This window comes from Streptomyces sp. NPDC057445, assembly GCF_042802855.1.
Lineage (GTDB): Bacteria > Actinomycetota > Actinomycetes > Streptomycetales > Streptomycetaceae > Streptomyces.
Map to the genome: position 1 here is coordinate 115,344 of NZ_JBHVDH010000019.1, position 41,298 is coordinate 156,641.

Consider the following 41,298-nt stretch of genomic DNA (forward strand, 5'->3'; position numbering starts at 1 on the left):
TCTGTAGCTCCATCGCGTCCGGGCCCCCCTACGAGACGCTCAGGGGCGACGCCCGGTTCGTGACAGCAATCGAACGCCGTCATCGCCGTTGTACGTCCCGCCATGTCTGCACGCTGTCCAAGGCGTACGCGCATCGAAGTGGCCGTGCACCGGGTGGACCGCGCCGCGACCGGACGCGTCTCGGGACCCGCCATGGCCTGCACATTCGCCAGGGAGCGGTGGTTACGCGAGCAGCCGGGACCGGCCAAGGCCGTCTATGAGATCGGCCGGTCGATGAACCGAACCGTGCCGCCGAGTCGCTGCTGCAGACCAGGCAGGACACTCGGCTCGCCGTAGGCGATCCACAGGTCGCCGTCGAGATAGGAACCCTCGAGGATGGTGTCGCCCACCCAGTCGCGTTGCCCGCGTTCGGTCGCAAAGGTGGCAAGGACGATCCGGCGGGAGCCGCTTTCACAGGAGGCGACGCGGTACTGCTTCTCCTCCGCCACCATGGTCGGCCGGCACTCCGCCCGGCCGGCGAGCTCTGCGAGCCGACCGTCGGGACGGTCCGGCTCACCCAAGAGGTCGACGCCGCCCACGGCCCAGGCGAAGACCGCGGCAGCCGCCGCCAGCAACAGGGAGGCGGTGACGGCGTCGGTGGTCCGTGAGTGTGCGCGCACCGCCCCATCCTGCCGTTCGACGCTCGCGCATGCGAATCCGGCCATGCAAGCACCGTTATCAGCCAGGTGGAGGTGGTATCACCCAGGACCTCTCGTTCGGATCCCGCCGGGCTCGCGTGCCCTGGTGGCGCAGCTCGCTGCGTTGTCGTCGGTCGTCGGTCGTCGGTCGTCGACGTCCCCCGGCCACCGCTGGGAGGCGGCCTTGCGAGGCACGCCGCCGGACCCCGCTGAGCGATCCGGCCTCATCCGAACGAAAGACCCTGGCCTTCCAGGAGCTCTGAGGCGAGCGGTCCGTCGTCTCAGCGCCCGCACCGTCGCCGGAAGCTTCGAGTCCGGAGGATTTGGTGATCATTTTGGGGTGGGAGAACTGCCGAGGGGGCGTGCACCTGGCCTACGGTCTCCGTGATCGCATTCACGCATGTCCCAGGGGGAAAGCATGTCGGCCCAGACCGGCCGGGCTCCGGACGCAAGACCGGCGCCGCCCGCCCGCAGCAGCTCCGGGGCCGCCATCGGCTGGATCCTCACCATCGGTCTCAACGTCGTCGCGCCGATCATCACCTACAACTCGCTGACCGGCCATGGCTGGAGCGAGTTCAGCGCCCTGCTGGTGAGCGGTGTGTGGCCGGTGGTCGACACTGCGATCCACGTCGCCTGGCGACGCAAGCTCGATGAATTCGCCGTCGTCACGCTGGTGTTCATGGTGCTCACGGCCGTCGTCTCGCTCGTGGGTGCGCACTCGGCCCGCGCCCTGCTGGTGAAGGACTCTGCCGTCACCGGCTTGTTCGGGTTGCTGTGCCTGGCCACGCTGCCGGCGCGGCGCCCCCTGATGTTCTACTTCGGCCGCAAGTTCGCCACCGACGGCACGGCGGAGAGCACCGCCTGGTGGAACGGCATGTGGCAGTACGAGGGCTTCCGCAAGACCCTGCGCACCATGACGGTCGTGTGGGGCGCGGCGTACCTCACGGAGGCGCTGGTGCGGATCGTGCTGGCGTATGAACTGGACACCGGTGTGATGGCCACTCTCAGTCCTGTAATGATCTACACGGTCCTGGGTGGCCTGGTCCTGTGGACCATGCTGTACGGCAAACGGTCTCAGCGAAGGGGTGAGGCCCGCGCGGCAGCGGCGGCCCAGGCCGAGGCAGCCGGACAGGTCGGCCGACGCAACGCCGTCCCGAACCCCACCAGCACCGGCTGACCAGGCCGGCCGCCGGCGCCCTTGCCGGGGGCGGACCCGTGTGCCGCAAGCCGGCGTGGTGTGCCGCTGCCGCTGTGGATGGTCGCTGATCGCGGGCATCAGGTCCTGGAAGGTTCGGCCGTCGGAGCGCGAGCGGAGCAGCGACCCGGGCCACTTTGGGCTCCGGTTCCGTTGAGGGCGAGTAAAAAGGCCTCGCCGCGGCCCATGGGGCTGCGGCGAGGCGCGGGATGTCAGAGAGCTACTTCTTCCACTGGACGTCGGTGGCCATCAGCGCGTACACGCCGCACTCGCCCGTGAACTTCCAGTACCCGCGACCGACCCACTTGCCGTAGTGGGTCTTGCCGTTGGCGCACTCGGTCACGGTGCGGGCCTTGCCGCGCGTCACGTGGCAGTCGGCGCTCCAGCTGTGGCTGGTGTTCTTCCAGTTCTTGCAGGTGTAGCCGTAGTCGTTGGCGCTCGCCGCGCCTGGCAGGGCGACGAGCAGGCCGCCGGCGAGGACGGCGGTGGCGGCAGCGGCTCCGAGGCCGCGTATGACGCGCTTCATGTTCCCTCTGTTACCACCCGCTCATATGCACACGGCGCGGGACGGAGCGGGTGAGGCGTCCCGCGTCACTTGGAAGATGATCTTACTCGGCTGCCGCGAAGTGGAGGCGGGCGCCTGTCCCGCACCACGCAGAGCGGCTGTCCGGCGGGAGTACAGGCAGCTGACCTCCTTGGACGTACTCGGCGACACCGCTGCGCGACCTGCACCGTCGCCAGGTCCGATCCTGAAGGACCTCGTCGCCCAGGACCCCGGCATCCACCCCACGGCCTGCTTCTCCTGCCGGCCTCCACGCCACGGATCCGTGCCTTCCACCGCGGCCTGAAAGCCGCCCGGCAGCCGCACCAGGGCGAAGGACGGCTCCAAGTCCCCCGGCGCACCAGGAGGATCTCCGTGGCGACGGCGCTGTCCTCGGCCGCTGGATCGGAGAATGCCGCACCGGCGCCGCACAGCTGACAGGGCCCCAGATCACCGATGGCTCTGGGGTCGGCAGCTCCCGCGCCCGAGGGGGAGTGGGCGCAGGGGAGCTACCCGGAGGTCACGTGCGCTTGGGTCAGGGAGTCGTGCAGACGACGAAGGCTCTGATGGACTCGTCCACGGTGTTGGTGTTCGTGCCGCGCACAACCCAGGCGTTGCCGATTGCGTAGGAGTCGGTGAAGTAGGTCCGGATAGCAGTGGTCGAACCGCCGCCTCCGGTCGCTACCTGACCGAACGGGCAGGCCACGCTGGCAAACCGGTTCTGGCCTGGTGGCACGGTGACGTACGCCCCGAAGAACTGCGGGTGCGCGGCCAGCGGTGCGGTGTCGGCCGCGGCCGGCTTTGCGGGCGCGACGATGCCCGGCTTCTGGTCGGGGTCACCTTCCGCAAGGGCAGCAGCACTGCCGCCGACGAGGAGCCCTACGGCGGCAAGGGCACTCAGTGCAAGGGCGGTTGTACGAGCCATCTCGGCCTCCTGATGTGGGGCCGCCCCCGGGGTGGAGGCGGAAGCTCCGATTCCGATGCTACGCACCGGAGTTGATCGACTTCAGGCAGTACAGGAGGCGCGGTGGGGGCGTGGAGGAGTGCTATCGCGCGGACGACCGATCACGCGCGGGTCGCACAAGCCGTACGGGCCAGAGCATCCGACGTCAGCTCCAGCGCTGGGGGCGAACGCGCGATGGCCGGGGCGTTATGACGTGCTCCGGGGAGACTTCCGGCCCGCATGTGGCAAGGGTGCTCGTCACGGTGGCTGAACGCGGCGTGCCAGCTTCCGGCCCCATGTCTGGCCCGGCGCTTCGATGTATCGGTAGGTCAGTGCGCACAGGGGCAGCAGCACGGCGAAGAAGGCCACTTCGAGCACGGGACTGTCCCGCCGCCACCGGCCGATCGTGCCGTCGGTCACCGCCAGCAGCACCGATGCACCAGGTAGACCGAGTAGCTGATGGTTCCCAGTCCGACCAGCCGGCGCGGGATCCGCCGGCGGCGCAACGCCAGGCCGACACCGAAGGTGAGCACCGCCGGCAGGAATGCCGCGATCCAGCCGCGCCGTGTGCAATGGGACCCGTCGCCGTACCGGTACGCACTCCCCACGGCGCAGGCGACCACCACGACGGCTGTGCAGGCGGCGTACCGCCAGGTGCTCCGACCGTTCTCGGCCCGGTGGACGGCGGTGCCGAGGAACATCACGGCGAGGATCACCAGGCCCTCCCACATGGGGACCGTGCCGTTGAAAGCGACCAGAACGAGCGCCGGCACCCCGCCCAGCACACCCCCGAACACGCGAAGCGCGGGTGACCCGGCGCTCGCACAGCAGATGGCGACCCCCATCGCGACCGAGGCGAGCGCGATCAGCAGACCGGTGCCGACTCCAGGGCCTCATCGACCGCGGCGCCCTCCGGACCCAGTAGCCCCGTGCCGCACAGCGACGGGCCTGGCCCCCACCCAGGCCGGGCTCGTCGTCTTCTGGTCCCCGGTCAGCCGGAGCGGCGAGGCAGCGGGCCGTCCGACCCGGGTGTCGGTGGCGGCTGGGAGGCTGGGGCGCATGGACAGGGATGAGGAACTGCTGCGGGGCCGTGTCTACGGTACGGATCACGATGACCCGCACCCCGGCCCACGGCCGGGTCACGTCTACGCCGAACTGGTCGGGGGACCGCTCGACGGCCTGCTGCTCGACATCACCGGACGGACGGCGGACGAGATCGCCACCGGCGCCGCCCTCCAGACCGAGCTCGGGCAGTTCGGCGCCGGCGGGCGCGCGATGTACGGTCCCCGCCCGGGTGGTTCGGGCCGGTGGGACTGGTCCGGCGACGTCGCCTGAAACCCCGGGCCTCTTGCCCCGTGCCCGGCTCGCCGGGCAGGCCGCTCGCCCCTGCGGTGCGCCATCCGCCGGGGCTGCAGGTACCTCAAGGAGCGTGTCGATGCCGCAGATCCCGCGACGCGTCCTGCCCGTCGTCCAGGCCGAACGGGACACCGTTGTGAACAGCGCGCTGGCGCCGACCGCCCGCCTCGCCGATGTGATCCTGCCGGCGCCGCCGCAGTTCGCTCCGGCAGCGGCTCCCGGAGCGCCACGCTGGAGGAGCTGCGCAAGCGCCGGACCAGGAGGCGCAACTGCGCGCTGAGCGGTGCAGACCCCCTCTGACCACGGCACCGTCAACGGTCCCGGCCCGGCCTTCAGTACGTACAGGAGGCCGGGCCGGATCTTCGCGTACGGCTACGCGCGGCGTGGCCGCTCCAGGCCGAGCGCTTCGGCGACGTCCTCGGAACGGGTGCGCCTGTCCGTACGCTGTGCTCGGCCTCCAGCAGTCGGCACAGCGACAGGAGCTGGGAGGCGCTTCGGCCGGCGGACACAGCGTGCGGGCGGCAGGTTCTGCTCACGCCTTCGATCGCGCTGTCCTGCGGCGTTTCAGGATGAAGGCGCCGACGCCGGTAGCTGCCAGGAGGGCGCCCCCGCCTACGCACCAGGTGGCTGGGCCGGTGATGCTTCCGAGGTCAGTGGTCCAGGTGGAGCCGTTGGGCGGGAAGGTCAGTGTGGCCGACGTCTGTTGTTTGACCCTGCCGCTCTCGAGTTTCAGGGTGGCCTTCCACGGGCCGTCGGGCAGCCGTGGGTTCAGGTCGGCGGAGACGGTGCCTGCCGCCCCGGGCAGGAGTGTGGTTCCCGGCCGGATGTAGAACGGTCCGGCGCGGTTCACCGAAAGCGCCAGAAGGCCGCCAACTTCACGGAGCTCCGTGTGCAGCGCGACATCCCGCTGCCGTTCTCGTCCGGCCACTGAGGTTTTCTCAACGAAATGATCTCGTGAGGTGGCTCGGCCCAGGGGATCCCGCGAGTCGCGATGAGTCCTGCGGCGTCCGGCGGTCGTACTGTCGAACCCGCTACCGAGGAGGACTTCTGATGCGCAGCGTGACCTATTCGATGGGCGTCTCCCTTGACGGCTACATCGTCGGGCCGGACGGCGGCTTCGACTGGACGGCGCCCGACGAGGAGGTCTTTCGCTCCTGGATCGACGAGATTCGAGAGGTCGGCGTCCACCTGTTGGGACGACGGTTGTACGAGACGATGCTGTACTGGGAGACCGCCGACCAGGATCCGTCGCTCGACGACTCAATGCTCGAGTGGGCCGCGATCTGGAAGCCGCTCCCCAAGGTGGTGTTCTCCACCACGCTGTCGGCGGTGCAGGGCAATGCCCGCCTGGCCTCCGGCGGCCTGGCGGAGACGATCGAGCGGTTGCGAGCCGAGCCGGGGGCAGGCGACATCGCGATCGGCGGCGCGACTCTCGCCGCCGAGGCGGCCACGTTGGGTCTGATCGACGAGTACCGGGCCAGGGTCTACCCGGTGCTGGTCGGCGGTGGCATTCCGTTCTTTCCCCAGCGCGAGCGCCGGGTGGATCTCGAACTCGTCGAGACCCGCACCTTCAACTCGAGAGTCGTCTACCTCCGCTACCGCGTCGCGCGCTAGGTCGTGTCCGGCGGATCATGCTTCGGGGTCGAGGAGCCGGAGGTCGTAGAGGTAGGAGCGGTCGTTTTTGAAGCTGCGCCAGACGGTGGCCGGGGGTTCGGGTTCATCAGTGTGGCTTTTGACGGGATGGGCGGTCACGAGGCCGTCAGCGATCTCGCAGTGCCAGCCGTCGGTCGGCGACCAGACACACCACACGTTCCCGTCCGTTCGGCGATAGGCGGGGCGGCCGTGGTGCTCGCCGTCGCGTTCGAAGCGGTAGCGGAGGCCATCGATGTGGCGCACGAAGGTGAAGGCTGCAAGTGCCGTCATACCTTCGGCACTGTATGGGAGCGGCGTGAACCACCGCCTGGCGAAGGCGAGTCGGGCGGACCGCACGCGACCACAGACGCACGTAAAGCCCCTGGTAGGACAGGTCTCGCCACAAGATCATGTCCGCAACCACCAGAGGCTTCACGGTGGTCACCCATGTCGCCACGCTCGACGTCCCGCGCCACGTCGTGGACCACTTCGCACGCCTGCCGGCCGCACACCGGCGGCGGATCGGCACCCCGCGCGGCAGCCGGGCACTCGGTCCGTTCCGCCAGGCCGTCCTGGACCTGCGCTGGTTCCGCGAACGCGGCTGCGTGCACTGAGAATGCCTCGGCGCACGGCGTGGCCGGCATGGGCATCATCCTCGCCAAGCTGTCGCCCCGGCAGCGCAAGCGATCGGCACTCCTCGGGCAGCCGCTCCCGGTGGCGAACTCCAGCATGAGCCTCTCGGAAGGCTGGAGTGGACCAGGTCCCCCGCGGCTACGGTTCCGGCAGGGGCTCGATGTTGGGTTCCTGGCATCGAGCCTGCTTCGGGCGCCGACGACCCGTCGCCGCGGGCGCGGGGAGCAAGGAGTTCGGCGATGACGAAGGTGCCTGGCGGCCTGCCATCCGGCCCCTGATACCAGCAACCGGCACAGGGCGTCAGCTCTGGCAGACTTGCTGCCTACCCGTCAACTATAGTCACGTGCAACGGTGTCAACTATAGTCACGCTCGAGGGGAAGGAGGCAGTGCCAATGACGGAACCAGAAGACGGCCCCGATGCACCGCAGGCAGCTCGACCGTTTCCGGTCCCAGGCCCCGGTGCTCCCTTCAGCGACCGCCTCAACTTCCTGTTCGACCGGGTGCGCCCTTCAGGGGCGGAGGAGTACACCAACGCCCATGTGGCTCGCACGATCTCGTCGTACGGGGAAGACAGCTACACGCGGTCCCACATCAGCCTCCTCCGTGCGGGCAAACGAACCCCGACCATCACCATGGTTCCGCTCCTCGCCCGGTTCTTCGGCGTGGAGGCCGCCTACTTCGTCGAGGACGAGGTCACGCGGAAGATCACGACGCAGTTCGAGATCCTGCGAAAGCTCAAGGAGAACGGGGTCGAGCAGATCGCCCTCCGGGCGCTGGGCGTGTCCGCCGCCGGCCAGCGCAAGGTTCTGGCGGCCCTCGAAGCCGTACGCAAAGAGGAAGGCCTGCCCGACGACCCCGCAAGGGACCTGCCGTGACCAGCGACCGGTGTCTCCAGGAGAAGAGGAAGCTCCATGTGGCTCAGCCGTCGTAACCGCGGAACCGACCGCGAGGCCGACGAGATCGAGTGCCGGAACAGAGAGTTCGTCGAGAGCCTCGACCTACCTGCGGTCGACAGCGTCCTGGACCTGGTGCCGTTCATGGAGGAGCGCTTCGGCAGGTCGATCCGGCTCATGCCGTTCGCCTCTGACCCGGCCGACCCCGACTCCCTCGACTCCTCTGCCCCGTGCGGACTGTGGCTCGCCACCGCCGACACGGACTACGTGTTCTACGACACCGCCATCAGCCGTGCACACGCCGAGATCATCGTGGGCCACGAGTTCGGCCACATGCTCAAGCGGCACCGGGGCAACGCCCAGGCCCCTATGGACTCCGGCAGCCTCGGCGGCCTGATCACCGACATCGATCCCGCCACCGTGCAGCTCGTCCTGGGACGGACCGGCTACAACGAGCCTGAGGAGTTCGAGGCCGAGATGCTCGGGTCCCTCCTCCAGGAGCACGTGAACGCATCCCGCCCGTCGGACTTCCGGGAAGCCGACCCGATAGCCCGCACGCTGCTGCGCTGACCGGATAGGGCCTCGTGAAAGACATCCTCCATCCCCTGTGCCTGGCCATCGCCGGCACCGGATTCCTCGTCCTGGTGCGTGATCTGGGCAGGAGCCGCCGCGACCCGGCGCTCGTGGCCCTGGCCTTCACGTACGGCTTCTCCGCGCTCAGTTACGCCGTCTCCCTCACCTGGGTGTGGGTACGCGTCGACGGCCTCTTCGGCGTCCCGAACATCGTCGTGCCGATCGCCCAGGGCTTCGTGATGCTCGTCCTGGCCCTCCAGGCAGCCGTCCTTGCGCACTGGTCGAAGCCGCTCGAGGAAGCCCGCCGGCGCAGTCGCCTCCTGCTCGTCGCGGCCCTCGCGGTCATCGCCACCATGGCGGTGCTGTTCGCGTCGCTCACCCCGGCCACCACCAGGCCCACGGACTTCTCGCTGTACTACGCGCACGACCCCGTCTTCCAGGCCTACGTGCTGCTGTACTTCGGGATGTACAGCGTCGCCGAGATCTACCTGGCGCTGTCCTGCTGGAAATACGCGCACGCCACCACGAACCGGTCGATCGCCGCCAGCCTGCGTCTCGTGACCGTCGGCGCCGTCATCACCCTCGGGTACAGCGGCATCCGGATCGCCGCCATCATCGGGGCAGAGGCCGGGTTCAGCGTCAGCCACCTCAACGACTTCGCCTGGGCCTGCGGGGACATCGGCGCCACCCTCACCCAGATCGGCTATCTCATCCCCACCGTCGCCCGGCGTGCCACCGGCGTCCGCGACTGGGCCACCGCGCACATCCGCTTCCGGCGCCTGGGCCCGCTGTGGTCCGCACTCGACCAGGCCGACCCCGGCATCACACTGCGCCGCCCGGCCCACCAGGGCCGGGACGTTCTGCGCGGCCGCAGCGCCCACTTCCCCCTGCTGCGCCGTCGCGTCGAGATCCGCCAGGGCCAGAAGCTGATGCGCCGCTACCTCGACCCGGCCGCCAGGGCGCGGGCGGAGACCCGCCGCACGTCCGAAGGACTCTCCGGCACCGAGCTCGCCGCGGCCGTCACCGCCGACCAGATCCACGCCGCCCTCATCCGGCACGCGGCAGGTGAACCCGTCGACACCCCCGCCGAGTACGCCGACGCCGAACTCTCCCTCGCCACCACGGAGGACGAGCTGCTGCACCTGGAGCGCGTCGCCGCGTACTTCACACCTCCTACGAGCGAGAGCAGCAACGCCTCCGACGTCCGCAGCGCCACCTCAGGAGCCCGTTCGTGATCCTCCGTCGCACCCTGCTCATCGCCTCCACGGCCGTCGCCGCGGCGGCGTCCATGGCCACCATGTCTGCAGCCGCGCGCTCCCGTGCGGGTGCCGCGACGCCCCCGCGCGCCGACCTGCACCTGGCGCCCGCCCGCGAACAGCTCGCCGCGCTGCGCCGACGCACGATCACCAGCCGCACCCTGCTGGAGCAGTATCTCCAGCACATCGCCAGGACCAACCCCGGCCTCAACGCCGTCATCACCCTGGACGGCGACGGCGCACGCGCGGCGGCCGACGAGGCCGACCGCCACATGGCCAGGACGGGCAAGCCGCTCGGCGCACTCCACGGCCTGCCCATCACCGTCAAGGACGCTCTGGAGACGAAGGGCCTGCGCAGCACCTGCGGTTCTCCCGACCTCACCGCCCACGTCCCCGACCAGGACGCGGATGCCGTCGCGCGCCTGCGCGCCGCCGGCGCCGTCATCGTCGGCAAGACCAACGTCCCGGTCATGTGCCAGGACCTCCAGACCACGAACCCGATCTTCGGCAGGACGAAGAACCCGTACGACGACACGAAGACCCCGGGCGGATCCTCCGGAGGCCCGGCCGCTGCCGTCGCCACGGGCATCACCAGCCTCGAGGTCGGTTCCGACCTCGCGGGGTCCCTCCGCCTCCCGGCCGCCTACTGCGGCGTGTACGCGCTGCGCCCCAGCGGCGGCATCGTCCCCACCCGCGGACACATCCCCCGGCCGCCGGGCTGGCTTTCCAGCTCCGACATGCTCACCCTCGGCCCGATCGCCCGGAACGCCGCCGACCTCGACGTCCTCCTCGACGTCCTGGCCGCCCCGGCCCCGGCCGAAGCCGCCGCCTGGAGTATCGACCTCCCCGCGCCGAAGCGCAGCCGACTGGCGGACTACCACGTAGGCATGTGGCAGGACGACCCGTACTGCCATGTCGACGACAGCATCCGGGGGCTCCTGGAGCAGGTGACCGAGCTCCTGCGGTCCGCCGGCGCCACCGTCGACGACACCACCCGCCCCGTGCACCTGGCCGACAGCGACAAGCTGTTCCAACGCCTCATGTACGCCACGGCGAGCGCCACCGCCACCGACGCCGGCTTCGCCGACGACATCGCGGCCGCCGACAGGATCCCGGCCGACGAGCCGAGCGGACTCTTCCTGCACTCGCGCACCATGCGACACCGGGACTGGCTCCGCGCGAACGAGGAACGCGAGAAGCTGCGCGGCGACTGGGCCGACTACTTCGCCACCCACGACGTCCTCATCACGCCGGCCGTCCCCACCGCGGCCGTCGACGACCAGACGTCCACGCCGGTCCCGAACAGGTTCATCACCGTCGATGGACAGAAGCGGCCGTATTTCGACCAGACGGCGTGGCTGAACATGGCCGGCCACGTCAAACTCCCGGCCGTCGTCATGCCCGCCGGCAGGACCGCCGACGGCCTGCCGCTGGCCATCCAGATCATCGGCCCCTACCTGGCCGACCGCACGGTCATCGACGTTGCCAAGCACCTGGCGCGGCGACTTCCCAAGCCCGTGCAGCCGCCCGCGTTCACTGCGTGACCGGGCGCCCATGACCGGGCTCGCTCTGCCCCCACGGGGGTGGGGCGGGGCGAGCCCGCACAGCAGAGGGGCTTCGGGTGAAACCGGGGCCCTCTGCACTGTCCGTCGGCCGAGGCCGCGGACCGGCCCCGACCGGGAGCGGTCGGCAGCCCGTGACTCGTCGAGGGACCGGCCACCGCCGGACCGGTCCGGCGACGGCAAGGACAGCGGTCGGCCGCCGTTCTCCGCGCACGCTCGGCATCACGCCCTCCGCGGGCACCGCCGCAGGTGCGGCGTCTTTCCGAGTGCGTGGGGTTCCACTGTGGAGCGTGGTCCGGGGACGGGGCGGGCTCCAGCGGATCGGTGACGTCCAGGTCGGGACCCGGCTCGGACCGCGATCGATGACGTCCAGGGCGGGACCCGGCTCGGACCGCGATCCGCGACTGCACGCAGGGGACCTGAACACCGTCGGTCTGCGCCGAGAGATGAAGAGCCCGGGTACCGACGGGGGATGCGGTACCCGGGCCCTTTGATCATCCTAATGCCACAGGGCCACGGCGGCAGGCAGCAGTACCGTGCCGGGCTTGCGCGACAGCATGCCCGGCCGGCGGGCTCTGCAACGGTCGTACGGACGCGGCCCTGCACTTCCGCCGTCGCTGACCTGATTCCGTGTCATGACCTTGCCGGACCAGGTCATGTACGCGTCGGCGGCGAACTCGGCCGGGCGCAGCTTGTGCAATTCGACGGAGCCGAAGTCGGCATCCTCCGCCTTGCCTTCGGTGTCTCGCCGCATGTCGGCGTAGAACTCGTCGGGCAGCGTCCCGGACAGCTCCTCCTCCTGCGCGGTGAGGCAGCGGTCGCTGCCCACGGCCAAGTCCCCCGCGGCGCACCGCATCGGGTGCGTCACTCGGCCGGTCCCTATGTACAACCCGGGGCACACCGGCTCGTTCAGGTGAGGCAAAATCTCGGAAGATGGAAGGCCTGACGTCAGGTGACAGTCCCGGCAAGGCCATGGAGCGCAACAGGCGTGGGGACCGAAAATGGCCGAACCGGTAGTTCGGGGGTTGGCTGCGGGCCGCTATCAGCTGAACGAGCTGATCGGGCGCGGAGCCATGGGCGCGGTGTGGGCGGCCATGGACGTGAAGCTGGGGCGTGCGGTCGCGGTCAAGGAGATCCGGGCACGCGTCGATCTCGATCCCGAGGAGTGGCGCCGACGGGCGGAGCGGGCACTGCGCGAGGCCAGGGCCGCGGCGGTGGTGCAGCACCGGAACGTGGTCGAGGTTCACGATGTCGTCATGGACGAGGACCGGCCCTGGATCATCATGGAACTCGTGGCGGGGCGTTCCCTCGCGGAGGAACTGGCCGGCGGCCGTGTGGCGGTCGGCGATGCGGCTCGCATCGCCCGCGAGGCGCTGGACGGGCTGGTCGCGGCCCACGCGACCGGTGTGGTGCACCGCGATGTGAAGCCGTCCAATCTTCTGCTGGCCCGGCCGGACGGCCGTACCGTTCTGACCGACTTCGGCATCGCCTCGGTGGCCGGCGCCGACACCCTGACCGTCCCCGGCGGGATGATCGGCACACTCGACTACCTGTCGCCGGAACGCGTTCAGGGTCTGAGAGCCGTACCGGCATGTGATCTGTGGTCCCTGGGAGCGACCCTCTACGAAATGGTCGAGGGACGCTCTGCGTTCCGCCGCAACAACGAGTTCGCGACCCTCCAGGCCGTGCTCGACGGCACGTACGACCCGCCCCGGAACGCCGGTCCCCTCGGCGAGGTCATCGACGGCCTGCTCACCAAGGACCCGTCGCAGCGTATGACGGCATCAACGGCCCGGTCCTTGCTGATTGCCGTCGAGCGCCCCGACGCACCACCCTCACATGGACCCGCACCCCACCCAAAGGCGCAGACCAACAGCGCCGGATCCGCTTGTGCTCCCCGCGACCGGCGGCGATCCCGGTCCGCCACCAGCACTGCCTCCGCGAAACGCGGGCCCGCCGCCCTTCCGGCCGGTCGGCACAGTCCCGTCCGGCCCGAGGACCCAGGTCCGGCACAGGCTCCCGCCCGCGCCTCCCGCCGCTGGCTCACCCGTGCCCTCATCGGCTCGACGGTCGTCGCTCTGGCCGCCGTGGGTCTCTATGCCGTACCTCCCCTGCTGGCCCAACGGAACCCCAGCACCCCGTCCGTATCGGGTCCGGTGTCACCGACAGCCGCCCGCCCCGGGTTCCGCGCGGTCAGCGATCCTGCCGGATTCACCGTGGAAATCGGCAAGGACTGGACCGGACCGTATGCGGACAAGCGCCGCGTCTTCTACCACTCGGCAGACCGGACGTGCCGGCTCGGCGTCCACCTGGCTCCGCCTGACGGAAAGGGTGACCCGTACGCCGAACTCCTGGCGCAGGACAACAACGGCACCGGCACCTCCGCGGTCGCCGGCTATCCGAAGTACCGGCGGGTCCGCCTGGAGCGCACGGAGCACAACGGCGCACCTGCCGCCATCTGGGAGTTCACCTGGTACGACGCCGCCTCCGGCATCCGCCATCGCTCGATCGACCTGCGATACACCAAGAACGGGCGGACGTACGACTTCTGGGTCGCCGGACCCGACAGCGCAGTCCCCACCGTCCGAGAACACTTCGACGCGGCAAGGGACAGTTTCTCCCCCACCCGGATAAAGCACGGATAGACGAGTGACCGGTTCAGCTGGAGCTGGTGCCGTTCGGGGCATCGGAGTCAACCGAGCCGTACCGGTCCGTGGAGCGTTGAGGAAGGTCCCCGACGGTGTGTCACGGCGAGCACCCGACGTGGCACTGCACCGAGGGCGTGGCATGGAACGGCTCCCGGTCGTCTGCCGTTCCCACAGCGGCATAGGCTCATGTTTCCCGTGGCCAAGCCTCAAGGGGGAGGGAAAGACATTGACCTTGATGAGCCGATGGAGCGAGGACGCGGCGTGCGGGAGCAGCGACCCGGAGGAACTGTTCGCCGACGCGGAGGGGCAAAAGCGTGCCAAGGCAGTGTGCCTGGGGTGCGCGGTACAGACCGAGTGCCTGGCCGAAGCTCTCGACAACCGCATCGAGTTCGGCGTGTGGGGCGGCATGACCGAGCGAGAACGGCGGGCACTGCTGCGCCGCATGCCCGACGTCCCCTCGTGGCGAACCGTCCTGGAAACCGCTCGCCGCGACGACGAGCACCAGCGCGCCGGCTGACCGGCACGCATGCCCTGAGCACGCATGCCCTGAGCACGCATGCCCTGAGAAGGATGCGTCGGCCCATGCAAGTCGCGGCTCAAACACCGTGGTACGGGCTCAGTGGCGGCCCGGAACCTTCACAGCGTCGGGCAGGGGCATCTCCTCGCCCGCGTCGGCCGGCAGATGGGCGATCAGGCGCGGCCTGCAGGACGTACAACGCCCTACGTCTGGTCGGCAGCGTCCGTGTGAAGTCCGAGGCAGGTTACGCCGCGCCCAGGTCGAGCTACCGCCGAGCCACCCGGCCGCTGGCGCTGCGGTGGCCCGGTACAGGCCGGGTGTACGGACGTTGACGGCGCGTGCGGGCACGCCGGGTCCTGCCTGGCGCGCGCCTTCACAGGACCAACTGGTCAGCGGTCCTGTGACAGCTCCAGGAGCTCGGCGACGGTGCCGCCGGCGTGGACGAGGTCGTCGTAGCGGCCCTGTTCGGTGATGCGGCCGTGTTCCATCACTACGATGTGGTCAGCGATCCTGGTGTTCTCGAGCCGGTGGGTGACGACGACGGTGATGCGCTCGCCTGAGATGGCCTTGATCTTTTCGAAGATCTGGTGCTCGCCGCGTGGGTCCATCTTTATCTATAGCTGTCAAATTCCCGCCTCAGTCAGTCAGACCGTGATGTGGCCTGCAGGCACATTAGGCACGGTCCTGATTCGTAGGCGACCGACAGCGCCTGTATCCGCGGATTCGTGTCGAGAGCGGCGGCCGTAGCGCCGTCAGCCTGGCCGGCGGCGTGCTGCTGGTGGAGACAGCTCGCAAGACCGGCCTGGACCAGGCGATATGGCGCGGGCGTCGTGACGTAAATCGCGGGCGGTTCACGATCCGGGCAAGGTCGCCCGCGTGGAGCACCTCCGTACTGCGGTGCCCGGCTGGGCGGCCCTGCGCACACCATCACCTCGTCGCCTGGCCGCCGGAGCATGCCGAAACGCGCCAGGTTGCCAACACAGCCCCCGTGTAGCCGACTTGACGGATAATGTGATCACGTGTGTGACGCGAAGCGCTCTCGGTGACGCCAGTGGCGAGACCAACCCGAGACTCTTTCGTCCAGACCGTCCAATGAGATTGCGGGGGAATATCTTCATGAACAAGTTCATCACCCTTGCCCGGGGCGCAGCCGTAGGAGCGGCTGCACTTGCGGCGACCTTCGGGCTCTTCACCTCCGGTGCCTCGGCTGCCACCGTGGACAGCTCCGCTCAGCACCTCTCCATCGCCGAGTACGGCCCGGCCGTCAGCAAGCAATGGCACGCCCACGTCAAGTGCGACATCGTCCGCAACGGCCACACCTACACCAAGCGCGACGCATGGGGCAACGGCCCTACCGAGCAAGCGGCCGTCAACACCGCCAAGCGCAACATCCCCGTCGAGAAGGGCAGCTACAAGCGGCACTGCCGCACCCTGGAAACCTACCGTCGCTGACTCGCACGGGCCCCGCGCCCGGAGATCCCAAAGGCGGGATCTCCAGCGGCGCGTCCTTTGTCCCACCCCGTATGCTGGGGGGAAGGAGGCTCCTATGACCAGCCAAAGCAGGCGCGTCTACGAGATCCACGTTCCCGTAGGCAAGGACGCGCAGGAGTTGCAGGAAGTCATCTCGTCGATCCTGTGCCCGGACCCTGACCACGAGCCGCCCTGCCCCGTCCCCTGGGCCACCGCCGCAGTCGGGACGCGGATCAACGTCGGACTCTACGCCACCGAGGAAGAAGCCGACCGGCTACTGGTCGAGATCACCACTGTCGCCAAGGGGGCGAACGTCACCTTGCACCATGACGTGGACCCTGCCGGCTATCAGGAGCTAATCCAGCAGTACGAGATCGAAGCCGGTCTCCGCTAGCTTGACGCGCTGGGTCTCGCTGGCCCTGGTGGCGGCTGTCGCTGGTGGCATTGATCCGTAGGAGGCGCCCGGTGGGCTCACCGGGCGCCTCCTGCTATGAGTTTTCGATTCGGATCATGCGTCGGAGGCTGGCCCGGGCGGCTACGAGGTCGTCGTTGGTTTCGGCGAGTCTCCGTTCGAGTTCCCGCTGCTCGTGGTGGAGCCGGGTGATCTGGATGTTCAATTCCTGATTCTGCGCGGTCAGTTCACCGATCCGGTCCGTGAGGTCGGTCGCCTGAAGCTGGTCGAGTTGTCGGCCGAGCTGGCGCTGCAGGGCCTCTTTGAGGTCGCTGACCTGGCCGCGGAGCCGTTGGTTGTCGGCGCGAAGAATCTCCAGGTCGGTACGTGCGCTCATGGCGCCGCCCGCCGACCGGGGATCGCTGCCTGTGGTTGCGGTGCGGGCCTGTTGGGTGCGGGCGGCTTCGACGTGTTCGCGGACGCCGGGGGCGTAGACGAGCCAGGTGGAGACGCCCGCCGCCTTGGCGACCGCGGTGAAGGTGACGGGCTCGCCGCGGGTGAGCAGGTCATCGACGGTGCGCAGGACCCGGGCGCGTTTGTCGCGGCTGTCCTTGCGTGGGGCCTCTTGCAGTACCTGGCCGGGAGTTCGCGCGCTGGTCACGAGGCCCCCTGGGCACGGTTGACGACGGTGGGCGGGAGCAGGGTGTGGCCGTCGGCGGCGCGGGCATTGCGCAGGATCCGTGCGGCTTCTTCGATCTCGGCCTGCTGGTCGGAGGGGAGCTCGGCGAGTTGCTTGTGCATCTTCTCGGCGACTTCGGTGTAGGCGTCGATCTGGTCGGTGAGGTTGCGGTGACGAAGTCGGCGGCGTCCAGCGCGCCGGCCATCTCACGGTCGGTGCGCAGCTGGTGGAGGTGTTCCTCGATAGCGGGCAGGTAGGAAGGGTCGGGCCGGTAGAAGCCGCAGCCGGCGCATTGGAAGCGCAGCGGGCAGCTTTTTCCGCCTGCTTTGATGTTGGTCGGTTCGGTACAGTTGCCGTACGGAACCGCGACCGAACGTGCTTCGTAGGCTGTCGCCGAAGCCATGGGTGTGGATTTCCCGGAGCGGTCGACGACCTGCAGGCGCAAGGTTTCCACCGCGGCGCGCTTACGCTCCAGGGACACCTTGTAGTACCCCAGGCCAGCACGGCCCAGGTGGCGATCAGGAAGATGCCCCCAGTCCCGTCAGTCCCGTCAGTCCCGTCAGTCCCGTCAGTCCCGTCAGTCCCGTCAGTCCCGTCAGTCCCGTCAGTCCCGTCGGTCCTTCAGTCGGTCAGTGGTGACCAGCCACGGTTCGGCGAGGGGAGCCTGTCGTCATCGCGGCGTCGCTCTTCCGGCTCGGGTGAAGCCGGTGCTCAAGCCCCTCATCAGCGGTCCGTCGATGCCTCCGGGCCCGGTGACACCACCCCCCGGATCATCAACAACAAGGGGGGAAGTCATGCCGGACCCGAAGGCCGGAGGCCCATTGCGGAGCCACGAAAAAGGTAACTGTGACAGTCGTCCTGCGGCCCGGGTTGGGCTGCTGCCAGGCTTACGAACCGCCACCGGATCAACCGCAGCGGTGACCGGCAGCTGAACCGCGCTCTGCACACCATCACGCTCATCCGTATGCGGCTCGACCCAGCCACGAAGACATACGTCGCCCGCAGGATCAGCGACTGCTTGAAACGAGCCGTCTGCCGCCAGCTGTTCAAGATCCTCGAACGCTCAGAGCGAACCCCGGAGATCTCCTCCGAACCCCTTGACGCGATATAGCAGCCTCGGGGGAGGGGTCAAGACCGTCGTTCTCCGCCGCGATGTCCATACAGGTCAAGGCCGAAATCCTCGGGACCCGTCACCGGTTTCGTGCGAAGATCTACAGGACCTCTCGGGCTCAATCCTCCCGCAGTAACGATTTCTCGGAGAGCCCATGCGCCGCGCCCACCTCCTCCCCGCCGCTGTCCTCCTGCTCTGCACCGCCTGTTCCGGCGGTCCGGACCGTGACTCGGGCGAGAGCGCGATGAAGGCCGTGGATCACGGGGCGGCCGTGCGCGCCGCGATCGAGAGGACGAGCGCGGACAGCGCCCGCGTGGACGAGAAGATCGAACTGCGGTCCGCCGACAGTCCCACGACGTACGTATTCGCGATCGCCGGCGCCTTCGACCTGGCGGGTGACAGGGGGCGGCTCACGGTGGAGCTGGAGGACAGCGGATGGGACCCCGTCGAGGAGGTCTTCGTCGGCGACACCGTCTATGTGCGGGGCTCGCAGGCGGTGGACGAGGGCAAGTGGGCCTCGGCCGTCCGAAGCGAGGCCCTGACCCGCTATTTCCTGCGGGCGCCGCTGAACGACCCCCAGCACCTGCTCCGCCAGATGAAGGCGATGCGGCAGGTGTCGAACGAGGGCAAGGAGCAGGTGAACGACGCCTCTGCGGTGCACTACCGGGGCACGATCGACCCCGCCACCGCGACGCTCGGGATGACGGCGGAGACGAAACAGGGGCTGAACGACCTGCGCGAGAAGCTGGGCGACGACATGCCTGTCTACGCGGACGTGTGGGTCGACGGGAAGGGGCGCGCCGTCCAGGCCCGGCTGTCCTACTTCGGCGGTATGAAGGTCATGACGACGATGACGCTGTCGGACTTCGGGACGCCGGTGAAGGCCGAGGCTCCGTCAGCCAGGCAGGTCGTCCCCGTGACGGCGGGCGAGGACGTCCTGCTGGCCTGAGCGGGTCGAGCCCGGGGCTCCGTGGTCGTCGGCGCCACTGCCCTACGCGACACGTTCAGCGCCGAGCGGCCGTGCGGGATGCCCGAACGGGGTGCCCTTTTGTACGAGTCGAAGTTAGGACAACTGCGCTTATGTGGTGGCGAGTGCTGTAGCGGACCTGGTCGAGCAGGGGGAGGAGCATCTCCGCGACGGTCTCGATCTCGGCGCGGGCGAAGGCCGCGCCGACGCACTGGTGGAGTCCGGTGCCGAAGGCCAGGTGCTGGGCGGCGGCGGTGAAGGAGCGGGCGGTGCCCAGGTCCGGGCGGTGGATGTCGAAGGTGTCCGGGGCGGCGAAGGCGTCGGGGTCGCGGTTGGCCGCGCCGATCATGCAGAAAACGGTGGCACCTGCCGGGACGGTGGCGCCGGCGAACACGGCGTCCTTCTCCGACTGGCGGGGAATGAGCTGGACCGGCGGGGTGTAGCGCAGGGTCTCGGCGATCGCGGCGGACAGCAGGGTCGGGTCCTGGCGGACCTGGGCCATCTGCTCGGGGTGGTCGATCAGATGCTTGACGAGCAGGGCGAGGGTCTTGTCGGCCGGCTCTGTGGCGGCAGCCAGGACGTTGATGATCAGTGCGGTGACATCGCGATTGCTCATGGCGATGCCGTCGAACTCGGCGGTGCACAGCTTCGATATCAGGTCGTCGCCGGGGTGGCGGCGCCGCTGTCCGATGAGGGGGACGAGGTAGGCCTCCAGCTGCTCGGCGCAGTCCAGGCAGTGCCGGCGGCGCTGCGGGGTGAGGACGATGCTGGTGATGAACTCGGCGACCCCGCTGTGCCAGGCGGCGACCTGCTGCCAGTCCTTCTTGTCCAGGCCGAGGACGTCGAGCGTCACGTGGACGGCGAGGGGCTTGCCGAAGTCGTTGACGAGGTCCACCCGGCCCCGGGGAAGGAAGGGTGCGATGAGCTCGGTGGCGTTGGCGTGGACGGCGCGTATCTGGTCCTGCAGGGCCTGCCCGGTGAAGCCCCGGACGACGATCTTTCTTTTGGCGGTGTGCTCTGCCCCGGTCATCTGGGCGAGGACCGGTCCGCGCATCACCGGCTCGGCGCGTACCTGCAGTGTCTCGGTGCTGAACGCTTGATGGTCGGTCAGCACCCGCTTCACGTCCTGGTAGCGGGAGAGGAAGTAGCTGTCGATCGCCGGCTCGTAGTGCACCGGTGCCCGCTCCCTGAGGCCGGCGAAGTACCGGTAGGGGGCGGCGGCGAAGTCGTCGGACAGGACACTGAAGCCGGACTCGGCTCTGAGCATGGCAGGAAATCTCTCAAGGGAAGAGGCAAGGGGGGATGGCAACTGCTCGCCGAGTTCTAGGCCGGGGGCGGGCGTCGGCGTCCTGGACCGCGAGGGTCCGGCGGACGGAACGGCTGGTCCGGGTGAACGCCGAGGCCCATGTCGGGAGCCGGGTCGGCCGCTGGGTGAGACGCTCCTCGATGACGTGGGCGAGCGGCGGCGGACCTCGCCGACGGCTTCGGCGCCCCGCGGGGAGCACGCGAGTTCATCGTCCCGGCAGGTGAGGGCCGCACTCGCGCGCTGCTCGGTCCTTCTCCCCCCGGACGCCATGACGGCTCCCACCCCGTGCTCAGCACCGGGCGCCGTTGCCCGGAAGTCCCCGCCGTCCTACGGCGGGCTGGTGGACAGGGCCCCTCGTCAGGAGGTGCCTCGACAGCGATCCTACGGAGCGAGCGGTGCGGCTATCGCCGGGGCGAGCTGTCGCGTTGCCTGCGCACCAGGGAGAGGGCAAGGAGCGCCAGGTTCACGGCGAGGGCGCCGGCGGCGAGCGCGGTTTGCCAGAACGGTCCGCCGGAGGCGAGATTGACCACCAGATAGCCGGTGAGGATCACGGCAAGTATCGCGTTCTGGATGTCGCTGCGCAGCCACCACCGTGTGCGGGGGAGATTCCACTTCGGACAGTCGCAGCGCGTACAGCTCCACGGGCCCGAACTCCTCCTCGGGAGCGCGTTCGGTGGCGGCGAGGTGGTCGGCCGCCTCCCTGGTGAGCTCTGCGGCGCGTGCGTGGGGTACTGCGTGGCGCTCTTCGAGCAGCCGGGTCAGTTGGCCGAGCCAGTGCTCACGCTCGACCGTGTTCAGAGCGTCCGTCCCACGTTGCATGGTGACTCCTTCAGGATCTGCGGTCGGTTTGTTCCGTGTGGCCCACCAGAGCAGCGCGAGGCCCGGTACGCACAGGACAGGGGCGGGCAGGTGGCCGAGGGGCTTTGCGGAGAGGACGGTGAAGGCCGCCGCGCCCAGCACCGTTGCGGCGGTCATGAGCACCCACCCCTCAGCGCGCCGTCGGGGGCGCGAGGCGGTGGCCGCGAGGTGTCCGCCCATCAGGGCCACGGCGATGAACGACGAGCCGGCCAGCCCGCCAGGGGTCAGAGCGAGCACGAATCCGTTGGCGACCCACAGACAGACACCGGCCACCACAGCGGCCACACCGATCGGGGGAACCACATGCCGGTGCCACGTCAACAGCCGCCCCATGGAACAAGGTTGCGCCGCGGCGCCCACTGCTGTGTTCGTCGGCCGTGTACGGCATTCGGCGGGGTGGCCGAGGCGCACAAGGGCGGGCGCGTCGCTGAGAGCGGCGCATGCGGCCGGCGACGGCAAGCGCGGGGCGGTGCCCGACTCGGCCGTCGCGGGCGTCATCGGTTCGAGGATCACTTGTAACGTTCGGCGCCGCGGCCGCACTGAGGGGTATGAGCCATGACGACCTGCGTGCGCTGTTCCTCAACTGCACGCTGAAGAAGGGCCCGGAGCGGAGCCACACGCAGGGCCTGATCGACCTCAGCTCGCGGATCATGGAGAAGCAGGGCGTCCAGGTCGAACACCTGAGGCCGATCGATCATGAGATCGCCACCGGGGTGTGGCCGGACATGACCGAGCACGGCTGGGAACGCGACGCGTGGCCGTCGATCCACCAGCGGGTGATGGCCGCCGACATCCTCGTCATCGCCGGGCCGATCTGGCTGGGTGACAACAGCTCGGTCACCAAGCTGGTCATCGAGCGGCTCTACGCCTGCTCGGGCCTGCTCAACGACGCCGGTCAGTACGCCTACTACGGGCGTGTGGGCGGCTGCCTGATCACCGGCAACGAGGACGGCGTCAAGCATTGCGCCATGAACGTCCTGTACAGCCTGCAGCACCTGGGATACACGATCCCGCCGCAGGCGGACGCGGGCTGGATCGGAGAGGCCGGGCCCGGCCCGTCCTATCTCGATCCGGGCTCCGGCGGTCCCACCAACGACTTCACCAACAGGAACACCACGTTCATGACGTGGAACCTGCTGCATCTGGCCCGGCTGCTCAAGGACGCCGGTGGCATTCCGGCGCACGGGAACCAGCGGTCGCAGTGGGACGCCGGATGCCGATTCGACTTCGAGAATCCGGAATATCGCTAAGTGAACAACGAAAGGCTGAAAATGACCGTCGAGACCGTCGAGACCGTTCCCACGTGCGCCTACCCGGGCTGCACCAATCCGCCCGAGCCGGCCGCACCCGACGCGCAGGGTACGGCGACGCACCGCTATTGCCAGCACCCCGAGCACAACGCGCTCGGCGCCTTCAGGAAGTTCCGCGCCAAGCGGCAGCAGCGCAAGGAGGACAAGCGCGCGGCATCCGAGGCGAAGAAGGCGGCCAAGGAGGATACGACGGGAGCCCAGGCGCCGGCCGGCGAGCAGTCATCGCCCGCCGCCCCCGGGCAGGACTCTGCCGCCGCTGCGGCGCACAGTGCGATCGAGCAGGTCCCTGGCGCTGAAGTGGTGTCCCAGGAGGCCGGACAGGTCCCCACCGCCGACGCGTCCGAGACGGCGACGGCAAAAGCCGTGCATCACGAGATGACGGCGATGATGGAAATGCCGGTCGCGGACGCCGGCCCTGCCGCCCAGTCACGCGACGCCCTCGTCACGCTCATCAACCAACTCGCCACCCACGTCAGCCAGCTCACCACGGACCTGCCCGCCTACATCGAGGAACTGGCGATCATCACGGACTCGGCGGCGGCCGAAGCCCGGATCGAGACCGTCACCCGCGCCGCCGCTCAGCGCATCCTGGCCGCCGAGCAGCGCGCCGTGCTCGCTGAGGAGGCGGCGGAGCTGGCCGTCGTACAGCTCGAAGCCGGGGAGCAGAAGCTCGCCGAGGAGACCGCCGCGATCCGTGAGGAGACCGCCCGCCAGGTGGCGGACGCCGAATTCGTCCGGGCTGAGCTGGAGCGCTACCGCGAGCGTGTCGGCATGCTCGAGGTCAGGCTCGACGCCGTCCGTGACGAGGCCGATGAGCTGCGCCGCGCGAGGGCCGCGCACTCCGCCGAGCCTGCGCACTCCGCCGAGCCCGCGCACTGTGCCGAGCCCGAGCAGCAGCGGCCCGCTGAGAAGTGCTGACGGTCGTCGGCCCGCCTGATTGCGGCGTTCCGGTCAGGACCTACAGCCGGCGTGACGGCGCCGCGTGATCACCGCACCCGTGCGGTGACGGCAATCCCGCACGGGTGCGGCTCATCTCGGAGAACCACCGGCTCAGGAGCCGACGTGCGGTCCAACGCATCAGCGCTGATTCGACAGTTGATGACGACAAAGGAAGACGATGCAGAAGAACACGCTCAAGAAGTGGTCCGCGCGGATCGCGGCCTCCACCGTGATCGCGGCGACCGCCGCCCTCGTCCCGGCCGCGTCCGCCCAGGCAGGCACCCCCGGTCTGTTCCGTCTCTGCAACTACGGCAGCAACTACGACACCGTGGTGGAGTTGCCGACTCAGGGCGGCTACGCGTTCCGCGTGCTGAAGGGCAAGTGCCAAGACGTGCGTCTGCTCGGAGCCACCACCGAGGTGGTCAAGCTCTACGCGGTCCAGGGGAACCAGTGGCCGGGCGGCCGCAGCTACGTTTTCGCCGGGTTCAGCTACGACCACAAGAACCGGGGCATCGACATCACCACCCGGGGAAGCTATGGAGCCGTCAACTGGAGCTGGCGGTAGGTGAAGTTCGGGCCCGGCTCGGGGCTGCTCGCCCGGGCCGGGCCTCCGCCTGCCCCGTGCGTGGGCTGCCGTGCGCCGTACCCGTCGAGGTGATCGCGGCGGAGTCGGCTGGTTCCCGAGCAACCGACGGCGGCTGCTCGGGGGATCTCACCCGGTCGACGTCTCGATCGTCAGGTCACCGGTCAGCGTACGGTGGACCGGGCACCTGTCGGCTGTTTCGTGCAGCTTCTGCCGCTGCTCGGCGGTCAGGTCGCCGCTGAGCACGAGGTCCTTGAGGATCGTGTCCTTGCCCTTCATCCGCAGCGACACCGTGACCTGTTCAAGCGGCAGTTGCTTGGAGTCGGCGTACATGCGGACCGTCATCGACGTACAGGCGCCGAGTCCGGCCAGGAGCAGGTCGAAAGGGCCCGGCCCGGTGTCGGCGCCGCCGAAGGAACGGGGTTCGTCGGCGATCAGCCGGTGCCGGCCCGATGTGACCGACTGCTGGAACTTCCCCGTGCCGGTCTCCGTCACCGTGACCACTCCCGGCTCGCCGCCCGCGTCCTGCGGGACGTCCGGGACGTCGAGGTAGCGGCTGACCCACGCCGCGAGGACCTCGGCCACGTAGGCGGCGTCCGCCTGACCGGTGAGCAGGTGGTCGGCGCCGTCCAGGGAGACGAAGGACTTGGGGTGGCGTGCCGCGTCGTAAATGAGCCTGGCGTTCTCCACACCCACCAGTTCATCCTGCGGTGAGTGCATGACCAGCAGAGCACGGCCCAGCCCGGCGATGCGCTCCTGCTGGTTCTGCCGCCTGATGTCGGTGAGAAACTCCTTGCTGATCCGCAAGGGCCGGCCGGCAAGCACCACCTCGGCCACGCCGTGCGCCTCGATCTCGGCTCGCGAGGAGCCGAGCAGGTGCTCGACGTGAGCGGTGTCGGCCGGCGCGCCGATGGTGACGACGGCCTTGGCCTCAGGGATCGGGTTGGCTGCTGCCAGGACGGCAGCGCCACCCAGGGAGTGGCCGATGAGGATGCTCGGCGCCCCGATCGTGTCGCGCAGGTACTCCGCCGCGCACACCAGGTCGGCGACGTCGGAGGTGAAGGTGGTGTCGGCGAAGTCGCCGCCCGACCGGCCGAGACCGGTGAAGTCGAAGCGAAGGACGGCCACGCCGCGCGCCGCCAGCTCACGGGAGATCCTTGAGGCGGCGACCGAGTCCTTGCCGCAGGTGAAGCAATGGGCGAACAGGGCCGTCGCCACAACCGGCCCGGCGGGCAACTCCAGGCGGCCGGCCAGCGGTTCCCCACTGGAGCCCGGGAAGAGAACTTCTCTGTTGTTCATGCGGCTCAGTGCGATGAAGGGCGCCGGACGTTACGTGTAACGTTCGCCGCTCTTTCCGTCTCTGAGTGCGATGTGGCCAAGACGTCGAGGCCATCGCCGAACATGTGTCTCGGCGCCACGTCCGGCCACCGGTCCGGCGTGAACACCCCGAAGGAACGGAAAATCCTCATGTGCCGAACCAGCCGAACCAAGCGCCCTGTCCTCTGGATCACCACCGTGGTGGTCGTCGTCGCGGCGGCCGTCGGGCTCTACCTCTTCCAGCCCTGGCGGCTGTTCACCTCGGTCCGCGTGGATGAGGCGGCTCCCGTGGCCACCGACCAGCAGGGGGCCGCGGCCAAGCAGTTGGCGACCGGTGCTTTCATCTCCCACGAGCACGGGACCAGCGGCTCGGTGGAGATCCAGCAGCTCGAGGACGGGAAGGCGGCGCTGCGCCTGACGAACCTGCGCACCTCCGACGGCCCGGCCCTGCACGTGTGGCTCAGCGACCAGCCGGTCAAGCAGGACGGCGGCGGCAACCTCGACGACGGCAAGCACGTCGACCTCGGCGCCCTCAAGGGCAACGAGGGCAACCAGAACTACGCGATCCCGGCAGGCACCGACCTGAACAGGTTCTCCACGGTGACGATCTGGTGTGAGCGCTTCAGCGTGTCGTTCGGCGCGGCCGAGCTGCAGCAGCGCGCCTGACGGAACCGGGTCGCGCAGGAGAACCGGAGCGGGTGGCGTCGCCACCCGCTCCACGGCTTTCCAGGTCCTGTCCGCCCGTCCTTCTAGGACACGAGGACGGGGATGAGCAGGGCCACGCAGGTGATCAGGCTCCACAGCGCGGGTGCCGCGCTCAGCGTCTGCTCGTGACGCGCGGCCGCCCGGACCGCGGTCGCCTCACTGCGGGTCAGGTGCCAGGGGCTGACCCGCTCCTCCAGCCGCTGGTACACCAGGCCGAGAACGGCGCCATAGGCGAGGTGGCCGACGAGGGAGGGGAAGGACACGGCCAGCGCGGCGGCGCTCCACTGGCGTGTTGTACCGAGCAGCAGGGGAAGCAGCGTCAGGTTGCCCAGGACCCACCAGAGGAAGCCGTAGGACACACCCCAGCCGATCCCGGAGGCCGCATCGAAGCTGCGGCGGCGGAAGAAGACCGCGTAAGTGACGCCGACGACCTGGGAGATCAGCAGGTGGATGACGATTCCCACGACCGCGGACTGCGAGCCGATCAGGGCGGCGACGACCGGCAGGAATCCCACGGCGACCATGACACCGGTGAAGATCGCGCCGCCGGTCAGCCCGGCGATGACGCCGTGCCAGATCGAGATCACGCGCCCGTCGGCGAGGCGTCCCTCCAAGGCGTGCCGTAGGTCGTCGGAGAACACCGCCCGCGACATGCCGCCCAGCCAGCAGGTGAGCAGGGCCGTACCGGCGCCGAGCAGCAGATAGCCGGGCAGCGATGCCACCGCGGCGCGCACCGCGGCCGGAGCCCACGCCAGCCCGCGGCCGTCCAGCAGCGGCGAGATGGTCACCGCCGCGAGCACCCACCAGGCGAAGCCGAAGGCGGTGCCGCGGATCAGGGCAGGGCCGGTGCCCTCGTCGGGGTCGCCGAAGACCACGGCGTAGGACGCGCCGACCAGCACTCCGACGATCAGCGTGTTCCAGCCGGGCCCGACCACCGCGGCGGCGGCGAGCAGCCCGGCGGCCGAAGCGCGCACCAGCAGGCCGGGCCTGAGCTGCCGCTCCCTGCGCGACAGCAGGGCGAGGACGGCGGCCGTGACCGCTCCGTAGGCCAGGTGACCGAGCAGGCTGGGGATCAGCGCCTGCGCCGTTGCCACGTCCCAGGCCACCGGCCTGCCCAGCAGGATCGGCAGCAGCGTCAACGGCCCGAGGAACCACCACAGCACGCCGTACGCGAGTCCCCAGAACAGCAGCTCGCGCTGCCGCGCCACGAGCACGCCGAAGATGCTCCCGATGACCGCCGCGATCAGCATGTGGACGGCGAAGCCCGCGACGGGCGAGTCGGTTCTGACGATCGCGGCGACGGTGGGCAGGAACCCGATCAGCACCATCACCTCGCCGAAGACCAGCCCTCCTGCGAGGCCGGCGAGTGCTCCGAATCCAGCGTTACGCATGACGGTCATCCTTGGTCGAGAGGGTGATGTCCCTGGGGAAGACCAGGTCGAGGGTCCAGTCGGCGAGCACGCGCAGCCGTTTCTCCACACTGGGCAGTTTGCTCAGGTAGACCGAGCGCCACAGGACCCAGGCGAGGAGACCGGAGACCTGCCGCCCGCCGATCTCGCCGGCCGCCGTGCGGTGCCCGAGCGAGACCAGCACGCCGAGCCCGCCGAAGCGGAACGGGACGGGACGGCGTCCGCCGAGGACCGCGGCGATGTTCCCCGCCGCCGCCTTGCCTTCACGGATCGCGTGCTGCGCGGTCGGCGGGTAGACCCCGCCCGCCGGGTCGGGGATCCTCGCGCAGTCGCCCAGCGCCCACAGGCCGGGAACACCCGGGACCTGCATGGTGGGATCCACTGCGAGAGGCGCCTGCGTGACCTGCTGGACCAGCGGATTCGGCCGGTTGCCGGCCGTCCAGGCAAGGGTGCGGGTGGTGATGGTCTCGCCGGAGTCGAGCGTGATGTCCTCGGCGGTGGCCTTGGCCACGCGCGCGCCGAGGCGGAACTCGATGCCGCGTTTGCCGAGCTTGCGCTGTGCGTAGAGGCCGAGCTTCGGCGACAGCTCCGGCAGCAGCCGCTCACCCGCGTGCACGATCACGAATCTGGGCCGCAGCCCGTGCAGACGGGGATAGAAGTGGAGCACGTCGTGCACCAGGTCGAAGAGTTCGGCCACCAGTTCCGTCCCGGCGAATCCGCCGCCTGCCACCACGAACGTCAGCAGCCTGGCCTGCTCGGCCGGGTCGGGCTCGAGATCGGCCCGCTCCAGCGCGCCCAGCACCTGGTTGCGCAGCCTGGTGGCGTCCTCGACGGACTTCATCGGGAAGGCGTGCTCGCCCACTCCCGGCAGGTCGAAGAAGTGCGGCACCGCGCCGACTGCCAGGACCAGTTGGTGGTACGGCACGCGGAGCATCCCCTCCTTGCCGGCGGAGACGTACGCATTGCGCGTCTGGGTGTCGATCGAGACGACCCGCCCGTGCAGGAAGGAGGCATGGTTGAGGCCGGCACGGACCGGGGCGCTCACGTGCCTGGCCTCCACCGTGCTCGAGGCGACGCCGACCAGCAGCGGCGTGAACAGCAGGAAGTTCGAGTCGCTTATCAGCGTCACGTGGGCGTCGAGCCCGCGGGCGATGCGCCGGTCCAGTTCGCGCGCGGCCCCCACCCCGCCGAAACCACCACCGACGACCACCACATGGGGCTTGGTGCGCCGGGGCGCCGGACGGGGCGGGCGCCAGGCAGAAAGGGCGTGGAAGGCGAGCCCGGCGATCGTGCCGGACAGGGCGGCGCCGACGAGCTCGGGGAAGCGCGACACGGCCACCGCGATCGTCCATGACGGCGACTTCCCCTCCAGCGCGGGAGCGAGGGTGAGTGTCCAGGTCACCCAGTCGAGCAGGCCGATGAGCAGACCGACGGAGAAAGCCGAGCCGTTGCTCTGCCTGTGCTCGCCGAACAGGAGGCCGAGCACGGCTCCCAGCACCACCGTGTGCGCAGCCCACGGGATCCACGGCGGGTTCGTCACGACCGCCACGATCGCGCCACCGGGCAGTCCGGCGATGATGCCGAACAAGAGTCTTCTGAGCCAAGTCATGGATGTCTCCGGTAGTCGCATGGCCTCCGCCCAGGGGGAGGAGGGCGAAGGCCATGCCAGATGTGTGGGGGCTCCAGCGCCCGTTTCGGACGTTCAGTGCGGGCGCGCCCCAGGAGCGTTACAAGTTCCCCGGGCGCAACCGCGGCGGCGAGGACGGGAGGCGCCCGTAGAGGGCGTGGATGTCCGGCCGGCAGGCCTGCGCCGGCGGGCCGTCATGCCCGAGGACGGGCGGCTTGTCGCGGCCCCACACCGCCCACATGGAGCGGCGGCACGCCCTGGACGATCGGCGATGAGGGGGACGGGCCGGAGGGCAGGCGTGGTGAAGGCGAGGTGGTGGCGCAGCAGCGGACTCCTGCGGGCGTGGCGAGTTGAGCCCTTGGGGTCCTGCGTGTGGTGCCGGCCGGTCGATCGCGATCAGCTCGGGATCGGATCGGACATCGGTCCCCGTCCGAGGGCGATCGGCTCCTGCTCGGGCCGCCGTACAGGCCCTACTTGATGCAGAGGATCAACGCTGCTGCCAGTCCCTGAAGGCGGAGAGCAGCTGCTGCCTGGCGTCCGGTGAGATGTTGTCCGGGGTCAGCTCGCCCGTCGTGGCGATCGTCCGACGGAAGTGATCGAGGTAGCTCTCGCACCCGGGGCATTCCGCCAGGTGCTCGATGAAGTGCCTCTCGTCCTCGTTGGACAGGGCGCCCTCGAGGAACTCGGTCACCAACTCGACGAAGTCGATGCAGTTCACGGTCGTCCCCTCCCGCCTGCGACGTCATGGGCACCGGACAAGTAGTCCTCCAGCTTACGGCGCATGAAGGCCCTGGCCCGATGGAGGAGGACGCGTTGGTTTCCGGGCGAGATCTCCAGCAGGGAACACACTTCCTCCGAGCCGTATCCTGCGACATCGCGAAGCGTGATCACCGTGCGGAGCCGGGGCGGGAGTTCGTCGAGCGCGTCGGCGATCACCTCGCGGACCTCGCCGCGCAGCACGTGGTCCTCGGGAACGTGCCAGGGACGCGGTTCCTGCCCGACGGCCCAGTGTCCGGCGTATTGCTCGCCGGGGGCGCGGAACCGCGAGGCGTCCACCGTCGGCCCCTCCTCCTCCGGCAGCAGGCTGGCGAAGGGAACGGTCCTGCTCTCCTTTGCGCCGCGTGCCTTGGCCGTGTTGACCAGGATCCGGTACACCCATGTCTTCAGGGATGAACGGCCCTCGAAGTCGCTGATCCCCCTGATGACCGCCAGCCAGGTGTCCTGGACGGCCTCCTCCGCGGTGGCCTTGGTCGACACGAACGACATGGCCAGCCGGAGCATGCCACCCGACCAGGTGTCCAGCACCAGGGTGAAGGTCTCCTCGTCACCGTCACGCAGCCGCTCGACCAGGATCTCGTCCGGCGGCAGTTCGCGTACCCCCGCCATTCGTCTTTCCCCCTTGTCGGCCGTCAACTGGGAGGTCAGCTTAGGGCAGCTCAGTGAGTGAGATCGTCTGCGGGTGCCTTTGTTCATGTCCCGGTAAGGACATTCACAGCCGTCGACTTCTTGGCCGTAACCGCGCGGGTGGTGGTCGGGGTGTCGCGGCTGAGGATGCCGACGCCCTGCCGTGGAGTCCCGGCGACCTGGGCGATGCCGCGGGCGCTGGCGATCGTCGGCTGGTACCAGACGTCGTCGTCGACGAAGTAGCGCTCGCGGCGGCTTCGTCGCGTTCCCGGCGGATGAGGCCCTGACCTTCGAGGAACGCGATCGCCTTGCTGACGGACGCCGGGCTGACCTGGAGGTGCTGGAGGAGTTCGGACGCGGTGAGGCTGCCCGCGTAGGCGAGCCCGTCGGCCGGCCCCGGCGCGATCTGCTGGCGTTCCTGCGGGTGAGCCTGCCTCCCGGCATCGCGATCTCCCTTCGTGCTTCCTTGATGCCTCCGTCATAGCGTTCACTCTCAATCCATTGCAACGATTGGACGGCTGTCGTTGCATTAGAATCACAGCCATGGCAACGATTTCGTAGCCTTCACCTGGGTAAATGGTGATTGCGTGCAACGAGTATGTTGCTGGATCTCTGAATGCAACGTAGCGTTTCCTGCATCAGAAACAACGGCTCGAAGGAGAGCACGATGCAGAAGTTCGACACCCCCGCCCCGGTCTCGGTCGTCCTCGACATCCCCGCGGGACACATCCGGCTCATCGCCGCCGACCGGGCCGACACCACGGTCGAGGTCCTGCCCGCGGACGCCTCGAAGGGCCGCGACGTGAAGGCGTCGGAGCAGACCACGGTCGAATACGGCGACGGCGTCCTGCGGATCGAGGCCTCATCCGCGAAGAACCGGCTCCTCGGCCCCTCCGGATCCATCGAGGTGACCATCCAGCTGCCCGCCGGCTCCCACGTCGAGGCGAAGGCGGCCGGCGCCGAACTCCGGGGCGTCGGACGGCTCGGCGACGTCGCCTTCGAGGGCGCGCAGGGCTCGGTCAAGCTCGACGAGGCTGCGAGCGCCCGCCTCACCCTCCTCGCCGGTGACACCTCGGTCGGCCGCCTGGGCGGCCCCGCGGAGATCAGCACCCAGAAGGGCGACATCCACATCGCCGAGGCCGTGCGCGGCACGGTCGAACTGCGCACCGAGTCCGGCGAGATCTCGGTCGGCGCCGCCCGCGGAGTCTCCGCCTGTCTGGACGCCGGCACCTCCTACGGCCGGATCCACAACGCGCTGAAGAACACCGACGGCGCCGCCGGCCTGAACATCCACGCGACCACCGCCTACGGCGACATCACCGCCCGCAGCCTCTGACCCGCAGCCTCTGAAGGAGCTCCCACCATGACCGACTTGGCCATCGCGGCGAACGGGCTGCGCAAGTCCTACGGCGACAAGGTCGTGCTCGACGGCGTCGACCTGGCCGTCCCCGAAGGAACGATCTTCGCTCTGCTCGGCCCGAACGGCGCCGGCAAGACCACCGCCGTGAAGATCCTCTCCACCCTCATCTCCGCCGACCCCGACTCCGGCCCGATCCATGTCGGCGGCCACAACCTGGCCACCGACCCCCAGGGCGTGCGCGCCGCGATCGGCGTCACCGGCCAGTTCTCCGCCGTCGACGGGTTGATCACCGGCGAGGAGAACATGCTCCTCATGGCGGACCTGCACCACCTCTCCCGCAGCGAGGGACGGCGCACCGCCGCCGAGCTGCTGGAGCGCTTCGACCTGGTCGAAGCCGCGAAGAAGCCCGCCTCCACCTACTCCGGTGGCATGAAGCGCCGCCTCGACATCGCCATGACCCTGGTCGGCAACCCGCGGATCATCTTCCTCGACGAACCGACCACCGGCCTCGACCCGCGCTCCCGGCACAACATGTGGCAGATCATCCGCGAGCTGGTCACAGGCGGCGTCACCGTCTTCCTCACCACGCAGTACCTGGAGGAGGCCGACGAGCTCGCCGACCGCATCGCCGTGCTTAACAACCGCAGGATCGCCGCCCAGGGCACCGCCGAGGAGCTCAAGCGACTGATCCCCGGCGGACACGTGCGGCTGCGCTTCGCCGACCCGGCCGCGTACCGGTCCGCCGCCCTCGCGCTGCGCGAGGTCACCCGGGACGACGAGGCACTGTCCCTGCAGATCCCCAGCGACGGCAGCCAGCGCGAGCTGCGCTCCGTCCTCGACCGGCTGGATGCGGCCGGCATCGAGGCCGACGAGCTGACCGTGCACAGCCCCGACCTCGACGACGTCTTCTTCGCCCTCACCGGCGACGCCACCGTCCCCAACCAGCCCAAGGAGACAGTCCGATGAGCACCCTCTCCCTCGCCGTGCGCGACTCGTCCACGATGCTGCGCCGCAACCTCCTGCACGCGCGGCGCTACCCGTCGCTGACCCTGAACCTGCTGCTCACCCCGGTCATGCTGCTGTTGCTGTTCGTCTACATCTTCGGCGACGCGATGAGCGGCGGCGCGGGCCGCTCCGCCTACATCGCCTACATCGTCCCCGGCATCCTGCTCATGACCATCGGCTCCACCGTGGTCGGCACCGCCGTGTCCGTCTCCAACGACATGACCGAGGGCATCATCGCCCGCTTCCGCACGATGGCGATCCACCGTCCTTCGGTGCTCGTCGGGCATGTCATCGGCAGCGTGCTGCAGTCGATCATGAGCGTGGTCCTCGTGGGCGCCGTCGCCGTGGCCATCGGCTTCCGCTCCACAGACGCAACCGCCCTGGAGTGGCTGGCGGCGTTCGGGCTGCTCGTGCTCTTCGCCATGGCGCTCACCTGGATCGCGGTCGGCATGGGCCTGATCAGCCCCAACGCCGAGGCCGCCAGCAACAACGCGATGCCGCTGATCCTGCTGCCGCTCCTGTCCAGCGCCTTCACCCCGGTCGACTCCATGCCCGGCTGGTTCCGGCCGATCGCCGAGTACCAGCCGTTCACGCCCGCCATCGAAACCCTGCGCGGCCTGCTGCTCGGCACCGAGATCGGCCACAACGGGTGGCTCGCCATCGTCTGGTGCCTGGGTCTTGCGGTCCTCGGCTACTTCTGGTCGACCTCGAAGTTCAACCGCGACCCGAAGTAACCGCCATGACAGCGCGGGCGACCTCCCGCAACTCGTCCCGCCCCAGGGCGGCGTACCCCGACACCGCGTCGGCGTACGCCGCCCTCTCGGCGTTCTCAGCCATCCGCCGGGCCCGCCTTTGCCGACAACTCAGCAGGAACTGGTCTCGTGACCGGGCAGGGGCGCTTCCCCAGAGGAGGCGTACCGAGGTTCGATTCTTGACAAAGGGCTGCGGCTCGTTGGACATGCCGTATCCCGTGAGCGCGGGCGTATACGGCCTTGAAGTGCGAAGGAGTGGCCGGTGAGCGACCGGAGCGCGATCGAGTGGACCGAGGCGACATGGAACCCGACAACGGGATGTGACCGCGTCTCAGCCGGATGCGACAACTGCTATGCGCTGACACTGGCCAGCGGCGGGGGGTCTACCTCGGCCGGGCGCAAGGCGTACCGCATGTATGCCGGCCGGATCGCCGCAATGGCGAGGAAGTAGTGAAGGCCGGCCGCAGGCTGCTCCACAGTCCCAGCTTGGGGGAGCCGGATTCCACCATCGGATGACTTAAAGTGCGAATGAGTTGTTATTTCCTCATACCGTACTTCTATGGCAAGTCGTAACGGGAGTGGAATTTCGCTGGCGAGGGGCGTGATCCTTGTGGCCGGGGTGGTTGCTGCGGTGGGTACTGCGCAGGCCTGTGCCGATGAGACAGCAGACAGCGCGGACACCTGGGTGAGGTTTGAGGTGGTTGCGCCGGGGGGCCTGTACGTATCCGCGCCGTGCGCGGCTGTGCTGTCCGGTGCACATCCGGGGGGAACTGCGTCGGGCCGGCTTGGCGAGGTTCGTGTGATCGATGAGCGGGCCGCTCGGGATGCCGCCTGGACGGCGACCGTCTCCGTGAGCAGGGATTTCGCGACGGGTTCGCATGGGCCCCATGAGACGATCTCTGGAGGTGGGGTGGTGTACCGCCCCGGCGTGGCGATCGATGCGTTCAATGGTCCGTTCGTTCCCGGTCGCCCCGGGCCCCTTGCCGCTTTCCGCACGGCGTTCAGCCATCCGGGTGGCTCCGGCAGTAATTCCGTCGCATGGCGCCCCACCCTCAACGTTCACGTGCCCATCGCCGGGGTGTCCGGCTTCTACCGAGGTGTGGTGACACATTCAGTGGCATGACCTGAGCCATCTCTGTTACTGCTCTCGCTGAGCGCGGGCGGCCCCCCATGTCGCGGACTTATTGCTCATATATGAAGAAGGCGACACGCGCTATTTGAGCTAGGAATATTGCGGTAGCAGCGTTCATAAAGTGATCTTCGAGTCATCGCAGATGATCTCGGCGTCACGGTGGATCCGGGCGCCAATCTTCGTGGACGCGGAGGTCTCCGTGCTCGGGCATCGTGCTTTTCAGCCGGAAGTGGGTGACCGCCCCAACGGGCGGCTTGTGACATGGTTCAGACGGCGAAGGAGGGCGGTCGTACCGGCCAGGCGAGGGGCCATGGTGGGTTTCATCGCGCTGGCGTCTCTGGCCTTGCCCATGGTGACTGCGCCTCCTGCAGCCGCCGACCCTTCCGACTTTCTCTATGTGGCCAATTCCGATGACGGCACCGTCTCGGTCATCAACACCACGAACGACACCGTGAGCGGCACGCCCATCACCGTAGGCACGGCTCCGACATGGGTGGCGATGTTCCCGAACGGCACCAAGGCCTATGTCACGAACAGCGGCTCCGACAATGTGTCGGTGATCAACACTGCCTCCAATACGGTGAGCGCCACCATCGCCGTCGGCGACGAACCCCGGGGGGTGTCCGTCACTCCTGACGGTACGAAGGCCTACGTGGTCAATACCCTCGATGGCACCGTCTCAGTGATCAACACGGCGACCGACACGGTGAGCACCACCATCACCGTCGGCACGACTCCCATCGGGGTGGCCGTCACCCCTGACGGTGCCAAGGCCTACGTTGCCAACCTCAACGGCAACAGCGTGTCGGTGATCGATACCGCCACCGACACGGTCAGCTCCACCGTCACCGTGGGCACGAATCCCTCCACGGTGGCCGTGGCCCCCAACGGTGCCAAGGCCTACGTCACGAACAACACGTCCAACGACGTCTCGGTGATCAACACGGCCACCGACACGGTCAGCTCTACCATCTCTGTCGGCACTACCCCCCGAGGGGTGGCCGTGGCTCCCAACGGCGCCAAGGCCTACGTCGTGAACAACGGCTCGAACAGCGTGTCGGTGATCAACACCACCACTGACGCCGTTTCCTCCACCATCACCACCAACATCGGTACCGGCCCGAGTGGGGTGTTCTTCACTGCGGATGGCGCCAAGGCTTACGTCACGAACACCGGCTCCGACAACGTGTCAGTGATCGACACCAGCACCGACACGGCCAGCGCCACCCTCCTCACCGTCGGCGGCGGCCCAACAGGAGGGGCGGCCTCCCCGGACCAGGGGGACACGGTGGTCACCTTCCAGGTCGGCCCCACCGACGGCCTGACCGTCGCCGTTCCCGCGACAGCCACGCTGAGCGACGTCTCCCCGGGCGAAACCGCCACCGGCCAGCTGGGCCAGGTCACGGTCAACGACGAGCGTTCACTGGCCGATGCCAGCTGGGTATCCACCGTCTCCCTGACCGATCCCTTCACCACCACCGGCGGCAGCCCCATCACCGGCAGCGCGGTGACCTACACGCCGGGAGCCGCCATCAACCCGGTCAACGGGCCGTTCACCCCAGGCTCGGCGGGAACCCTCGCTTCCGCCCGGACCGCGTTCAGCAAGCCGAGCGGTTCCGGCAACAACTCTGTCACGTGGAACCCCACCCTGGACGTCGACGTGCCTGCGGCCGCGGTCGCCGGAACCTACACCGGGACGGTGACCCATTCTGTGGCGTAACCCCTCGCCCCAGCACCGGGTCTTCACTCTGATCGCCGCCGCGGCCCTCGCCGCGGCGGCGATCGCCCTGGGTGTGCTTGCTCCGGCCGGCATCAGCTCGGCAGCGGCGGCAGACGAGAAGGGGGAGTTCATGGGCATCCGGCTTCTCGAAGCCCCTGTAGCGCGGCGCAACGACCCGCGTGCGCAGATGTACATCGTCGACCACCTCAAGCCAGGCACGACGATCAAGCGCAGGATCGAGATCTCCAACAAATCGTCCGCCCCCCGCCGCATGGACCTGTATGCGGCCGCCGCGTCCATCGAGAACCAGGGGTTCTCCTTCGCCCCGGCGCGCACAGCCAACGAACTGACCCGGTGGATCCGGCTCGCACCCGCTGCAGCGAACCTGGCCCCGCACTCACGGGCAAAGGCCGAGATCACGATCAATGTGCCGCGGACCGCGCAAGCCGGAGAACGCTACGCCGTCGTATGGGCCGAGAGCGCTGCCGCAGCGGACGCCGCGCACAACATCGCCGGCATCACCCGCGTCGGGGTTCGTATCTACCTGGACATCGGGCCGGGCGGAGAGCCCGTCTCCGACTTCAGGATCGAGAAGATGACCGGTACGCGGGATAAGCAGGGCCGCCCCAGCGTCACCGCCGCCGTCCGCAACCTTGGCAGGCGAGCGGTGGACCTGAACGGGTCACTCGGTCTTCGCGACGGCCCCGGCGGCATCACCGCAGGCCCCTTCAACGCAGCCTCCGGCATCACCCTTGCCCCGAACGGAACAGGCACCGTCACCGTCCCCCTCAAGCCAGGCCTGCCCGATGGCCCATGGAAAGCCACACTGACGCTGCGCAGCGGCACAGTGCAACGAACGAGCACTACAAGCGTGACGCTTGCCGGAGAGAAGAGCGAATCTCGCGCACTCCTCTACGCCGGAGCCGCCGCATCCGCTGCCCTGGCCGCTGTCGTCGCCCTGACGGTCATCCGACACCGTCGGCGAAACAGCCAGTAGGCCCAGCCAGTCGGTACCGGGACGCTGTACGCGGCGATCAGACCGCCGCCCGCGCCATCGACATGCATGTACACCGCCCCGGCAGCCATCGCGACCCGGCACGGGCCTGGCCGGTGGAGCCGTCCGCGCGCTGCTCAACAACGGGGAGGAGCCAACGACCTACCCCACCGCCATCCCCGCCATCTCCCGCCTGGAGAACCTACGGGAGTACCCGCCGAAGACCCCGGACGAGCGGCTGATCAGGTCGGCAGAGGCCGGCTGCGCCAAGGAGCCCGCGACCTCTCCGGCCCGCCGAACCGCGCCTCCCGACGCGTGCTGTCCCAGCCGTCGCCCTGGACGACCCTCTCGCCGCGTACGAACGCCGACGACGGCCGCCTCTGGATCAGGCCGTCGGCTCCGGCCCCTGCATGGTGGCGGCGGCCTTGTCCTGCCCAGCACCCCGCGCGTCCAGGAGGAGTGGGACGGGTTCACCTACATCCCCGGCCGGCACTGCCGCCGACCTCGCGACAGCACAGCACAGCGCTGGGTGCAGGGGACCGAACCGCACACAGAACACACACCGCAAGATTGAGCCCGGGCCCGATACCGGGCCTTCCCCGCCGGACGCAGCCCCGAACCCGCGCCGCGCCGCCCATCATTCCGCGCCCCTCAGCTTTCGCCACACTCCCGACCTCGACGACGTGTTCTTCGCCCTCACCGGCGACACCACCGTCCCCAACGTGCCCAGACCCAGCCCGGCGAGTCCATCGAGCCGAACCAGTCCATGGAGGCTGTCCGACGAGCTCTTTCTCCCTCGCTTTCGTAACGCGTCCGGCGAACCGGACACAGGGCAACACAACGAAAGGGCGGACGGCCCGTTTAGCCGGCCCACTGCCCTTCCTGCGTCCGCATCTACGCCGCCCCTGCCCAGTCCAGTCCGAGTCGGGCGAGGGCCTGCCGCTGTTCCTGGGTGAGTTTGGCGCGCCTGGTCCTGGTGTTGGACAGCCACACCCCCAGCCGCACCCCGGCCCCGTCCTCCAGCGTCTCCACGTGGCTCCTGGGAACCTTCACGGTGCCGGTGCGGGTCTTGTACTGCGCGAGGGCGGCAATGCCTTGCTCGAACCCCCCGGAACCGCCCCTACGAGCCTTCGCGGGCGCTTCCTCGGCCGGGAGCACAGGCACGATGCCGAGCTGCTCCAGCCGCTCGCGCTGCCCCTCCACCAGCCCCGCCCAGACCGCGTGCTGCCTCTGCCGCTCCAACCATCGGCCGATGTCCATCCCGTGCACAGTGATACCGGGCAGCAACTCGGTCAGCCCGGCCTCCTCCGCCAGAAGCTCGCGTAGGGCGGCGTAGTGGCGCTGCCAGGTGGCCGGCCACGCCGGGTTCCAGTCCTCGTCGATCTCCTTGAGCGCGGTTTCCCGTTCCGGGTGTCCGGCCAGCGCGCCGGGGCGGCGGCAGTTGGACAGCCATTGTCCGACGGGCCGGTCCAGGGCGGTCGCACCAGGTGCGCACAGTGTCCAGTGCTGTTCGTAGTACACCCGCGCGGCCGCGAGGTTCTCCTCGAACGCCGCGTCGGCAGCGTCCCACACCATGCCCAGCGCCTCGAGCCGTTCGGCCCGCTTCCCGGTCAGCTGCCCAGCCCTGTGCACGCGACGCTGTTCCGCGATCCACTGCCCCAACGGATACGGCCCAGGGCGCTCTTTATGGTCGTAGGGCACCCGCAGATGCTGCTCCCGTTCGCGGTACCGACGCGCAGCACCGTAGCCACGCGCCCAGTCCTGCCGCTCGGTGTCGATCACATGGAACGACACCCACTCCGCGACCATCACCGGATCACGCGGGACGGCAAAGCGCAGCAGCAGCCGGGATTCCTCTTCACCTTCCTCGGGCGCCGGCCCGATACTCATGGACGGGTCCACCACGCTCTTCCGAGGCTCCTGCGGAATGGCCAGCAACTCCACGGCCTCTTCGTCATGGGCCCGAAGCCCCTGCAGTACCTTCACCAACGGACGGTACGACCCGGAAGTGAACATGTCCTCCGGCTGCTCGCCCGGCTGAAGGAATACCGGCACGATCAAAGAAGCCAGTTTCCCCTCTCCGGGCTTCTGCCGCAGCGCCCGCCCGATGGCCTGGACGATGTCGTGCGGCGCGCCCTTGGGATCCAGCAGGGCCACGGAGTCCACGGCCCGGATATCCACGCCCTCCCCGAGAACGCGACAGTTGGACAGCACGGCCCGCCGCGCGGTCGTGGCGAAGCCGCCCAGGACCTCCCGCCGACGCTGCGGGACGTGCTCGCCGCACAGCCAGTCCGCCCAGATCACCTTCGGGTACTTCTCGGGCTGGTCCGCGTGCAGCTTCCCGGCCACCAGCTCCAGGCCCTCCGCGTACGCCTGAGCCTCCATCGTCCGGTGATGGAAGGTGATGGTCGTCTGCAGCCGGTGCTCCGCCATCGTCCGCAACAGCGCCGCCTGGAGCGCGCCGAGCCGCTGCCCGCGCACCTCCTCCTCACGCCGCTCAGCCCCTCGCAGCCGCTCCGGGGTGACAACCGGGTCCTGAAGCTCCACCACGATGATCTGGTAACGCGCCAGCAGCCCGCGCGCCACCGCCGACGCCAACGAGAGCTTGAACAGGACAGGACCGAAGACCTCCTCATCGTCCATGCTCGCCGCCATCTCCTCCGGCAGCGCCTCCCGTACCCCTTCGGCGACCTCCCAGGAAGGCGGCCGCTCCTGCCAGATCCGCGGCGTCGCCGTCAGGTACAACCTGCGCGCTGCCGGAATGATCTGCTGGTCATGGATGTCCGCCCACGCCTTCCCCATCAACCCGCTGGTCCGGTGCGCCTCGTCCACCACCGCCAGATCCACCGGCGCCAACTGCTGCCCGTAGAAACCCTCGAACGCCTCCGCCAGCACCCCGAGGCTCGCGTACGTGGCGTAGATGGTTACGGGCTCCTGCCCGTGCCAAAGCGCCAGCTGCACGGGATTCGTCGTGCACCGCACCCGCAGGTTCCACAGCCCCGGATCGTCCTGGAGTGAGCAGACGGCAACCGCCGGCCCCGTGTGCCCGGCTGCGTGCCACGCCTTCACCGTCTGGGTCAGCAAGTCCAGCGTTGGGACCAGAACAAGCACGCGCCCCTTGGGCACGAGCCGCTTCGCTGCCGCGGCGGCGATGATGGTTTTCCCCGTCCCGCACGCGGCGTGCACCTGCCCACGCAGGCCATTCACAGGAATACCGCCTGACGGAATGTCGAGACCACGCACAATGGCGCTCACGGCCTCGATCTGGTGGTCACGCAGCTTCACGACCATTTGCCGTGTTTCTCCCTATCGCGGAACATGGCGCGCAATCAGAAACGAAGTACCGGAGCGTCGCTGGCTTCAGGGTGATGATGCCTGATCCCAGACTTTACACAATCAATCACAGTGATGCACACCTCTCGTGCAAGTTGTTCATCGAGGTGATGCTTCGCCAGTTCACCTCCCATAAAGGCCCATTGAGGTGTTGTTGGGGTTGATCTACAGGACACAAGAACGAGAAGTTCGGGCGGAGCGCAGCGGAGCCCGTCACTGCGGCAGGAGCCGGCACTGCCCAGGCGGGGTGGTCCGGCAACCTCCGTCGTGGGGTAGTGACTGCGATTCCCAAGACTTACACGGTACCGCACGCGATTCACATCCCTCGCTGCCAGCCTTCAGAGTCCCGCTTGCGGGACTCCCTGCAATTCGCGCTTGCGCGAATTGCTCTGTGTTTAGAATTCCGCTTGCGGAATTCAATTCCCGCGCTTGCGCGGGAATTTGACGGAGCGTTAGCGGAGTCATTCACTATGCAGCGCGTCAGCGCTGCATATCCCGC

Annotated in this window: 41 protein-coding genes and 4 pseudogenes; 25 read left to right on the top strand and 20 right to left on the bottom strand. The window is 69.0% G+C overall.

Annotation, left to right across the window (positions count from 1 at the left end; all coding sequences use genetic code 11):
* Positions 1-254 precede the first annotated feature (254 nt).
* The gene (locus ACFU5O_RS29380) at positions 255-659 is read right to left on the bottom strand and encodes a hypothetical protein (RefSeq protein WP_384245119.1); all 405 of its coding nucleotides are present in this window, start codon (positions 657-659) and stop codon (positions 255-257) included.
* Between the two features lie 418 nt (positions 660-1,077).
* On the opposite strand from ACFU5O_RS29380, the gene ACFU5O_RS29385 reads away from it, so the two are divergent.
* Positions 1,078-1,854 (top strand): VC0807 family protein, encoded by a 777-nt coding sequence (locus ACFU5O_RS29385; protein ID WP_384245121.1) that lies wholly within the window; start codon positions 1,078-1,080, stop codon positions 1,852-1,854.
* Between the two features lie 238 nt (positions 1,855-2,092).
* Here ACFU5O_RS29385 and ACFU5O_RS29390 read toward each other — a convergent pair whose 3' ends face one another.
* The 3 genes and pseudogenes from ACFU5O_RS29390 to ACFU5O_RS29400 all read right to left on the bottom strand — a co-directional run.
* Positions 2,093-2,398, bottom strand: a complete 306-nt coding sequence (locus tag ACFU5O_RS29390; protein ID WP_384245122.1) for a hypothetical protein — start codon at positions 2,396-2,398, stop codon at positions 2,093-2,095.
* Between the two features lie 550 nt (positions 2,399-2,948).
* Positions 2,949-3,338 carry a hypothetical protein gene (locus ACFU5O_RS29395; protein ID WP_384245124.1) on the bottom strand — a complete coding sequence of 130 codons (390 nt, stop codon included), beginning with the start codon at positions 3,336-3,338 and terminating at the stop codon, positions 2,949-2,951.
* Positions 3,339-3,614: 276 nt separating this feature from the next.
* A pseudogene (locus tag ACFU5O_RS29400) lies at positions 3,615-4,240 on the bottom strand (acyltransferase family protein); the annotation flags it as partial.
* Between the two features lie 175 nt (positions 4,241-4,415).
* Between ACFU5O_RS29400 and ACFU5O_RS29405 the strand changes: the two are divergent.
* Both ACFU5O_RS29405 and ACFU5O_RS29410 read left to right on the top strand, forming a co-directional pair.
* Positions 4,416-4,691 carry a hypothetical protein gene (locus ACFU5O_RS29405; RefSeq protein WP_384245125.1) on the top strand — a complete coding sequence of 92 codons (276 nt, stop codon included), beginning with the start codon at positions 4,416-4,418 and terminating at the stop codon, positions 4,689-4,691.
* Positions 4,692-4,791: 100 nt separating this feature from the next.
* Positions 4,792-4,992 (top strand): hypothetical protein, encoded by a 201-nt coding sequence (locus ACFU5O_RS29410; protein WP_384245126.1) that lies wholly within the window; start codon positions 4,792-4,794, stop codon positions 4,990-4,992.
* 252 nt (positions 4,993-5,244) lie between these two features.
* Here ACFU5O_RS29410 and ACFU5O_RS29415 read toward each other — a convergent pair whose 3' ends face one another.
* Positions 5,245-5,640 (bottom strand): hypothetical protein, encoded by a 396-nt coding sequence (locus ACFU5O_RS29415; protein WP_384245128.1) that lies wholly within the window; start codon positions 5,638-5,640, stop codon positions 5,245-5,247.
* A gap of 122 nt (positions 5,641-5,762) precedes the next feature.
* Between ACFU5O_RS29415 and ACFU5O_RS29420 the strand changes: the two genes are divergently transcribed.
* Positions 5,763-6,326 (top strand): dihydrofolate reductase family protein, encoded by a 564-nt coding sequence (locus ACFU5O_RS29420; protein WP_384245130.1) that lies wholly within the window; start codon positions 5,763-5,765, stop codon positions 6,324-6,326.
* 15 nt (positions 6,327-6,341) lie between these two features.
* Here the strand turns inward: ACFU5O_RS29420 and ACFU5O_RS29425 are convergent, their stop codons facing one another.
* Positions 6,342-6,635: a hypothetical protein gene (locus ACFU5O_RS29425; RefSeq protein WP_384245131.1), complete on the bottom strand. Its 294-nt coding sequence runs from the start codon at positions 6,633-6,635 to the stop codon at positions 6,342-6,344.
* Between the two features lie 119 nt (positions 6,636-6,754).
* On the opposite strand from ACFU5O_RS29425, the gene ACFU5O_RS29430 reads away from it, so the two are divergent.
* From ACFU5O_RS29430 to ACFU5O_RS29450, 5 genes are all read left to right on the top strand, one after another.
* Positions 6,755-6,958 carry a hypothetical protein gene (locus ACFU5O_RS29430; RefSeq protein WP_384245132.1) on the top strand — a complete coding sequence of 68 codons (204 nt, stop codon included), beginning with the start codon at positions 6,755-6,757 and terminating at the stop codon, positions 6,956-6,958.
* Between the two features lie 412 nt (positions 6,959-7,370).
* Positions 7,371-7,853, top strand: a complete 483-nt coding sequence (locus ACFU5O_RS29435; RefSeq protein ID WP_384245133.1) for a hypothetical protein — start codon at positions 7,371-7,373, stop codon at positions 7,851-7,853.
* Between the two features lie 36 nt (positions 7,854-7,889).
* Positions 7,890-8,441 (top strand): hypothetical protein, encoded by a 552-nt coding sequence (locus ACFU5O_RS29440; protein ID WP_384245135.1) that lies wholly within the window; start codon positions 7,890-7,892, stop codon positions 8,439-8,441.
* Positions 8,442-8,455: 14 nt separating this feature from the next.
* A complete protein-coding gene (locus ACFU5O_RS29445; RefSeq protein WP_384245136.1) occupies positions 8,456-9,679 on the top strand; it encodes an MAB_1171c family putative transporter in 1,224 nt (407 codons plus the stop codon).
* Positions 9,676-11,244 (top strand): amidase, encoded by a 1,569-nt coding sequence (locus ACFU5O_RS29450; protein ID WP_384245137.1) that lies wholly within the window; start codon positions 9,676-9,678, stop codon positions 11,242-11,244. Before ACFU5O_RS29445 ends, ACFU5O_RS29450 begins: the two co-directional genes overlap by 4 nt.
* Positions 11,245-11,761: 517 nt before the next feature.
* On the opposite strand, the gene ACFU5O_RS29455 is transcribed toward ACFU5O_RS29450, so the two are convergent.
* Positions 11,762-12,091, bottom strand: coding sequence for a hypothetical protein (locus ACFU5O_RS29455; protein ID WP_384245138.1), 330 nt, complete (start codon positions 12,089-12,091; stop codon positions 11,762-11,764).
* Positions 12,092-12,263: 172 nt separating this feature from the next.
* On the opposite strand from ACFU5O_RS29455, the gene ACFU5O_RS29460 reads away from it, so the two are divergent.
* Both ACFU5O_RS29460 and ACFU5O_RS29465 read left to right on the top strand, forming a co-directional pair.
* A complete protein-coding gene (locus ACFU5O_RS29460) occupies positions 12,264-13,907 on the top strand; it encodes a protein kinase (RefSeq protein WP_384245140.1) in 1,644 nt (547 codons plus the stop codon).
* Positions 13,908-14,049: 142 nt separating this feature from the next.
* Positions 14,050-14,427: a WhiB family transcriptional regulator gene (locus tag ACFU5O_RS29465; protein ID WP_384245141.1), complete on the top strand. Its 378-nt coding sequence runs from the start codon at positions 14,050-14,052 to the stop codon at positions 14,425-14,427.
* Between the two features lie 389 nt (positions 14,428-14,816).
* On the opposite strand, the pseudogene ACFU5O_RS29470 reads toward ACFU5O_RS29465, so the two are convergent.
* Positions 14,817-15,038: pseudogene (locus tag ACFU5O_RS29470) on the bottom strand (ABC transporter ATP-binding protein); the annotation flags it as partial.
* 505 nt (positions 15,039-15,543) lie between these two features.
* Between ACFU5O_RS29470 and ACFU5O_RS29475 the strand changes: the two are divergent.
* Positions 15,544-15,879, top strand: a complete 336-nt coding sequence (locus tag ACFU5O_RS29475) for a hypothetical protein (protein WP_384245142.1) — start codon at positions 15,544-15,546, stop codon at positions 15,877-15,879.
* 94 nt (positions 15,880-15,973) lie between these two features.
* Complete coding sequence (locus ACFU5O_RS29480) at positions 15,974-16,291, top strand: hypothetical protein (RefSeq protein WP_356232031.1); 318 nt, start codon at positions 15,974-15,976, stop codon at positions 16,289-16,291.
* Positions 16,292-16,385: 94 nt separating this feature from the next.
* Here the strand turns inward: ACFU5O_RS29480 and ACFU5O_RS29485 are convergent, their stop codons facing one another.
* Positions 16,386-16,949 carry a DUF6262 family protein gene (locus ACFU5O_RS29485; protein WP_384245144.1) on the bottom strand — a complete coding sequence of 188 codons (564 nt, stop codon included), beginning with the start codon at positions 16,947-16,949 and terminating at the stop codon, positions 16,386-16,388.
* The gene (locus tag ACFU5O_RS29490) at positions 16,946-17,089 is read right to left on the bottom strand and encodes a hypothetical protein (protein ID WP_384245145.1); all 144 of its coding nucleotides are present in this window, start codon (positions 17,087-17,089) and stop codon (positions 16,946-16,948) included. Before ACFU5O_RS29490 ends, ACFU5O_RS29485 begins: the two co-directional genes overlap by 4 nt.
* 782 nt (positions 17,090-17,871) lie before the next feature.
* Here ACFU5O_RS29490 and ACFU5O_RS29495 point away from each other — a divergent pair.
* Both ACFU5O_RS29495 and ACFU5O_RS29500 read left to right on the top strand, forming a co-directional pair.
* Positions 17,872-18,078: a hypothetical protein gene (locus ACFU5O_RS29495; RefSeq protein WP_384245175.1), complete on the top strand. Its 207-nt coding sequence runs from the start codon at positions 17,872-17,874 to the stop codon at positions 18,076-18,078.
* Positions 18,079-18,232: 154 nt separating this feature from the next.
* On the top strand, positions 18,233-19,027 hold the full coding sequence (locus tag ACFU5O_RS29500) for a hypothetical protein (RefSeq protein ID WP_384245146.1): 795 nt from the start codon (positions 18,233-18,235) through the stop codon (positions 19,025-19,027).
* 55 nt (positions 19,028-19,082) lie between these two features.
* Here the strand turns inward: ACFU5O_RS29500 and ACFU5O_RS29505 are convergent, their stop codons facing one another.
* Together ACFU5O_RS29505 and ACFU5O_RS29510 are read right to left on the bottom strand one after the other, a co-directional pair.
* Complete coding sequence (locus tag ACFU5O_RS29505) at positions 19,083-20,312, bottom strand: cytochrome P450, cyclodipeptide synthase-associated (protein WP_384245148.1); 1,230 nt, start codon at positions 20,310-20,312, stop codon at positions 19,083-19,085.
* 440 nt (positions 20,313-20,752) lie between these two features.
* Positions 20,753-20,902, bottom strand: a complete 150-nt coding sequence (locus ACFU5O_RS29510) for a hypothetical protein (RefSeq protein WP_384245149.1) — start codon at positions 20,900-20,902, stop codon at positions 20,753-20,755.
* 855 nt (positions 20,903-21,757) lie between these two features.
* On the opposite strand from ACFU5O_RS29510, the gene ACFU5O_RS29515 reads away from it, so the two are divergent.
* From ACFU5O_RS29515 to ACFU5O_RS29525, 3 genes are all read left to right on the top strand, one after another.
* Positions 21,758-22,459 carry a flavodoxin family protein gene (locus ACFU5O_RS29515; protein ID WP_384245151.1) on the top strand — a complete coding sequence of 234 codons (702 nt, stop codon included), beginning with the start codon at positions 21,758-21,760 and terminating at the stop codon, positions 22,457-22,459.
* Positions 22,460-23,437, top strand: coding sequence for a hypothetical protein (locus ACFU5O_RS29520; RefSeq protein WP_384245152.1), 978 nt, complete (start codon positions 22,460-22,462; stop codon positions 23,435-23,437).
* Positions 23,438-23,636: 199 nt separating this feature from the next.
* Complete coding sequence (locus ACFU5O_RS29525) at positions 23,637-24,023, top strand: hypothetical protein (RefSeq protein ID WP_384245154.1); 387 nt, start codon at positions 23,637-23,639, stop codon at positions 24,021-24,023.
* Positions 24,024-24,170: 147 nt separating this feature from the next.
* On the opposite strand, the gene ACFU5O_RS29530 is transcribed toward ACFU5O_RS29525, so the two are convergent.
* Positions 24,171-25,340: an alpha/beta fold hydrolase gene (locus tag ACFU5O_RS29530; protein ID WP_384245155.1), complete on the bottom strand. Its 1,170-nt coding sequence runs from the start codon at positions 25,338-25,340 to the stop codon at positions 24,171-24,173.
* A gap of 168 nt (positions 25,341-25,508) precedes the next feature.
* Between ACFU5O_RS29530 and ACFU5O_RS29535 the strand changes: the two genes are divergently transcribed.
* Positions 25,509-26,024 (top strand): DM13 domain-containing protein, encoded by a 516-nt coding sequence (locus ACFU5O_RS29535; RefSeq protein ID WP_384245156.1) that lies wholly within the window; start codon positions 25,509-25,511, stop codon positions 26,022-26,024.
* Positions 26,025-26,107: 83 nt separating this feature from the next.
* Here the strand turns inward: ACFU5O_RS29535 and ACFU5O_RS29540 are convergent, their stop codons facing one another.
* The 5 genes and pseudogenes from ACFU5O_RS29540 to ACFU5O_RS29560 form a co-directional block, all read right to left on the bottom strand.
* On the bottom strand, positions 26,108-27,454 hold the full coding sequence (locus ACFU5O_RS29540; RefSeq protein ID WP_384245158.1) for a hypothetical protein: 1,347 nt from the start codon (positions 27,452-27,454) through the stop codon (positions 26,108-26,110).
* Complete coding sequence (locus tag ACFU5O_RS29545) at positions 27,447-29,081, bottom strand: NAD(P)/FAD-dependent oxidoreductase (RefSeq protein WP_384245159.1); 1,635 nt, start codon at positions 29,079-29,081, stop codon at positions 27,447-27,449. The genes ACFU5O_RS29540 and ACFU5O_RS29545 overlap by 8 nt, the downstream gene beginning before the upstream one ends.
* Before the next feature lie 505 nt (positions 29,082-29,586).
* Positions 29,587-29,817 (bottom strand): anti-sigma factor family protein, encoded by a 231-nt coding sequence (locus tag ACFU5O_RS29550; protein ID WP_384245160.1) that lies wholly within the window; start codon positions 29,815-29,817, stop codon positions 29,587-29,589.
* Complete coding sequence (locus ACFU5O_RS29555; RefSeq protein WP_384245162.1) at positions 29,814-30,485, bottom strand: RNA polymerase sigma factor; 672 nt, start codon at positions 30,483-30,485, stop codon at positions 29,814-29,816. Before ACFU5O_RS29555 ends, ACFU5O_RS29550 begins: the two co-directional genes overlap by 4 nt.
* 134 nt (positions 30,486-30,619) lie before the next feature.
* Positions 30,620-30,876, bottom strand: a pseudogene (locus ACFU5O_RS29560) (MarR family transcriptional regulator); the annotation flags it as partial.
* Between the two features lie 294 nt (positions 30,877-31,170).
* Here ACFU5O_RS29560 and ACFU5O_RS29565 point away from each other — a divergent pair.
* Genes ACFU5O_RS29565 through ACFU5O_RS29575 form a run of 3 tightly spaced genes read left to right on the top strand, consistent with a single transcriptional unit; the run spans position 31,171 to position 33,602 of the window.
* Positions 31,171-31,839 (top strand): DUF4097 family beta strand repeat-containing protein, encoded by a 669-nt coding sequence (locus ACFU5O_RS29565; RefSeq protein WP_384245163.1) that lies wholly within the window; start codon positions 31,171-31,173, stop codon positions 31,837-31,839.
* A gap of 27 nt (positions 31,840-31,866) precedes the next feature.
* A complete protein-coding gene (locus ACFU5O_RS29570) occupies positions 31,867-32,829 on the top strand; it encodes an ATP-binding cassette domain-containing protein (protein ID WP_384245164.1) in 963 nt (320 codons plus the stop codon).
* Positions 32,826-33,602: an ABC transporter permease gene (locus tag ACFU5O_RS29575; protein WP_384245165.1), complete on the top strand. Its 777-nt coding sequence runs from the start codon at positions 32,826-32,828 to the stop codon at positions 33,600-33,602. The genes ACFU5O_RS29570 and ACFU5O_RS29575 overlap by 4 nt, the downstream gene beginning before the upstream one ends.
* On the opposite strand, the gene ACFU5O_RS29580 is transcribed toward ACFU5O_RS29575, so the two are convergent.
* A complete protein-coding gene (locus ACFU5O_RS29580; protein ID WP_384245166.1) occupies positions 33,583-33,705 on the bottom strand; it encodes a hypothetical protein in 123 nt (40 codons plus the stop codon). The two genes, ACFU5O_RS29575 and ACFU5O_RS29580, sit on opposite strands and share 20 nt — an antisense overlap.
* Before the next feature lie 177 nt (positions 33,706-33,882).
* On the opposite strand from ACFU5O_RS29580, the pseudogene ACFU5O_RS29585 reads away from it, so the two are divergent.
* The 3 genes and pseudogenes from ACFU5O_RS29585 to ACFU5O_RS29595 form a co-directional block, all read left to right on the top strand.
* Positions 33,883-33,990: pseudogene (locus ACFU5O_RS29585) on the top strand (DUF5131 family protein); the annotation flags it as partial.
* Between the two features lie 1,072 nt (positions 33,991-35,062).
* On the top strand, positions 35,063-36,472 hold the full coding sequence (locus tag ACFU5O_RS29590; protein ID WP_384245167.1) for a beta-propeller fold lactonase family protein: 1,410 nt from the start codon (positions 35,063-35,065) through the stop codon (positions 36,470-36,472).
* 130 nt (positions 36,473-36,602) lie between these two features.
* On the top strand, positions 36,603-37,469 hold the full coding sequence (locus tag ACFU5O_RS29595) for a peptidase (RefSeq protein ID WP_384245168.1): 867 nt from the start codon (positions 36,603-36,605) through the stop codon (positions 37,467-37,469).
* 891 nt (positions 37,470-38,360) lie between these two features.
* Here the strand turns inward: ACFU5O_RS29595 and ACFU5O_RS29600 are convergent.
* Positions 38,361-40,757, bottom strand: coding sequence for a Helicase associated domain protein (locus ACFU5O_RS29600; protein WP_384245169.1), 2,397 nt, complete (start codon positions 40,755-40,757; stop codon positions 38,361-38,363).
* Between the last annotated feature and the right edge of the window lie 541 nt (positions 40,758-41,298).

What these genes read in the sequence shown, in the direction of transcription:
- ACFU5O_RS29475 (WP_384245142.1), top strand. Translation starts at nt 15,544, where the DNA reads ATGAACAAGTTCATCACCCTTGCCCGGGGCGCAGCCGTAGGAGCGGCT.
- ACFU5O_RS29490 (WP_384245145.1), bottom strand. Translation starts at nt 17,089, where the DNA reads ATGCACAAGCAACTCGCCGAGCTCCCCTCCGACCAGCAGGCCGAGATC.
- ACFU5O_RS29555 (WP_384245162.1), bottom strand. Translation starts at nt 30,485, where the DNA reads ATGGCGGGGGTACGCGAACTGCCGCCGGACGAGATCCTGGTCGAGCGG.
- ACFU5O_RS29420 (WP_384245130.1), top strand. Translation starts at nt 5,763, where the DNA reads ATGCGCAGCGTGACCTATTCGATGGGCGTCTCCCTTGACGGCTACATC.
- ACFU5O_RS29500 (WP_384245146.1), top strand. Translation starts at nt 18,233, where the DNA reads ATGCGCCGCGCCCACCTCCTCCCCGCCGCTGTCCTCCTGCTCTGCACC.
- ACFU5O_RS29570 (WP_384245164.1), top strand. Translation starts at nt 31,867, where the DNA reads ATGACCGACTTGGCCATCGCGGCGAACGGGCTGCGCAAGTCCTACGGC.
- ACFU5O_RS29580 (WP_384245166.1), bottom strand. Translation starts at nt 33,705, where the DNA reads ATGGCTGAGAACGCCGAGAGGGCGGCGTACGCCGACGCGGTGTCGGGG.
- ACFU5O_RS29575 (WP_384245165.1), top strand. Translation starts at nt 32,826, where the DNA reads ATGAGCACCCTCTCCCTCGCCGTGCGCGACTCGTCCACGATGCTGCGC.
- ACFU5O_RS29540 (WP_384245158.1), bottom strand. Translation starts at nt 27,454, where the DNA reads ATGCGTAACGCTGGATTCGGAGCACTCGCCGGCCTCGCAGGAGGGCTG.
- ACFU5O_RS29405 (WP_384245125.1), top strand. Translation starts at nt 4,416, where the DNA reads ATGGACAGGGATGAGGAACTGCTGCGGGGCCGTGTCTACGGTACGGAT.
- ACFU5O_RS29530 (WP_384245155.1), bottom strand. Translation starts at nt 25,340, where the DNA reads ATGAACAACAGAGAAGTTCTCTTCCCGGGCTCCAGTGGGGAACCGCTG.
- ACFU5O_RS29390 (WP_384245122.1), bottom strand. Translation starts at nt 2,398, where the DNA reads ATGAAGCGCGTCATACGCGGCCTCGGAGCCGCTGCCGCCACCGCCGTC.
- ACFU5O_RS29465 (WP_384245141.1), top strand. Translation starts at nt 14,050, where the DNA reads ATGGAACGGCTCCCGGTCGTCTGCCGTTCCCACAGCGGCATAGGCTCA.
- ACFU5O_RS29505 (WP_384245148.1), bottom strand. Translation starts at nt 20,312, where the DNA reads ATGCTCAGAGCCGAGTCCGGCTTCAGTGTCCTGTCCGACGACTTCGCC.
- ACFU5O_RS29535 (WP_384245156.1), top strand. Translation starts at nt 25,509, where the DNA reads ATGTGCCGAACCAGCCGAACCAAGCGCCCTGTCCTCTGGATCACCACC.
- ACFU5O_RS29480 (WP_356232031.1), top strand. Translation starts at nt 15,974, where the DNA reads ATGACCAGCCAAAGCAGGCGCGTCTACGAGATCCACGTTCCCGTAGGC.
- ACFU5O_RS29395 (WP_384245124.1), bottom strand. Translation starts at nt 3,338, where the DNA reads ATGGCTCGTACAACCGCCCTTGCACTGAGTGCCCTTGCCGCCGTAGGG.
- ACFU5O_RS29595 (WP_384245168.1), top strand. Translation starts at nt 36,603, where the DNA reads ATGGGCATCCGGCTTCTCGAAGCCCCTGTAGCGCGGCGCAACGACCCG.
- ACFU5O_RS29590 (WP_384245167.1), top strand. Translation starts at nt 35,063, where the DNA reads ATGGTGGGTTTCATCGCGCTGGCGTCTCTGGCCTTGCCCATGGTGACT.
- ACFU5O_RS29565 (WP_384245163.1), top strand. Translation starts at nt 31,171, where the DNA reads ATGCAGAAGTTCGACACCCCCGCCCCGGTCTCGGTCGTCCTCGACATC.
- ACFU5O_RS29600 (WP_384245169.1), bottom strand. Translation starts at nt 40,757, where the DNA reads ATGGTCGTGAAGCTGCGTGACCACCAGATCGAGGCCGTGAGCGCCATT.
- ACFU5O_RS29525 (WP_384245154.1), top strand. Translation starts at nt 23,637, where the DNA reads ATGCAGAAGAACACGCTCAAGAAGTGGTCCGCGCGGATCGCGGCCTCC.
- ACFU5O_RS29410 (WP_384245126.1), top strand. Translation starts at nt 4,792, where the DNA reads ATGCCGCAGATCCCGCGACGCGTCCTGCCCGTCGTCCAGGCCGAACGG.
- ACFU5O_RS29435 (WP_384245133.1), top strand. Translation starts at nt 7,371, where the DNA reads ATGACGGAACCAGAAGACGGCCCCGATGCACCGCAGGCAGCTCGACCG.
- ACFU5O_RS29430 (WP_384245132.1), top strand. Translation starts at nt 6,755, where the DNA reads ATGTCCGCAACCACCAGAGGCTTCACGGTGGTCACCCATGTCGCCACG.
- ACFU5O_RS29425 (WP_384245131.1), bottom strand. Translation starts at nt 6,635, where the DNA reads ATGACGGCACTTGCAGCCTTCACCTTCGTGCGCCACATCGATGGCCTC.
- ACFU5O_RS29385 (WP_384245121.1), top strand. Translation starts at nt 1,078, where the DNA reads ATGTCCCAGGGGGAAAGCATGTCGGCCCAGACCGGCCGGGCTCCGGAC.
- ACFU5O_RS29545 (WP_384245159.1), bottom strand. Translation starts at nt 29,081, where the DNA reads ATGACTTGGCTCAGAAGACTCTTGTTCGGCATCATCGCCGGACTGCCC.
- ACFU5O_RS29440 (WP_384245135.1), top strand. Translation starts at nt 7,890, where the DNA reads ATGTGGCTCAGCCGTCGTAACCGCGGAACCGACCGCGAGGCCGACGAG.
- ACFU5O_RS29460 (WP_384245140.1), top strand. Translation starts at nt 12,264, where the DNA reads ATGGCCGAACCGGTAGTTCGGGGGTTGGCTGCGGGCCGCTATCAGCTG.
- ACFU5O_RS29515 (WP_384245151.1), top strand. Translation starts at nt 21,758, where the DNA reads ATGAGCCATGACGACCTGCGTGCGCTGTTCCTCAACTGCACGCTGAAG.